Genomic DNA, 44,516 nt, shown 5'->3' with positions numbered 1-44,516 from the left:
CACCCAACCCACCCGAAGGCGATGGCATGGGCACAAGCGTGGCACCTGCCGCGGGCTGATCGAACCGAAGGTCCAAGGCCAAGCGCGTCAGGTGCTGGCCGTCGAATTCCACAGCCGACTCCCAGCCGGGCATGAGGTGCAGGCGCCCGTTCGTTAGACCCTGCACCACCAAGCCCAGCAGCTCGACCAATCGCTGCCTCTGTTCTTTCTCTCTATTCATTTCTCTTTTCCTTTCAAAGGGTTGATCTGTTCGGAGCGCGCGCGCGTGTTACGTGCCCCGTTACGCGCGCAGGCCCCGTGGTTACGTGAGTTACGCCGTTACGCGCCATCACGACGTGTGCATGCGCACGCCTGCACGCACATGCCCGCATGCACATACAGGAGCGATGTGGCGTAACAGGCGAAACACGAGTAACGACGGGGCTTTGCAGGCGAAACACGTCACGCATCTGGCGTAACAGGGGCGTCGTCCCTGGCCTCGCGGTTGGCGTAGAAAAAGCGGTTCAGGGACTTCTCGAAAGACTCGACACAGCCCGCTGCCCACTCGCCCTCGGTCACGCCGTCGCGCGGCCCTGTGCCCCTCGGCAACCAGCAGCGCGCAGCCGTCCGCCCGTTGGTCTTCAAGGTGTCCTTGAGCTGCACCACCTTGTAGGTAAGGCGGGGCGCCAGGCGCTCGCCCTGCGCGTTGCGCTCGACCCGCTCAAGAATCCACCGCTCCGCGTTTTTGGTGAACGTCGCACGCGCTGGCGGGTAGCGCTCGCCGGCCTGGTCGCACCATCGCCGGAACGCCCGGTACAGCTGTTCCGCCGAGCACACCTGCATAGGGAGAGGGAGCATCCCCTGCAACCACTCCGACATAAACCGCTCGGCGGGCCGCATGCCCAACTCGATGAGGTCAGCCTTGGCGGCCGTCATCAGCGGCTTCGTGTGCTCGCCGAAGTCGCCCACGTCGTAGTGCTGGAGGAAGTACAAGAACTTCGCCGCGCCGTCGTCGGCAAGGAAGGCCGCCACGCGCTTGTAGAGGTCGCCGTCCTCGGCCGAGGGGGTGTAGACCACCAGGTAGCGGCGGTCGTTGTCTTCGAGCACCAGCGGCTGGCTCTCATTCGATAGGAACACGACGTTCGCGTGGTTGCTTTCCCACCGGGTCACCTGTTGCATGGGCCGGATCGGGATGAGCTCTTCGGTGATGACCCACTTCAAGATGTTCTTGTTGTGGTACAGCTCCTGCCGCGTGACCACTTCGTTGCCGATCACCATCAGCTTCGCCGACAGCCAGTCGTTGAACTTGTCCTCGAGCTGGGTCTGGCCGACCATCACCCCGTACTTGCCGTAGATGGCCCGGATGGCATCAAAGAAAAGGTTCTTGCCGGTGCCCTGCGGCCCGTGAAAGACCAACGCGGATCGCGGCTTCGCGCCAGGCTGCTGCAAGGGCAACGCGATCCAGCACAGCACCCAATGCATCACCGCGTCGATCGTCTGATCGCCCGTGGCGCAGTTGCCGCACAGATGGCGCAGCAGCTCCAGCATCACGTCGACCTCGGCCGGCGACGCCTTGACCGGCTCCATCGCGAACCCGTCGTAGAGGTTGATGCAGCGCTCGGGGTCGCATGTGTTGGTCGGATCAAAGACGACGTCCGAAGGCATGACCGTTCGGCGCTTCTCCGACGCCTTCCACATGCGCACCATGTCCGAGCCATGGGCGTGCGCCATGTTGGAAATTTTCATGATCAAGCGCTTGCTGCCATCCCACACCGTGTCGGTGCCATAGATGAGCGCGAACTTCTCGATCAGCGTGTTGTACTGGCCCCAGTCGATCGGACGCGGGGGCGGCTTGTCATCGCCCTTTGACCGCTTGCCCCCCTGCCCCGCAGAAGGCGCGCTCGCGTCGCCTGCTGGGGGTCGGGGTGGCTTCTTCGCTGCGCCCTTCGCCTTGGCCTCGCCGAACTTCGCCTGCACCACGTTGTCAGGGGGCGGCGCTTCGTCCGGTGGTGGCGCGTCTACGTGGTCAGCCATGCACGCGCTCCATCATGCGAACAGCGCCCTGCAGCTGCCGCGCCGCCGCTTCGATCCCCTGCCGCAGGCGGAGGTCGTCGAAGTCGGTGTCGCCGCGCTGGCGCGTGCTGTCGAAGACCGGGTAGACGATATCGACGCACGGCACCCGCTTGGCGATCGCTTTCGCGGCCGTGCGCCCCGGGTTGTTTAGCTTCTTCGTGATCGGGTCGCGCGTGAGCCAGTCGTCGTCGGCGCAGATGAGCAGCCGAACATCGGGGTGCAGCTCGCGCAGCATCGGCACGACGTGGTGCAGGTTGCCGGCGTCGAAGGCCACGTAGACCGGGATCTGGTGATCGAGGGCGGTGCGAACCGTGAGGCCCGTGGCGTAGCCCTCCACCACGGCGATCAGCTGGGTCGAGTCGTCGACCGTGCCCAACCGAAGCGAGCAGCCAGGCTTCGAGAAGCCGGCCGAGTACATCTTTTCGCCGTTGGGCATGATGCGCTGCGCAGCCTGCACCGCCTGCTCGCGCGGGAGGTCGTAGCGCAACATCAGGATCACCAGGGTGCCGTCCGGCAGATAGCGGCACGCCTCGCCCTGCAGGCCCTTGCGCTCTAGGTAAGGCGATCGGCCTTCCCGCGACGCGAAGTGCCACAGCTCGCCGGCGCGCATGGCTGCGATGCGCCTCGCCTCTTCGCGCTCCGCCGCGGCACGGGCCGACGCCTCCGCGCGGTCGCGCGCCTGGCGCTCACGCTCAGCCGCCGACAAGGGCGCCCAGTCCTGCTCGACCTTTTCCCACGAGCCACCGCCGCGGTATGTCCCGAACGAGCCGGTGATGTACACGCCGCCCTTGTCAGGCCGGAACAGATAGAACTTGAACCAGGACTTGCCGCCCTTGCCAATCGTGGTGCGCTTGCCCTCCTTCATGTCCTGGATGCGTTGCACGTCATCCGGGCCAGGCGCGCGTCGCAACTCGATCCCAAAATCTTGCATTTGGTGGAGAACCGCGTTCAGGTTGTCCATCAGGCGTGCGGTGCCCCGCTGTTCAATCTGTCGATCTTGTCCGCCATGCGTGCCATCGAGCGCGCTGCCTCGATGTACTGACGCTGCAAGTCGGCAATCTCATCCCGCGGCTCGACCGGCACCGGCGTGCCGTAGCCCAGCTCGCCGGCGATGTAGTTCATGCCGCCGTGGTGGCCGCGTTGGCGCGCCAAGCGCAGCACGAGCAGCAGCTGTTCGGGCGACAGCTTCTCGGCGCGGTCGTCGTTCAAGCAACTGAGCAGGAGCCGCTGGGCGGCGTCCGGCGTTTTCTCGGGCCAGAGCTTCGCGCCGACCTGTTTACTACCGCCGCACACCCTGACGCACTCGGTCAAAGCTTCGCTGAGTGATTCCAAAATTCCTCCCTCGACGAACGTTGACGAACCGTTCGTCCAAGTTCGTACAGACATGAAAAGGCAAAAAAAAGAGACTGGCTGCCATGACGAACCACAGCAACCAGTCGCACACAAGGAAGGCACCCAACGCCGCCGGCACGTGCTGCTGCAACACGGCCAACGAAAGGGACACCCATGAATTTCAGGAACGACGCCGAGGCGATGAATGCGGTCATCAACGGGCTCGGCGCGTTGGTTTTTGCACTCGTGCACGAGCTGCCCACAGAACGCAGGGCAGGCTTCGCAGCGACGCTGGCGCACTTGGCGAACGCTGCGCGGCGCGAGGGCGCAAGCACGACCGAAGCGGTGCTGACCGATCTGCACCGAGCGGCGGTAGCGGCGGCCTAGTGGCATCGACCAGCACGTCAGAGCGCCCCGGCCTGCGTGACCGGCTCGGGCTCACCCAGCTCCGGCCAGATCGTTTGCCACTCATCCGGCCACATGTCCTTGCGGGTGTATTTGCCACCGCAGGCCGACTCCAGCTCGGCGCCGTGTTTTTCCGGGAAAAGCCGCTCGCCATCCCGCCAGAAGCACGCCGCTTGGACCGACACCTTGAGCCGACGGGCAACTACGGACGGACCACCAGCGGCCTCGATGGCGCTTGTGACGATAGGTTTGGATGCACTCATGCGCCAAATTCTACAACTGTAGAAGCGCGAAGGTCTACAAGTGTATTTGCCTGTTTTTCAACACTTGTTTAGCTTCGACTGCTATGGCACTGGGCAAACAGGTAAAAAAATATCGGGAGAAGCTGAATCTGACGCTAGAGGCGTTGTCAGATCGTTCGGGCGTCGATATAGGCACGATCAGCGCCCTCGAAAACCGAGATAGCAAGCGGTCGGAGAAAGGCTCTGCGCTGGCGCGCGGCCTTGGCCTGACGCTCGACCAGTTGCTTGACGAAACGCGAGACTGGATCGAAAACCCAACAGACGGCGACGGTCCGTCGGCGCCAGGCGCTGCACATATAGAGGCCCCTCCTCCCGCCGCGTGGCCGTTCGACCGGGTGAGCTCAATGGATTGGGCTTCCCTGGGCGAGAAAGAGCGTGGCTTGGTCGAGGGCTTTGTAATGGGTCTGCTCGAAGCCAAGGGTGCCAACCGAAAAAGCCGGAAGACGGGCACGCACGGTTAGAAGAATTGCGGGCAACGTCTACCTCTTCCCCGCTCGCCCTTAGCGCGCTTTGCGCTGGCCTCGCGCTGTTCGCACCAGCAGCGCAGGCCCAGAATCGCTGCGTCGTTGATGGCCGGGTTCAATTCCAGGAAGTGCCGTGCCAAGACGGATCGTCGGCCATCCCTCGGCCGCGCCCGGCGCCCGGGGACGTGTACAAGCCGGCTTTGAAACCGCGCCCACCAATGGGCGACCCAGCCTATGAGCGCGAGCGCGAAGCCCAACGCGCTCGGGAGATCGACGCCTACGCCAAGCGCGAAGGCGCCCGCCTTGCCGAGCAACACGGCGCTGAGCGCAGGGAGTGCGGCGAACGAAGTGACAAGGAACCATACATCGGCGCCGCCGCCGACTGGGTTCGCTCTTGCAGCACGTGGGGCGCGCCCGACCGGGTCTTCACAACGGAGAACGCGGGCGGCGTGAGGCGCCAGTGGCTCTACAAAAACCGGGGGACGCTCTTCTTCGACAGCTCGGGGCGCCTCGACTTCATTTCCCGCTGATCTTTTTTCTACAACTGTTGACACTTAGTTTTCTACGTTTGTAGAATCTCGTCCATCCCAACACGGAGATGGACAATGCCAGCAACCCTTCTGCGCTCCCGCATCGGGCGGCAACAGCCAGCCGAGGACAAGCCGAGCCTTCGCCTTTGCACGGCAAGCGGCTCTCGGCCAATCAGCCGACAAGCAGCCGCCGGCATGGTGCGCGCGGCGCGCGTCCTGCGCGAACGCCGCATCGGCTACGACGTGGCCTATAGCCGACACACGGGCATCGTGCGCGGTGAGGGCCCGCACGGCGACTGGCAACTGGAACATTCGCGGGGCTTCGCATGAATGCCCTGCTGCTGTCGCTCGACACGCAGCTGTTTCTCGAAGACTGCGAGGTGAAGATCCTCGAAGGCGATGAGGCGCAGCAAGCCGTGGCCGACGCGCTCGCCGGCGAAGGGCTTGCGCTGGAGGAAGCGTCGTGAGCACGCCGGAGTACTCGCCCAGCGGAGGCATCAGCCATCGCAGCTGCGCGATTTACGTTGCGCGTTGGGGCGGCGGCGCCCATCCCGGCAAGTACCACATCTGGTGCTCCACCATCGACCTGCGCGCGGGCGTGTTCGTATCGGCGCAATGCGTGGTCGACGACTTCGGCAACTTGGTCGAGGTTCCGCGGTGAACGCGCAGCACACACCCGCCACGTCGCGGATCCAGCGCCGGCTCGAGCGGTGGGAGCTGGAACACCTGCGCCAGCACGCGGCGGAACTCGCTGAAAGACTCGAAGAGGCAGAGCGCCGCCGCGATGCCGCCGAAGAAGCGGCCGAGTTTTGGCGCGAGTCCCATCACCGGCTCGAAGAGCACCTCGACGACGGCACTGCGGATGCGCGCTGCATTGGGCTGACGCAGAAGGGCGAGCTGTTGGTCGTCTCCACCGGGGCTTCGCAGTGAGTGCCGAACGTGCCGCACTTGTCGAGCTGCTGTACCTGCGCGAGCTGCAGGCGAGCTACTTGCGCCGCAAACAACGCCGCAGCTGCGCGATTCGGCGCGAGCCTGAAGCGGTTGCCGAGGTGGCCGCGATGAAGGCCGAGATGGACAGGCGCACTCCAGCCGCATGGGCTGCTGCCCGCGCCGCCATCGTCAAGACCACAGGGAGCCGCACATGAACCTCGCCGCCCTCCCCCGCTGGGCCATTGGCCTGCTGATCCTCTTTCTTTTCGTTGTAGTCCCCGCCGTCTCGCACCTGCTCGACGCGCGCCCTGAAACAGAGGCCGCGCAAGCGGTCGCCGACGACAAGGCCGACGCGATCGCGCAGGCCCAACGCGTCGCTCGCCTTGGAGACGCACCATGAACGCATCCGGCCTGTTCTTTCTCACGACCCGGCCCAGCCTTGTCCACCTGCAATCGCCCGAGGGCGGGGCCGAGCGCCTCGCCTGGCAATTCAGCACGCTTGAGCGCACCAAGCGCGGCGTGCAGGAGGTGCACGTGTTTTGGGAAGGCCCCGAGGGCGCGGCATTCGTGCAGGCCAACGCGAAGAGGCTCATCAAGGGCTGCGCGCTGAACCTCTGCCTTGAGCGCGTGCGCCCCCTCGAAAAGCGCGATGGCCTTCGCGGCTTCATCACCAGCTGCTCGCTCGCGCCGGAGCGCTGGCCCAGCTACCACGCCGAGCCGCGGCTCGATTCCCCCCAGCAACCGCGGCCGATGGCTGCTTGAACCATTCCATGAAGCAATACACCCTCGGCCTTACAGGCCTCGCCAGCGTCGGCAAAGACACCGTCGCGGATCTGCTTGTCACCCATTGGGAATTCAGGAAGCTCGCCTTCGCTGATGCCCTGCGTGGCGAGGTGGCCACCGCGTTCGGCATCGACGTCCGGCTGCTGTCCGACCCCGCGACCAAGAACGACCCAAGCGAGGCCCTGGCGCTTCGCAAGGGCTCCGACAACGCCTTCACCGATGCGGTCATCGTGGCCCACATCACGCGCGACGATACCCCCCGGGGAGCGACGCAGTGGGCGGCGTTCCTCGATCAACCACGCTCGCCGCGGCAGATCATGCAGTGGTGGGGCACCGAGTACCGCCGGCGCCAGTCGCCGCGCTACTGGACCATGCAGCTCGCCGCGCGCATCACCGCGTACCGCCGCGACGGCGGCACGCGGTTCGTGATCACCGACTGCCGCTTCGACAACGAGGTCGACACGCTGCGCGCGCTGGGCGGCACGATCTGGCAAGTAACCCGGCCAGGCGTTGACAGCACCACCACGCCCGAGGGGCAGCACGTCAGCGTGACGGACGGCACCGCATTCAAGCCCGACGCCGTGATCGCGAACACGCACGATATCCGGCACCTGCAGCAGCTCGTGCACAGCGAGTTCGTCACGCTGGTGACGGGCATCCCCTCGGCGAAGGTCACGGTGGCGGAATGGACCGCCGCCCAATGACCACCCCGCTGCAGCAAGCCTTCGAGGCGGCGCAGGCCGAGCCCGAAGCATCGGCGCCGATCGTGTGCACCGTGGCAGGCCCACGCACGCCCTACTCGGCGCAGCTCTACACCGGCGAAGAGCTGCGCCCCACGTCGGCGCGGCCAGGTGCCTACGACGCACTGACGTTGCCGAGCGTTTTCATGGGCCGGAGAGTCGCCGCGCCTGCCGCTTCGACGCTCAACTTCGTCCACACGTCGGGACGCCGAGACTTCCTCGGCACGAAAGCCGAAGGCCAGCGCTTCACCGCGATCGCGCCGGCGGCGCAAGGCGATCAAGGGAACTACCTGCCCAAGCCGGGCAGCGTGCCCTCGCTGGTGCTGGCCCACCTGCAAGAGCACGGCGGCCACCTGACGTATTCGGAAATCACGCAGCGTTTCGGCATCCCGCAAAGCAGCACGACGGCGGTGTTCAAGAAGGCGCTGGACAGCGGCGCGCTGGTGCGCCTGCTGCACAACGAACGCGTCGTCATCGCGCTGCCCGGCTACACGCCGCCGCCCGACACGCCCAAGCCGTCCAAAGACCTCATCGCGCTCCAGGCCCGCATCGAGAAGCGCCGCCAGGAAGTAGCCGCGATGGAGCGCGAGCTGGCGCAACTTCAATCCCGCGCGCTGCGCGAGCTGATCACGAAATAAGGCCCATCGAATGACCACCATCACCGAGAAGACATGCCCGGGCTGCAAGACGTGCAAGCCCGCCGACCAGTTCAACGCGAACAAGTCGCGCACGGATGGCCTGCAGCGCTTTTGCCGCGCCTGCCAGAAAGACCTCAAGGCCGACTGGCAGGCGCGCAACCTGGACAAGACGCGCCAGTACGACCGCGATCGCAAGGCGCCGGGAAAGAAAGCCACGGCACTGTATACAGCCGCCCCGAACCCCGCGCGGGCTTCGCCACTCTCAGGGGAGGGGGGAGAGGGAGAAGAGACGACGAACGTCGTAGAGACGGAGACAGCGCCGCCCGCGGCGCAACAGCCCGCTGCTGCCGCAGCGAAAGACAATCCACCCGCCTTCGGCGGCGAGCAAGAAGACAACGAGCGCCTGACGGCGCAGCCCGCTACCCCGACAGTCGCCAAGACCACGAACACGACCGGGTTCGCCGATTTGCCGCACGCGGCAATCGTGCGAAGCAAGACGAACCCCCGCACGCACTTCGACGCGGAGTTCATCGCAAGCCTCGCCTCCAGCATCAGAACGAAGGGGGTGCTGCAAGCCATCCTTGTTCGACCGCTGCCAGGATCGAGGCTTCAAGAGACGCTCGAAGATTTGCTGCCAGGCCAACCGCGGCCGACGCATGAGGTGGTCGCGGGCGAGCAACGCTGGCGCGCCGCCGGCATCGCGGGCCTGCGCACGATCCCCGCCATGATCCGCGAGCTGACGGACGACCAGGTGCTGGAGATTCAGCTGGTCGAAAACCTCAAGCGGCGCGATCTGCACCCGATGGAAGAAGCCGAGGGCTTCGAGCGCCTGCGCGAGACGGCTGGCTTGTCGGCCGAGGACATTGCCGATCGCATCGACAAGGGCCGGTCGTATGTCTACAAGACGATGAACCTGCTCAAGCTGGTGCCGGACGCTCGCAAAGCGTTCTACGAACGCAAGCTGACGCGATCGACCGCCGAGCTGGTCGCCATGCGCCCCGCTGGCCTGCAGCTGCAAGTGCTCAAGGACATCGCCGCCACCGACTTCCACGGCGAGCCGATGAGCTACCGCAAGGCGAAGGATCACATCGACAGCAACTACATGCTGAAGCTGGGCAGCGCGGTCTTCAAGATCACGGACGAATCGCTGGTGCCGGCCGCGGGCAGCTGCCGCACCTGCCCGAAGCGAGCGGGCGCGAACCCCCAGCTGTTCGATGACGTGGCGCACGCCGACACCTGCACCGACCCGACATGCTTCAACGTGAAGAAGCAGGCGCATTACGACCGCATCAAGGCCGAGGCGGAGGAACGCGGCCAGACCGTCATCACCGGCAAGGAAGCCAAAGAGATCATGCCGAGCAGCAACACGCTGCGGGGCTACACCAAGGTCGACGACCACCAGGCGCTTGGCGGAAAGATGCGGACGTTGCGCAAGGTGCTTGGCGACAACATGCCGATGCCAACGCTCATCGAAGACCCGACGACGCATGAGATGGTCGCCGTGCTGCCGACCGCCGCGGTGTCGAAGCTGCTCAAGGACAACCAGATCACCGACGCCGGCGTGCACAAGGAAGCCGACGTCGACGCGATCGTGGCAAAGCGCAAGCTGACCGAGGCCTACGAGCTGGCGTGGCGCACGAAGGCGATCAGGGCCGTCAGCGAGGCGGGCGACGCCGACGTGGCGCTCGGCACGAACCCTATGCGCGAGATCGCCCTGCTGCTTTTCGCGGGCTTGCGCGGCACGTCGCAAGCCCTGATCGGCGAGCTGGCGAACGTCGGCAAGGTCGGGGTGCGTGAGGGTGTCGAGCAGCACCTGAAAACGGTGCCCGCCGACGCCCTGGTGCAGTGGCTCTACGTGCTAATGATGGCCCACGACCTGCACCAGTTCGATGAGCACGCGGTGCGCATCAGCGTCGGCGCCGCCAACTTCGGCATCGACACGAAGGCGCTGGCGGCATCGGTGAAGAGCGAGATGAAGGCCGAGGCCAGCGCAAAGCGCGTCGACGAAGCCGCCAAGACCATCACCGCCGAGCGCAAGCCGGCCCCCGCTCGCAAACCCAAGGTCGGCAAGGAAGAAGCCGCGGCGCTCATCGCCAAGCAGCTGCAGGCGATTGACAACCCGAACCGCTTCGAGGCCGACCAGCGCGTGCGGCTCAAGTCCGACGTCCACAAGGACGGCAACACGTTCAACACCCGCGGCGTCTCCGCCACGGTGGTGCAAGCCGCCGGCGATCGCGCGTGGGAGGTATCGCCGGACAACCTGAATTTCCCGATCACTGTTGACTACACCGAAATGGAGGCGCTCTAGCCATGGCCGCAAACAACACACCAGGCGCGATCACTGACGCGCAACTCGACGCGGGCATTGCCGCATGGTTCGGCGTCACCAAGGTCAGCCCCGAGCGGCTAATCCTGCGCGAGCGCATGCATGCGGCGATGGTGGCCGTGCAGGCGAAAGCAGCACCCGGGGACAACCAAGGGCAGGACCGGCCGGTGGAGAGAGCTTTCGATGCGTTCCTGTGTCGCGCGTGGGGAGAAACCGACCTCGCCAGCGCCGAACTGGTCACGGACTGGGAGGGCGTTCGCCGCTTCATGGTCCGGGAATGGCTTGGCGAGGAAGATGCGACGGACTACGACGGCGAGGTAACGCTGGACCGCCTCAAGAAAGACTTCGATACGCACGAGGAAGAGCACAACGGACGCGGCGGCGCCTACGAGGTTGAATTCGAGATCGGCGGCGTGAGCGTCGAACGGGTCTGCGGTTTCGCACCTGGTGCCGCTATCGGGAGCGATGCAGCACACGACGTGCTGGCCGAACGCCAGCGGCAGATCAGCGCGGAGGGCTGGACGCCCGAGCACGACGACGGGCACGTGAACGATGAGATCGCCGCCATGGCGTGCTTCTACGCGATGCCGCCTGGCGCGCGCGAGTGGAGCGCCGAGGACACCGGCTACGGCGACACATTCGGCGAGGCCATCATTCCCGAGGGCTGGGCCGCCAAGGAAGGCGATCGCCGACGCGAACTGGTTAAGGCCGGCGCACTGATCCTCGCGGAAATTGAACGTATCGACCGCAGCGATGCCCGCGCTACCAGCGACACGCCCGCCGAGGGCACCGCATGCTGACGCCTCAGTTCGTTCTCGCGCTGTCGGCGAAACTGGTCATCGACCTTTTCGCCGGCGGCGGTGGAGCCAGCACCGGCATCGAGGCGGCGATCGGCCGGCATGTTGACATTGCCGTCAACCACGACGCCGACGCGATCGGCATGCACGAGATCAACCACCCGCAGACGCGCCACTTTCAGGCCGACGTGTGGGAAGTGGACCCGCTTCAAGTGACCGAGGGCCGCGCCGTTGGCTTGCTCCACGCGTCGCCGGACTGCACCGATCACAGCCAGGCCAAGGGCGGCCAGCCGCGCTCGAAGGCGATCCGCTCGCTGGCATGGGTGGTCCACCGTTGGGGCGGCAAGGTTCGCCCGGACGTGATCACCCTGGAAAACGTCGAGCAGATGCTCCAGTGGTCGCCTCTCATCGCCAAGCGCGATCCCGCGACCGGCCGCGTGGTGACGCTGGATGAGCTGATCGACCCGGTGACCAAGCGGAAGACCTTCCGCGTCGCCGATCCGGGCGAGTACATCCCGCGGCATCGCCAGTTCCTAGTGCCCGACAAGAAGCACCTTGGGCGCAATTGGAAGCACTTCGTCGAAGGGCTCCGCGCCATGGGTTACGTGGTGCAGTGGAAGGTGATCGTGAACGCCGACCTCGGCGCGCACAGCACCCGCCAGCGGCTCTACATGATCGCGCGCTGCGATGGCCTGCCGATCGTTTGGCCGGAATACACGAACGCGAAGAAGCCGCACGGCAAGCGGAAAGCCTGGCGGCCGGCGGCCGACTGCATCGACTGGAGCATCGAGGGCCGGAGCATCTTCGGACGCAAGAAGCCGCTCGCGGAGGCCACAGAGCGGCGCATCGCCCACGGCATGCGGAAGTTCGTGCTGGAGAGTCCCGATCCCTTCATCGTGCCCGCGACGCACACGGACTCCAGCAACCGCACCCGCCCGCTCAGCAGCCCGCTGCCGACCGTCACAGCCGCCAACCGCGGCGAGCTGATGCTGTTGGCGCCGAGCCTGGTGCCGGTGACGCACACCCGCGACACCTCCTACGACGTGCAGCAGCCGATGCGCACCATCACGACCGCCAAGGGCGGCGAGACGGCCCTTGCCGCGGCGGTGCTGGTGCAGATGGGCTACGGGGAGCGGGATGGGCAGGCGCCGCGCGTGCTCGACCTGGCGAAGCCGTTGGGCACCGTCACTGCTGGCGGGAAGAAGCATGGCCTCGCGACCGCCTGTCTGGTGCAAGCCGGCCACGGCGAGGGCAAGGAAGGCGGCAAGCGTTGGAGCCACGGCGCGAACGACATTCGCGGGCCGCTGGGCACCGTGACTGCAAGCGGTGGCGGGCAGAGCCTCAGCACCGCTTTCATGGTGCAAGCCAACGGCGGCTTCAACACCACGCCGGCGCGAGACGTGCGCCAGCCCATGTCGGCCATCACCACGTCCGGTAGCCAGCAGCAACTCATCACCGCGCACCTCACCACGTTGAGGCGCAACAGCGAGGGGCGCGACGCGCGCGAACCGCTGACGACCGTTTCCGCCGGCGGCGAACACCACGGCCTCGTGCAGTACCGCTTGAGCCAGGAACACGAGGAAGGCGCGCTGCGCTGCGCCGCGTTCCTGATGCGCTACCACGGCAGCGGTGGCCAATGGTCCGATCTTCGCGATCCGATGACGACGGTCACGACCCATGATCGGCTGGCGTTGGTGACGGTCTGGCTCAAGGGCGAACCTTGGGTGATCGTGGATATCTGCCTGCGCATGCTGACGCCGCGCGAGCTGTACAACGCCCAAGACTTTCCGAGCACCTACGTGATCGACCGGACGGCCGCGGGCAAGGTGCTGACCAAGACGGCGCAGGTGCGCATGTGCGGCAACTCTGTCAGCCCGCTGCCGATGGAACGCATCGTTGCTGCCAACTACAACGACTTCCAAACCCAGCAACTGCGGAGGGCCGCATGAGCGCCAACAGCAAAATCGAATGGACCGATCACACCTTCAACCCGTGGGTCGGTTGCCTCGCTATCAGCCCTGGCTGCAAGCACTGCTATGCGGCGGACTGGGCAAAGCGATACGGCCGCGACTTCGCAGCTCGCACGCGCACAAGCGCAGCGAACTGGAAGATGCCGCTGCGATGGAATGCCCAAGCTGACGCCTTCATGGCGCAGCACGGGCGCCGGCAGCGGGTGTTCTGCGCATCGCTGGCCGACGTGTTCGACAACGCGGTGGAGCGCGAATGGCGAGACGACCTCGCAACGCTGATCCTGAACACGCCAAACCTCGATTGGTTGCTGCTCACCAAACGCATCGGCAACGCCGGCGACATGCTGGGCGAAATGTTCCTGGATGGTCCGCCCGATCACGTTTGGCTGGGCGCCACCATCGTCGACCAGGCCGAGGCCGATCGCGACATTCCGAAGCTGCTGGGCGTGCCGGCCGCGAAGCGCTTTCTCAGCATGGAGCCGCTGCTAGGGCCAGTGCGGCTCGACGTGCTCGCCCTTGATCCTGACCGCGTGATCCTGAATGCTTTGAACGGTCAATGCGGGGTGGGTTTCGCGCATACGCAGGGCGACTTTCCAAGCGGCGTCGATTGGGTAATCGTCGGCGGCGAGAGCGGGGCCGGCGCACGGCCGATGCATCCCGATTGGGTGCGCAGTCTGCGCGACCAGTGCGGACCGGCCGGCGTGCCCTTCCTGTTCAAGCAATGGGGCGAGTGGTTCCCAGTCAGCCAACAGGACGAAGAGTTCACACACCGGCTGTATCGATCGAACCGAAAGGCCCGCCAGCATGAAGACCAAGGCGCGCTCGATGACTGCTACGGCCGTACATGCCTGGTCGAGCAGGCCGTGATCCACGAGGACAGCTCAGTGCACGCGCCGCTGGCACCGATGGCCTTCCTGCAGGGCACCGGTGCCATGCTCACGTTCAAGGCCGGCAAGAAGGCCGCAGGGCGCGCACTCGACGGCCGCGAATGGGATGAGGCACCTGCGTCATGACTTTCGACCTTTTCGGAGACGTTGCGCCGGTGGCACCGCCGCCGCCAGCCGCCGCGCCCTCCTACGTCATGGAGCCCACGGGCAGGGCCAACGAATGGCGGTACCGCGGCGTGCTGGTCGGCTGCGACATGGCGCGCGCCGGATTCATTGACCACTGGTTCACGCTCGAGCGAATTGACGGCGAGCTGCTGCGCAGCGATCGGCGCGTGGCTCTGTGCCGGCTCATCGACGCGGCGGCCAACAAAGCGGGCATTCCATGACCGGCCACTACACGCCCACGTGCCCGGCGTGCCGCACAAGCGACGCCCGGACCTTCTATATCAGCTGCGCGGGATGTCAAGCGCGGAAGACGCACATCGAGGCAGAGCGGCGCCAGGCGCAGCTGCCCACAACGCAACAGGCGAGGAAGACATGAAAGAGCACGGCACCCTCTTCAAGGCCGACATGGTGCGCGCCTTGTACCGCGAAGTGGATCCGAAGACGCAGACGCGCCGGCTTTTCACCAGGCACAACAGTCTGGTCGACGGCCGGCGTGCCACGCCGGCGCTGTGGGCGGATCTGGACTTCGACGCCGCATGGGTCGACGCAGGCCCATCTCCAGCGGGCAACGCCGGCCCGTACCTCAAAGTGCCTCGGCGTAGCGAAGGCACCGTGCACCGCGTGTACGCGACCATTTCGATAGGCGACCGCCTCTGGGTGCGCGAGACATGGGCGCCGGAACAGTACGACGCGCACGCCGCAACCGTTGCCGCGGTCGAGGCAAGCGTGCGTAAGCCAGCCTATCGCGCAGACTTCGAGGGCGAGCCCGCCTACAAATGGCGCCCGGGCATCCACATGCCGCGCGACGCATGCCGGATCGTGCTGGAGGTCACCGCGCTTCGCATCGAACGCCTGCAGCAGATTGGCGAGACTGACGCAATCGCGGAGGGCATCACGTTCACCGACTACGGCCGCAAGTGCGGCCACAAGGGGGGCTGGACAGAGATTGGCGATTGCCCCGCAGCGGAAAACACCCATCCGCAACTTCCTGGCTGGGGCGTGGAGCCCACCAGCCACATGCAGTGCATGCATTCCGCGCCTGCGGCATACGCATCGCTCTGGAGCCAGATCAACGGCGCCGACAGCTGGGCCGCCAACCCCTTTATCCGGGCCTATGAATTCAGGAGGACCGCATCGTGAGCACCGGCACCGCCCCGAAGAGCTATCGTTGGGTCAAGCTGTCGAAGCACTGCGAAGAGACGGGAGACACCCCCGACGCAGTGCACGCCAGGCGTAGGAAGCGCGTGTGGACCGATGGCGTACAGTGCCGCCTCGGGCCAGATGGCAACCTGTACATCAACCCGGAGGAGTACAACACATGGGTGGAAAGTCAGCCCCAGCAATCGCATGCCCACGCGGCGTAAGCATCCGCACCTTCGCGCATGAAGAGCGGATCCAGATTGCTTTCAGCTACCGCGGCACCGAGTGCCGCGAGCTGCTATCCCCCGGCCCGATCAACAAGAGCGCCCTGAACTACGCGTCGGGCCTTCGCTCTGAGATTCAGCGGAAGATCAAGGACGACACGTTCCGCTACGCCGACTACTTCCCCGACAGCCCGCGCGCGAAGCAGTTCGTCGGCAACGCCGGCCGCATCCTGATCGGCAAGCTGCTGCAGGCCCAGCTCGAAATTTACGAGCGCCAGGTGGAGAACAAGCAGCTGTCGCCCAGCACACTCGACGGCTACAGGAAGGCGATCAACAGCGAGCGCATGAAGCATTGGGAGGACAAGCCGCTCAGCGCCGCCACGCCAAGCGCCCTTCGCACGTGGATCGGCGAAATGGAGGTAACGGCCAAGTTTGCCCGCAACCTGCTGACGCCTCTGCGAAGCGTGTTCGAAGACGCGCTCAACGATGACCTGATCACGTTCAACCCGTTCGACCGGATCGCCCTTTCCAAGCTGCTCAAGCAGACCTCGAAGTCGAGCGAGTACGAGATCGACCCCTTCACCGCCGAAGAGCGCGCCACGCTGATCAAGCACGCGCGCGCGGACGAATGGCCTACGGTGCAGTTCTGGTTCAACACAGGGCTTCGGCCTGGCGAGTTGCAGGCGCAGCGCTGGGCGAAGATCGACTTCAAGGCGGCCCAGGCCCGCATCGACGTGAACCAGGTGGCGCGCACCGAGAAAGCCCCGAAGACCGAGGCCGGGATCCGAGACGTCGACCTGAATGCTGACGCGATCGCCGCCCTCGAAGCGCAAAAGGCGGCCAGCCTGCTCGCTGGCGAGCACGTGTGGCTCAACCCGCGCACCGGCAAGGCATGGACGACCGACGCGCAGCTGCGGAAGACGCTTTGGCAACCGCTGTGCACCCGCGCCGGCGTGCGCTACCGCAACCCGTACCAGGTCCGGCACACCTACGCGAGCGCGCTCTTGACGGCGGGCACCAATCCTTGGTATGTCGCCCAGCAGCTCGGGCACACCGACGTGACCATGGTGTTCCAGATTTACGGGAAGTTCATTTCCGAGGACTACCAGAAGCCCAAGGCGCCCAAGCTGCGCGTCGTCGGGCAAGATTGATCATCAGAAAGTTAGGAACCACTATGTTTGTTCTTTTTGTCGGCGGCCTGGCACACGGCGAAACGCACCACGTCGACGACAAGCTGACGGCCGTCGACATGGACGACCCTATCCGGCTCAAGGCCGGCCGACAGCGGTATGAGATCCGCCGCTGGCAGTGGGTAGATGCGGCCCACGGGTATGACGCCGTGGCCGTCAACAGCTTCGTCCTACCGTCGGAGCTGGAGGCGAAGGTCCGCGACGCGCTCGACGAGGCCCGGAAGCGGGCCTGACCCCGCCCAGACAAGCAAGGCCCCTCGCGGGCCTTTTTTTGCGCATGGCGGAACCTGGAGCCGGGGGCGCACGTGCGAATTTACGTGCGAAACACGTGCGAACCCAACGCCAATAAGGGACGGTTCAGGACGGTTTGGGAGGTCCGCCCCCAATGGTCTTTCATTGGCGGCGGTTGTTTGTGATGGTGGAGCTGGGGGGATTTGAACCCCCGTCCGCAAGCCTTTATCGCGCAGTTCTACATGTGTAGTGATCTGATTTGAGTCTCGCTTCCGGAGTCGCGCAGTCACACGCTAAACCGGACGCCAGCACCCTATTTTCTCGCCCCGACCCAAGGTACCCGGATCGGAGCCAGCCCATGTAATTATCCTTGCAGCCGGGAGGTCAGGATTGCTCCAGACCCCCTTGCCCAGCCCATCGGCCAACTGTTGCAAGGCTCACTGGCAATTAAGCAGCGAGTGCGAAACGTTCGTCGTTTGCAGTTAGTTTGTTTGAATCTGTTTTACGAGCGCATTCAGCTCGACATGCCCCGCTGCGACTCCGAACCCACGTCGAAACCAGTGCAGCCCCAAGCGATCCATTTTAGGCGCTATTGAGTAACTTCAAGAGCTCAAGGGGTGAAGAGATTGAAGCGTCGGCCTGCCACAGCGCCGCGTCGGCCTGCGAGCCCATGTAGCCGTACGTCGCCGCCACGGTTCCCATGCCCGCAGCCCGCCCCGCGATGATGTCGCGCTCGTCGTCCCCCACGTAGATGCAGGCGTCGGACGCCACGCCGAGGCGGCGTGCCGCTTCGTACAGCGGTTCGGGGTGCGGCTTGGCGAACGGCGTGGTGTCGCCACTCACGATCGCGCCCGCGCTTGCGAAGAGCGGCATTGCCCCGGTCAGCGGCTCGGTGAAGCGGGCCGACTTGTTGGTGACCACGCCCCAGCGCAAGCCACGCTCACGGATCGCCTCGATCAGCGGTGCCACGCCCTCGAACACGAGGGTGTTGAGCAGCATGCGGCGCTCGTAGGCCACGTAGAACTCCTCGCGCAGTGCATCGAACTCGGGCGCATCGGGCGTGATGCCGAAAGCGATGCCGAGCATGCCGCGCGCACCGGCACCCGCCATCGGGCGGTAGCGCTCCAGCGGATAGGGCTCCAGGCCGCGGTCGGTGCGCATCTTGTCGGCGGCTGCGCCGAGGTCAGGTGCGCTGTCGATCAGCGTGCCGTCGAGGTCGAACAGGATGGCCTTCGTCGTGGTGCTCCCGATCGTCATCCTTGCGCCTCTGGCAGCGCCGGTTTCTGGGTCGCGAAGAGGTAGTTGACGCTGGTGTCGGCGCTGAGCCAGTAGCGCCGGGTCAGCGGGTTGTGCTCCATGCCTCGCGTGTGGCGCAGGTCCAGGTTGGCGGCGCGGCAATAGCTGGCCAGTTCGCTGGGACGAATCAGCTTGGGGTACTCGTGCGTGCCGCGCGGCAGCATGCCCAGGACGTATTCGGCGCCCACGATCGCCAGCATGAAGGCCTTCAGGTTGCGGTTGATGGTCGAGAAGAACACCCAGCCCCCCGGTTTCACCAACGTGGCGCAGGCCTGGATCACCGACGCCGGGTCCGGCACGTGCTCGAGCATCTCCATGCAGGTGACGACATCGAAGCTGGCGGGTTGCTCGGCCGCCAGTGCCTCGGCGCTGACTTCACGGTACTTGACGCCGCGCGTTCCCGCTTCGAGGGCGTGCAGCTGGGCCACCTTGAGCGCCTTGCTCGCCAGGTCGATGCCTAGCACGTCCGCGCCCTTGCGCGCCATCGAGTCGGCCAGGATGCCGCCGCCACAGCCGATATCGACCACGCGCTGGCCCGAAATAGGCGCAATACCGTCAATCCATTCCAGTCGCAATGGATTGATTTCGTGCAGCGGGCGGAATTCGCTCTCCAAATCCCACCACCGATGTGCGAGCTCTGAAAACTTGGCCAGTTCGGCCGGGTCTGCATTCACGTTTTCTGTCATGGGGCAATTATGAAGCGCGCAAAGCCCGACTCGAAAGCAATGGGGCTGTATCAGCACCGCCGTCAATTCGGCAGGCATAAAAAAACCCCGCCGAGGCGGGGTTTTCATTCGTCGATGGAATCGATCGATCAGTTGGCGCGGGTGCCAACCACTTCGATTTCCACGCGACGGTTCTTGGCGCGGCCTTCCTTGGTGCGGTTGTCAGCCACAGGCTGCTTCTCGCCCTTGCCTTCGGTGTAGACGCGGTTGCGTTCGATGCCCTTCGAGACCAGGAAGGCCTTGACGGCTTCGGCGCGACGCACCGACAGACGCTGGTTGTAAGCGTCGGTACCGATGGAGTCGGTGTGACCCACAGCGATGATGACTTCCAGGTTCACGCCACGGATCTTCTCGACCAGGTCGGTCAGCTTGGCGCGACCTTCGGGCTTCAGCACCGACTTGTCGAAGTCGAAGAAGGCGTCAGCAGCGAAGGTGACCTTCGAAGCAGCGACTTGAGCGGGCGGCGGAGCAACCGGAGCGCCAGGCGTGGGAGCCACAGCAGCGGGGGCAGCCGGAATCAGAGCACCGTCGCAACCAGCAGCAGCCGTTGCGGGCGTCCAGTTGGCATCGCGCCAGCACAGTTCGTTCGTGCCGTTCTTCCAGACGAGTTCGCCGGTGCCGTTTTGCCAGTTGTCGATCGTAGGACCGCCGTTCGCAGCGGTGACACGGGTCTGCGCGCCGGCGGCAGTGGCGAGCGCAGCGACTGCAAACATCATCGCCACTTTATTCAGTTTCTTCATGGTTCTCCTCTTGGGGAAAAAGCCGCAGCCGCGCTGCGAATCAAGGACGCTTTAAGTGACCACCACCCAAAACGTTGAGACGATTGTGCCATAGGGTCTTTGGCAAACAGGCCGCTGGACGCCCCCGAAGCGTAGGACGGAGGCGGAATAGAGCCCTTGTGTTGCGGCGGTGCGACACCCCTCACAGCGTAAAATTTCGCCTTCCTGCCGCCAGCCTCCTGCTCATGACCTCTTTCGCCAAAGAAACCCTGCCCATCAGTCTCGAAGAGGAAATGCGCAGCAGCTACCTCGATTACGCCATGAGCGTGATCGTCGGCCGGGCGCTTCCCGACGCCCGCGACGGCCTCAAGCCGGTGCACCGGCGCGTGCTCTACGCGATGCACGAGCTGAACAACGACTGGAACCGACCCTACAAGAAATCGGCCCGTATCGTCGGTGACGTGATCGGTAAGTACCACCCGCACGGCGACCAGTCGGTCTACGACACCATCGTCCGGCTGGCCCAGGACTTCTCGATGCGCCACATGCTGGTCGACGGTCAGGGCAACTTCGGGTCGGTCGACGGCGACAACGCGGCCGCAATGCGTTATACGGAAATCCGGCTGGCCAAAATTGCGCATGAAATGCTGGCCGATATCGACAAGGAAACTGTCGACTTTCAGGACAATTACGACGGTTCCGAAAAAGAACCAAAGGTTTTACCCAGCCAGTTGCCGAATTTGCTGGTCAATGGCTCCGGCGGTATTGCGGTCGGCATGGCCACGAATATCCCGCCGCACAACCTGAATGAAGTGGTGGATGGCTGCCTGCACCTGCTGCGCAACCCGCAGGCGACCATCGACGAACTGATGGAAATCGTGCCGGCGCCCGACTTCCCCACCGCCGGCATCATCTACGGCATCAACGGCGTGAAGGATGGCTACCGCACCGGCCGCGGCAAGGTCGTGATGCGCGCCAAGTGCCACTTCGAGGACATCGACCGCGGCCAGCGCCAGGCGATCATCGTCGACGAGCTCCCCTACCAGGTCAACAAGAAGACGCTGCAGGAGCGCATGGCCGAGCTCGTGCACGAGAAGAAGATCGAAGGCATCAGCCACATCCAGGACGAGTCCGACAAGTCGGGCATGCGCCTTGTGATCGAGCTCAAGCGCGGCGAAGTGCCCGAGGTGGTGCTCAACAACCTCTACAAGCAGACGCAGCTGCAGGACACCTTCGGCATCAACATGGTGGCGCTGGTCGACGGCCAGCCCAAGCTGTGCAACCTGAAGGACCTGATCGAGGTCTTCCTGCAGCATCGCCGCGAAGTGGTCACGCGCCGCACGGTCTTCAACCTGCGCAAGGCCCGCGACCGCGGCCACGTGCTGGAAGGCCTGGCGGTGGCACTCGCGAACATCGACGAGTTCATCCGCATCATCCGCGAATCGCCCACCCCGCCGGTCGCCAAGGCCGAGCTGATGACCCGCAGCTGGGACAGCAAGCTGGTGCGCGAAATGCTCACCCGCACGCGCGCCGACGGCGGCGTGGTCAACGCCGACGACTACCGCCCCGAAGGGCTGGAGCGCGAGTTCGGCATGGGCGGCGACGGCCTCTATCGCCTGTCGGAAACGCAAGCCCAGGAAATCCTGCAGATGCGTCTGCAGCGCCTGACCGGCCTCGAGCAAGACAAGATCGTTGCCGAGTACAAGGAAGTCATGGCCGAGATCGACGACCTGCTCGACATCCTGGCCAAGCCCGAACGCGTCTCGACCATCATTGGCGACGAACTCGGCGAGATCAAGCAGGAGTTCGGCCAGTCGAAGGTCGGCGCCCGCCGCAGCCTGGTCGAGCACAGCGCCTACGACCTCTCGACCGAAGACCTGATCACACCGACCGACATGGTCGTGACACTCTCGCACAGCGGCTACATCAAGAGCCAGCCGCTGGGCGAGTACCGCGCACAAAAACGCGGCGGCCGCGGCAAGCAGGCCACGGCGACGAAGGAAGACGACTGGATCGACCAGCTGTTCATCGCCAACACGCACGACTACATCCTGTGCTTCTCCAACCGCGGCCGGCTGTACTGGCTCAAGGTGTGGGAAGTGCCAGCAGGTTCGCGCGGCTCGCGCGGACGCCCCATCGTCAACATGTTCCCGCTGCAGGAAGGCGAGAAGATCAACGTCGCCCTCGCCCTCACCGGCGAGAAGCGCAACTTCCCGGCCGACCAGTACGTGTTCATGGCGACCTCGATGGGCACGGTCAAGAAGACGGCGCTCGACGAGTTCAGCAACCCGCGCAAGGGCGGCATCATTGCCGTGAACCTCGATGAAGGCGATTACCTCATCGGCGCGGCGCTCACCGACGGCAAGCACGACGTGATGCTCTTCAGCGACAACGGCAAGGCCGTGCGCTTCGACGAAGAAGACGTCCGCCCGCTGGGTCGCAATGCGCGCGGCGTGCGCGGCATGTCGCTCGAACCGGGCCAGGGCGTGATCGCCATGCTGGTGGCCGAGGACGAGCAACAAAGCGTGCTCACCGCCACCGAAAATGGTTACGGAAAACGCACAAGCATTACCGAATACACGCGTCATGGCCGCGGAACCAAAGGCATGATCGCGATTCAACAGAGTGAGCGCAACGGCAAGGTCGTTGCCGCCACGCTCGTTCATGCGGACGATGAGATCATGCTCATCACCGACAAGGGTGTGCTCGTACGCACCCGTGTGGCCGAGATTCGCGAACTGGGTCGCGCGACGCAAGGCGTCACGCTGATCGGGCTCGACGAAGGCGCCAAACTCAGCGGACTTCAACGCATCGTCGAAAACGACGCGAACGGCGAAGGCGAGCCGGACGCAGACGATACTTCCACATCTTCAACGGAGAATCCTCAGTGAAAAAACAACTCAAGCTCGCACTCCTGACCGCTGCCCTGGCCGGTTCGTCCATGGCCGCGATGGCCCAGGACAAGGCCACGCTGATCAAGCAGTTCATCGAGATCCAGCGCCCCGGCATCGAGTCGCTGGCACGCGGCCTGATCGAGCAGTCGAGCGCCCCCATCGCGCAAGCCGGTTCGCAGTACCTGCAGACCCAGGTGCCCGAAGCCAAGCGCGAATCCGCAGCCAAGGCCGCTGACGCCGAACTGAAGAAGTACTTCGACGAGGCCTACCCGCTCGTGCGCGACAAAGCCGTGCAGATCGCGCCGGGCGCACTCACGCCCATCCTCGAGCAGAACTTCAGCGAAGACGAACTCAAGCAGCTGCTGGCCTGGATCAACTCGCCCCTGAGCAAGAAGTACCAGGAACTGAACCCGAAGATGCAGACCGCTCTGACGGAAAAGCTGGTGACCGAAACCCGCGCCACCATCGAACCGAAGATGCGCGCACTCGACACCAACGTCGCCAAGGCACTCGGTGCTCCGACCGATGCCGCTCCCGCCAAGGCACCCGCTGCCAAGGCTCCCGCCAAGAAGTAAAGCAACGTGATCCAGCAGCAGACGCCGGCCGGCAAGCGCCCCTACAACTTTTCGGCCGGTCCGGCTGCCATGCCGGAGGCGGTGCTGCAACGCGCCGCCTCCGAGATGCTCGACTGGCAGGGCAGTGGCATGAGCGTGATGGAAATGAGCCATCGCGGCAAGGAATTCGGCGCGATCTGCGCGCAGGCCGAAGCCGACATCCGCACGCTGCTGGCCATCCCCTCGCACTTTCACATCCTATTCATGCAGGGTGGCGGCCTCGGCGAGAACGCCATCGTGCCGCTGAACCTGTCGCGCGGCGGCGCTACCGACTTTGTCGTCACCGGCAGCTGGAGCGCCAAATCGCACAAGGAAGCACAGCGCTACTGCACCGCCCGCGTGGCGGCGAGCAACGCCGACAACCAGCACACGAAGCTGCCTGATCCCGCAAGCTGGCAGCTCTCCGACGATGCCTCGTACGTGCATGTGTGCAGCAACGAGACCATCAACGGCATCGAGTTCCAGCAACTGCCCGATCTGGCCGCACTCGGCAGCAAGGCGCCGCTGGTCATCGATTTTTCATCGCATGTGGCCTCGCGCAGCGTCGACTGGAGCCGCGTCGGCCTGGCCTTCGGTGGCGCCCAGAAGAACCTCGGCCCCGCCGGCCTGACCATCGTGGTCGTGCGCGACGACCTGCTGGGCCACGCGCTCGAGATCTGCCCGAGCGCGTTCAACTACAAGACCGTGGCCGACAACCAGTCCATGTACAACACCCCGCCGACCTGGGGCATCTACATGGCGGGGCTCACGTTCCAGTGGCTGCTGCAGCAGACCGAAGGTGCGCTTACCGGCATCGCCGCCATGGAGCAGCGCAACGTCGAAAAGGCCAGGCTGCTGTACGGCTTCATCGACGGCTCCGATTTCTACGCCAACCGGATCGACCCGGCCTGCCGCTCGCGCATGAACGTGCCGTTCTTCCTGGCCGACGAAGGTCGCAACGAAGCCTTCCTGGCCGGTGCGCGCGAAGCCGGGCTGCTGCAGCTCAAGGGCCACAAGTCGGTCGGCGGCATGCGTGCAAGCATCTACAACGCCATGCCGCTGGCAGGGGTGCAGGCCTTGGTGGCCTACATGAGAGAATTCGAGCGATCGCATGCGTAGGCGCATGCCCTGTTGCTCGCACCGATGACCGCCTCTGCCCCCACACCACCCACCACTCCCGACAATTCCGAAAGCCTGGCCGGTCTGCGCGTGCAGATCGACTCCCTCGACCAGCGGCTCCTGAGCCTGCTCAATGAGCGCGCCCATGTGGCCGAGCTGGTCGGTGAGGTCAAGAAGCGCGAAGGCACGCCCTTCTTCCGTCCCGACCGCGTCGCGCAGGTCATCGACAAGATGCAAAAGAGCAATGGCGGTCCGCTGAAGGATCTCCATGTCGCGGCCATCTGGCGCGAGATCATGTCGGCCTGCCTGGCACTCGAATCGCCCCAACGCGTGGCCGTGCTCGGCCCCGAAGGCACCTTCTGCGAACAGGCCGCCATCGAGTATTTCGGCGGCGCCGCCGACCTGATCTATTGCGCCAGCTTCGACGAGGTGTTCCACGCCACGGCGGCAGGCAGCGCTCAGTACGGCGTGGTCGGTGTCGAGAACTCGACCGAAGGCGTGGTCACGCGCTCGCTCGACCTGTTCCTGCACTCGCCCACCCACGTCGTCGGCGAAGTCAGCCTGCTGGTACGCCATCACCTGATGCGCAGCAGCAATTCGCTCGAAGGTGTCGAGGCTGTGCTGGCCCACCCGCAGGCGTTGGCGCAGTGCCAGACCTGGCTGTCCAAGCACCTGCCCAACGCCGAGCGGCGCGCCGTGTCGAGCAACGCCGAGGGCGCGCGTCTGGCCGCCACCAACCCGGCCTGGGCCGCGCTGGCCGGCGAACGCGCCGCCACCCGCTTCGGCCTGCACATCGTGGCGCACGCCATCCAGGACGACTCCTACAACCGCACCCGCTTTTCGGTGATCTGCCTGCCGCAGACGCTGGCCATGCCGCCGGCTTCGGGCAAGGACTGCACGAGCCTGATCGTCTCGGTGCCGAACCGCCCCGGCGCAGTGCACGACCTGCTGGTGCCGCTGAAGGCCAACAACGTGTCGATGACGCGTTTCGAATCGCGCCCCGCGCGCACCGGCCAGTGGGAGTACTACTTCTACATCGACCTCGACGGCCATCCCTCGCAGCCCAACGTGGCTGCGGCGCTGGCCGAACTGCGCGGCCTCTGCGCCTTCTACAAGGTGCTCGGCGCCTACCCGATCAAAGCCTGAGCCGAACGGACCGACCGATGTTCGAGCAACTGGGATTGATCGGCTGCGGCCTGATGGGCGGCTCCTTTGCGCTCGCGCTCAAGCGCGCGAAGCTGGTGAAACGCGTGGTGGGCTACAGCAAGTCGCCCTCCACCACCGAGCGGGCACGCCAGCTGGGCGTGATCGACGTGGCGGCGCCGTCGGCGTTGCTGGCGGTGTCGGGCGCCGACATCGTGCTGCTGGCGGTACCGGTGGCCGCGTCGGAGGCCACCTTCAAGGCCATCCGCCACGGCATCTCGACCGACACGCTGGTGATGGACGTGGGCTCGACCAAGGGCGACGTGATCGAGGCTGCGCGCAACGGTCTGCAAAAGCAGTTCGCGAACTTCGTGCCGGCCCATCCGATCGCCGGCAAGGAAGTCTCCGGCATCGAGCACGCCGAAGCGTCGCTCTTCACCGGCCGTCAGGTCGTACTGACGCCCGTCAAGACCACGCTGCGATCGAACGTGCAACGTGCGTCGCAGGCCTGGAGCGGCATCGGCGCCAACGTCGTCACCATGACGCATGAAGCGCACGACGCAGCCTTCGCCGCCGTGAGCCACCTGCCGCACCTGCTGGCGTTCGCCTACCTCAACGCCCTCACCGACCAGCCGCAAGGCGACCGCTTCCTGAGCCTCGCAGGGCCGGGCTTTCGCGACTTTTCGCGCATCGCCGCCAGCGATCCGGTCATGTGGCGCGACGTGCTGCTCGCCAACCGCGAGCAGGTGCTGCAGCAGTCGCAGGCTTTCCGCAAGGCGCTGGAAGACCTCGAAACACTGATGACCGCCGGCGACCTGCAGGGGCTGGAGCAATCCATCGCCGCCGCCAGCAAGGCACGCGCCGCCTGGAAGCCGAATTCGAGCGCCGACGCTCTGGCCCAGCAGGACAGCTGACATGTTCTCGACCGCCTTCCTCGACCTTCCGCCCCTCGCGGGCGCCGCCGGCACGGTCCGGCTGCCGGGCTCCAAGAGCATCTCCAACCGCGTGCTGCTGCTGGCCGCGCTGGCCAGCGGCACTACCACGATCCACGACCTGCTCGATTCCGACGACACGCGCGTGATGCTCGGCGCCCTGCGCGCGTTGGGCTGCGGCATCGAGCCGGCCGGCAGTTCGCTGCGCATCACGGGCCTCGGCGGCCAGTTGCCGCCATCGCTGGGCACCACGCTGCTGCCGCTGTTCCTGGGCAATGCCGGCACAGCCATGCGTCCACTGACCGCGGCGCTGTCGCTGCTCGGCGGCGAGTTCGAACTCAGCGGCGTGCCCCGCATGCACGAACGCCCGATCGGCGACCTGGTCGACGCGCTCACCCAGCTCGGCTGCCGCATCGACTACCTCGGCAACCCCGGCTACCCGCCGCTGCGCATCCACCCGGTGTCGCACGACGAGCTGGCGCTGGGCGCACCCATCCGCGTGCGCGGCGACGTGTCGAGCCAGTTCCTGACCGCTCTGCTGCTGGCGCTGCCGCTCGCGGCGGCCAACGACATCGTGATCGAGGTGGTCGGCGAGCTGATTTCCAAGCCCTACATCGAGATCACACTGAACCTGCTGGCGCGTTTCGGCATCACGGTGCGGCGCGACGGCTGGGAGCGCTTCACCATCCCCGCCGGCAGCCGCTACAGCTCGCCGGGTGAGATCCACGTCGAGGCGGACGCCTCGTCTGCTAGCTATTTCATAGCACTCGGCGCCATTGCGACAGGCGTTTCGGGCCAGGATGGCATCCGGATCGAAGGCGTCGGCGCGGCCTCGATCCAGGGCGATATCCGCTTCATCGACGCGGCCAAGCAGATGGGCGCGCTGGTCGACAGCGGCCCGAACTGGCTCGAAATCCGTCGCGGCGCCTGGCCCCTCAAGGCCATCGACCTCGACGCCAACCACATCCCCGATGCCGCCATGACGCTGGCCGTCATGGCGCTGTACGCCGACGGTCCGAGCCTGCTGCGCAACATCGCGAGCTGGCGCGTGAAGGAAACCGACCGCATCGACGCCATGGCCAACGAGTTGCAGAAGCTCGGCGCCACGGTCGAGGCCGGCCCGGATTTCATCCGAATCCACCCGCTGCCCGTGGCCGACTGGCTGCCCGCCAGCATCCGTACCTATGACGACCACCGGGTCGCCATGTGCTTCTCGCTCGCGGCCTTCAACCCGGCCGGCGTGCCTGTGCGCATCCTCGAGCCGCACTGCGTCGCCAAGACCTTCCCCGACTACTTCGAAACCCTGTTCTCGGTGGCCGAGGCTTCCGAAGTGCCGGTGATCTGCATCGACGGTCCGACCGCCTCGGGCAAGGGCACGCTGGCGGCCGAGGTGGCACGCCTGCTGGGCTACCACTACCTCGATTCAGGCTCGCTCTACCGCGTGACCGGGCTTGCCGCCCGCCGTGCCGGCCTGGAGGCCAATGCCGCGAACGAAGCGCAGATCGCCGCCCTCGCCGCCGCCCTGCCCCTGCAGTTCACCGAGGGCAAGGTGCTGCTGGCCGGCGAAGACGTGAGCGACGACATCCGCACCGAGGCCGCCGGCATGGACGCCTCCCGCGTCTCTGCCCTGCCCGCCGTGCGCGAGGCGCTGCAAGACCTGCAGCACCGCTTCCGCCGTCTGCCCGGGCTGGTGGCGGACGGGCGCGACATGGGCACCGTGATCTTCCCCGACGCGGCGCTCAAGGTGTTCCTCACGGCCGGCGCCGCACAGCGCGCCGAACGGCGCCATAAGCAGTTGATTTCAAAGGGTATTTCGACTACACTCGACAGTCTTCGCTCCGACTTGGAAGCACGTGACGCCCGGGACTCCTCCCGCAGCGTCGCTCCTTTGAAGCCGGCGCAGGACGCTCGTCACCTCGACAACTCCCAACTGTCCATCGAACACTCGATCGACACGGTGTTGAACTGGTGGCAACAAGTACAGCCTTTCAAGTCCGCTTGAAAGGCTCGCGCCCACCGGGTTTCCGGGTGGCGCCTACCGCTCCAGCAGGCTCCTTCCGCGCGACAGCGCACTGGCCTGCTGGTTGTTCAACCAACCGGGCTCATGCCCACAACCTAACCGCCGTCTACAGACCCACAGCAGCCGCACGCAATTTCGCAAGAGCGCCTGCCAACCCTGCCTGACGGAAGGAACCATAAATGTCTGAATCTTTTGCCGACCTATTCGAAGAGTCCCTGAAGCGTTCCGAAATGCGCAGCGGCGAGGTCATCACCGCCGAAGTCGTGCGTGTCGAACACAACCACGTCGTCGTCAACGCCGGTCTGAAGTCCGAAGCGTATGTGCCGATCGAAGAGTTCAAGAACGACAAGGGCGAACTCGAAGTCCAGGCCGGCGATTTCGTTTCCGTTGCCATCGGCAGCGTTGAAAACGGCTACGGCGACACCATCCTCTCGCGCGACACCGCCAAGCGTCTGGCTTCGTGGCTCGCCCTGGAGAAGGCCCTGGAATCGGGCGACTTCGTCACCGGTACCACCAGCGGCAAGGTCAAGGGCGGCCTGACCGTTCTGGTCAACGGCATCCGTGCATTCCTGCCGGGCTCGCTGATCGACACGCGTCCGATCAAGGACCTGACCCCGTACGAGAACAAGACCCTCGAATTCAAGGTCATCAAGCTCGATCGCAAGCGCAACAACGTCGTGCTGTCGCGCCGTGCCGTGGTCGAAGCCAGCATGGGCGAAGAGCGCGCCAAGCTGATGGAAACGCTGAAGGAAGGCGCAGTCGTGCGCGGTGTGGTCAAGAACATCACCGAATACGGCGCGTTCGTGGACCTCGGCGGCATCGACGGCCTGCTGCACATCACCGACATGGCATGGCGCCGTGTCCGCCACCCGAGCGAAGTCGTTCAGGCCGGCCAGGAAATCACCGCCAAGATCCTCAAGTTCGACACCGAGAAGAACCGTGTCTCGCTGGGTCTGAAGCAAATGGGTGACGACCCGTGGATGGGCGTTTCGCGCCGCTACCCGCAATCGACCCGCCTGTTCGGCAAGGTCACGAACATCGCCGACTACGGCGCGTTCGTCGAGCTCGAACCCGGCATCGAAGGCCTGGTGCACGTCTCCGAAATGGACTGGACCAACAAGAACATCGCTCCGAACAAGATCGTCTCGCTGGGCGACGAAGTCGAAGTCATGGTCCTGGAGATCGACGAAGACAAGCGCCGCATCAGCCTGGGCATGAAGCAGTGCAAGGCCAACCCGTGGCAAGAGTTCGCTCAGAACACGAAGCGTGGCGACCGCGTCAAGGGCCCGATCAAGTCGATCACCGACTTCGGCGTGTTCGTGGGTCTGGCTGCCGGCATCGACGGCCTGGTGCACCTGTCGGACCTCTCGTGGAACGAAGCCGGCGAAACCGCCGTTCGCAACTACAAGAAGGGCCAGGAAGTCGAAGCGCTCGTGCTGGCTGTGGACGTCGACCGCGAACGCATCTCGCTGGGCATCAAGCAGCTCGACAGCGATCCGTTCACCACGTTCACCACCGTGAACGACAAGGGCCAGATCGTGACCGGCAAGGTCAAGACCGTGGACGCCCGCGGCGCTGAAATCGACCTCGGCGAAGACATCATCGGCTACCTGCGTGCTTCGGAAATCTCGCGCGACCGCGTCGAAGATGCCCGCAACGTGCTGAAGGAAGGCGACGAAGTCACCGCCATCGTCGTGAATGTGGATCGCAAGACCCGCAACATCCAGCTGTCGATCAAGCAGAAGGACATGGTCGACGAACAAGGCGCCATGGCCAGCCTGAGCCAGCAGTCGGCACGCGAAAACGCGGGCACGACCAGCCTGGGCGCCCTGCTGCGCGCCAAGCTCGACAACAGCGACAACAAGTAAGCTGAGTCCGAAGACAGAGGCAGGCCCCCGGGGCCACTCTGTCTTTTTTTTCGTCCACGTTTTTCGTTTATGTTTGGCCTATGACCCGCTCAGACCTCGTCGAAGAACTCGCAGCCCGTTTCGCGCAGCTCACGCACCGCGATGCCGAATACGCCGTCAAGACCATCCTGGACGCGATGAGCGACGCGCTGGTGCGCGGACACCGCATCGAGATCCGTGGCTTCGGCAGCTTCTCGGTCAACCGCCGTCCGCCGCGCATCGGCCGCAACCCGCGTTCGGGCGAGAGCGTGCAGATTCCCGAGAAACGGGTGCCGCACTTCAAGCCGGGCAAGGCGTTGCGCGAGGCTGTCGACGCCAAGACCGCCGAGCTCGATGCAGGCAAGGAAGCCGCCGGTCGCAAGGCCTGATGGCAGGGCCGTCCCGACGGCTGCAAACGTAGAATCGTCCCGCCAACGGGAACGCGCATGAAATACCTCCTGTGGCTGCTCAAGGCAGCCATTTTTTTTACGCTCTTCGCCTTCGCGCTGAACAACCAGCACGACGCGACCGTCTACTTCTTCTTCGGAACCCACTGGCGCGCGCCGCTGGTGCTCGTCGTGCTCGCGGCCTTTGCCGGCGGGCTCGTGGTGGGCGCGCTGGGCATGCTGCCCGGCTGGTGGAAGCACCGCGCCGCCGCGGCGCAGGTGCCCGCCACCTCCGAAGCCCCCTCGACCGTGCCGCTGGCCGCCGCGACCGCACCCGCGGCAGCACCGTCCATCTCCGCCACCGACCTTCCCGCCGTACGTCAACATGGACTTTGATCCCAGCTGGCTGCTGATCGGCCTGCCCGTCGCATTCGTGCTGGGCTGGCTCGCATCGCGCTTCGACATCCGCCAGCTCAAGCTCGAGAACCGGCAAGCCCCGAAAGCGTACTTCCGAGGCCTGAACTTCCTGCTCAACGAGCAGCAGGACCAGGCCATCGACGCCTTCATCGAGGCCGTGCAGAACGACCCCGACACGCAGGAGCTGCACTTCGCGCTCGGCAACCTGTTCCGCCGCCGCGGCGAGTACCAGCGCGCCGTGCGCGTGCACGAGCACCTGCTGGGCCGCGGCGACCTGAGCCGCGTCGACCGCGAGCGCGCACAGCATGCGCTGGCGCAAGACTTCCTGCGCGCCGGCCTGCTCGACCGCGCTGAAGCGGCGCTGCAGAAGCTCGAAGGCACGCGCTACGAGAACGAGGCCCGGCTTGCGCTGCTGGCCATCTACGAACGCTCGCGCGAATGGGCACAGGCCGCCGACGTGGCGCAGAAGCTCGACGAGTCCGACCAGGCCAGCTACAGCACGCGCCGCGCCCACCACCTGTGCGAGCAGGCCAACGAACGCGTCGCAGCGGGCGACCTTCCCGGCGCCAACGCCCTGCTCACGCAGGCCCGAGCCCTGGCACCGCAGGCGCCGCGTCCGGCCATCGATACCGCCACCTTGCAGTTGCGCAACGGCGAAGCCGCCGCAGCGTTCGACACGCTCGAGGGCCTCAGCGACACGGCGCCGCTGGCACTGCCGCTGTACGCCGCATCGCTGCAGAAGGCCGCGATCGCCGCGCATCGCGAAGGTGAAGCGCTGGCACTGCTGCAGCGGCGCTATGCCGAATCGCCGTCGATCGACGTGCTCGAAGCGCTGATCGCCCTCGGCGGCACACCCGCAGCACCAGAGGCCACCGACGCCCCCGTCGAAGCACCCACACCGCGCGACAGCTACATCGCCCACCTCGCGCACCAGCCCTCGCTGGTCGCCGCCTCGCGTTGGCTGGCCGGCGAGCGTTTCGAGCACGAGCAGTTCCACCCGCAGGTGCAACGCGCACTCGACCAGGCCACCCGGCCGCTCATGCGCTATCGCTGCGCGGCCTGCGGCTTCGAGGCGCACCAGTACTTCTGGCACTGCCCCGGCTGCCAGGCTTGGGACAGCTATCCGCCGCGTCGCGTGGAAGAACTCTGACCACGGTTCAGAACAATCGTCACACGGGGCCCTGGGCCCCGTTTTGACGTCAACTGGCGCACGCGCCCTCTCGTTGAGCCGAAGCCGATATTCCTGTCGGCATAGTCATAGCAACGATTCAAGAGGGAGTTTTCAACATGTTCAAGAAAGTCATCGCCACGCTCGCCATGTGCTTCGCGGCCGCCTCGTTCGCCGCCGTCGATGCCAACAAGGCCACGGCCGCCGACCTCGACGGTCTCAAGGGCGTCGGCCCGTCGCTGTCCCAGCGCATCCTCGATGCCCGCAAGGCAGGCGAGTTCAAGGACTGGCCCGACCTCATGCAGCGCGTGAAGGGTGTGAAGGAAAAGAGCGCGGCCAAGCTGTCGGCCGAGGGCCTGACGGTCAACGGCCAGAGCTTCAACGGCGCTGCGGCGCCTGCCAAGGCAAGCAAGACCGCCAAGGTGGCCGACGCCAAACCGGCCAAGCAGTGACGCCGTCCTGAAACACAAGCCGCCACCCACGAGGTGGCAGTGCGCTCGAAGAAACCGCCTTCACGGCGGTTTTTTTACGCCCGCACCTGGTGCCGCATCGACACCACATGGCAGGGAAATGCCTCAGCGAATGGCCCGGAATTTGCACGTATGCTTTTCTTTCATTTAGCTTTGACTACATTCCGGAGCGCGTTCATGAATCACAAGTTCGGTATGGCCCTCGTGGGACTCACCCTCGGTGCCGCAGCCTTCGCCCAGACCAAGTGGGACCTTCCCACCGCCTACCCGGCGACCAACTACCACACCGAGAACATCACCCAGTTCGCCAAGGACGTGGACGCAGCCACCGGCGGCAAGCTGAAGATCACGGTGCATGCCAATGCCTCGCTGTTCAAGGCCCCCGAGATCAAGCGCGCCGTGCAAAGCGGCCAGGCCCAGGCCGGCGAGATCCTGCTGGCCAACTACGCCAACGAGAACCCGATCTATGCGCTGGACGGCGTACCCTTCCTGGCCACCACCTACCCCGAGGCCCGCAAGCTGTACGACGCCTCCAAGCCGGCCATGGACAAGCTGCTCGCCGCGCAAGGCATCAAGGTGCTGTTCGTGGTGCCGTGGGCGCCGCAGGGCATATACACCAAGAAGGAGATCGGCTCGGTGGCCGACCTGCGTGGCATCAAGTGGCGCGCCTACAGTCCGGCCACGGCCAAGATCGCGGAACTCATCGGCGCGCAGCCGGTGCAGATCCAGCAGGCCGAACTGAGCGCAGCCATGGCCACCGGCGTGATCGAGAGCTACATGAGCTCGGGCTCCACCGGCTACGACACCAAGACCTTCGAGCACATCAAGAACTTCTACGACACGCAGGCCTGGATTCCGAAGAACGCGATCCTGGTGAATGCCAAGGCCTTCGACGCGCTCGATGCCGCCGGCAAGGCTGCTGTCACGAAAGCCGCGGCCGATGCCGAGGCGCGCGGCTGGAAGGTCGCGCAGGAGAAGAACGACGAGTACAAGCGCCTGCTGGCCGAGCGCGGCATGAAGATCCACAAGCCCTCGCCCAAGCTGGACACCGACATGCGCCAGGTCGGCGGCATCATGCAGTCCGACTGGCTCAAGGCTGCGGGTGCGGACGGCGCAGCCATCGTCGACGCCTACAAGAAAAAGTAAGCGATGCGCCGGTTTCTCGATCGCCTGTACGACGGTGCAGGAGCGCTCGGTGCGTTCTGCGTGTTCCTGATCTTCGTGCTGATGATCGTGGCCGGCGTGGGCCGGCAGATGAACTGGCATGTGAGCGGGCTCAATGACGCGGTGGCCTGGCTGTGCGCGGCCGCTGCCTTCTTCGCGATGGCGCATGCCTTCCGCCACGGCGACTTCGTGCGCGTCACGCTGCTGCTGGACGTCGTGCCGCTCAAGGTGCGCCGCGCGCTCGACGTGACCTGCCTGTTGATCGCCGCCGTCTCCGTCGCCTACCTGACCTACTGGGCCACCAGCTTCACCTGGGAGAGCTACGAGTTCAAGGAGATGGCCACGGGCCTGCTCGTGATCCCGATCTGGATTCCGCAATCGAGCTTCGTCATCGGCTGCTGGTTGCTGCTGATCGCCATGGTCGACGAACTGGTCGGCGTGGTGCGCGGCGAGAAGCCCAGCTACCAGCGCGCTGTCGAAGAACGCCACGCGGCGGGCGACTTCTCTTCCGACGTCTGAACCCAGACCCTACGAACGACAACAACAACCAAGACACCCGATGCTCGAAACCCTTTTGATGGGCGCGCTGCTGCTCGGCATCATGCTGTTGCTGCTGGCCGGCGGCGTGTGGATCGCCATGACCCTGGCCATCGTCGGCTGGGTCGGCCAGGCCTTCTTCACCAACACGCTGCCAGGCAAGAACCTGTTCTCGGCCTTCTGGGAAAGCAACGCCAGCTGGGAGCTGGCGGCGCTGCCCCTGTTCATCTGGATGGGTGAAATCCTGTTCCGAACCAAGCTCAGCGAAGAAATGTTCGAGGGCTTGAGGCCGTGGCTCAACCGCGTGCCTGGTCGGCTCATGCACACCACCATCCTGGGCTGCGGCGTGTTCGGCTCGGTGTCGGGCTCCTCGGCCGCCACCTGCGCCACCATCGCCAAGGTGGCGCTGCCCGAACTCAAGCGCCGCGGCTACAACGAGAAGCTGGCCATCGGCTCGCTGGCCACGGCCGGCACGCTGGGCATCCTGATTCCGCCGTCGATCACGATGGTGGTGTACGCGGTGGCCGCCGACGCTTCCATCATCCGCATCTTCCTGGCCGGCTTCCTGCCGGGCTTCCTGCTGATGCTGCTGTTCTCGGGCTACATCGGCTGGTGGAGCCTGCGCCACCCCGACCAGGTGCCGCCGGCCGACCCGCCCACCACCTTCATGCAGAAGATCCGCCTGTCGGGCAACCTGATTCCCTGCGCGCTGCTGATCGTGTTCATCGTCTGGGTGCTGGTGGCCGGCTGGGCCACGGCCACCGAGTGCGCGGCCTTCGGCGTGCTGGGCTCGCTGGCCATCGCGGCCTGGGGCCGCAGCCTTACGTGGAAGAACTTCAAGGACGGGATCATGGGTGCCACGCGCACCAGCTGCATGATCATGTTCATCCTGGCGGGCGCGGCCTTCCTGACGAAGACCATGGCCTTCACCGGCATTCCGCGCGAGCTGGCCGAATGGGTCGACAGCATGCACCTGTCGCCCTACGCGCTGATCGGCGCGCTGGTGCTGGTCTACCTGGTGCTGGGCACGGCGCTGGATGGCATCTCGATGATCGTGCTGACCAGCGCGGTGGTGCTGCCGATGATCCAGAAGGCGGGCTTCGACCTGGTCTGGTTCGGCATCTTCATCGTGCTGCTGGTGGAGATCGCCGAGGTCACGCCGCCGGTGGGCTTCAACCTGTTCGTGCTGCAGAACATGACCGGCAAGGACAGCAACGTGATCGCCAAGGCGGCCATTCCGTTCTTCTTCTGCCTCGTGCTGTGCATCGTGCTCATCACGCTGTTCCCGGGTATCGTCACGAGCCTGCCCGACCTGGTGATGGGCTCCGAAAAATGACAGTGCGACGACAAGGGAACGGATGCCGCCTCTATTGCCGGTTCTAGCGATCTGCGTGGGCGCCTCGTGCGGCGCCCTCGCCCGATGGGGCCTGGGCCTCTGGCTCAACACCGGCGGCCCCGTGCCCTACGGCACGCTGGCCGCCAACCTGGTCGGCGGTTACCTCGTGGGCGTGGCGGTGGCCGTCTTCCAGGCGATGCCGCAGCTCGATCCGGTGTGGCGGCTGCTGCTCATCACCGGCTTCCTCGGCGGGCTCACGACCTTCTCGAGCTTCTCGGCCGAAGTGGTCGCGCTGCTGCTCGACGGGCGGCCATTGCTGGCGCTGGGCACCGGCCTGCTGCATCTGTGCGGCTCGCTGGTGCTGACCTGGCTGGGCATTCGCACCGTCCAGTTCGCGCTCGCCTCCTGACACTGCAAAAACTGCCCGCGCTCCTGCGGTTATAGACAGAAGCTTCCCAGAGGGTCGGTCGATAGAATCGACCCCAATGCCCCTCGCCCTTCTCGTCGCACTCCCCTTTCTTGCCAGCGTGCTGGCCGCGTTGATGCCGTCCAACGCGCGCAACCGGGAGTCGACCCTCGCGGGCCTCGTCGCATTGGGCTGCGCCATCCAGGTCGCATGGCTCTTTCCGCAGATCGCGCATGGCAACGTGCTGCGCCAGGAAATCGAATGGCTGCCGGCCCTCGGCCTGAACCTCGTGTTCCGCCTCGACGGCTTCGCGTGGCTGTTCTGCATGCTGGTGCTGGGCATCGGAGCGCTGGTGGTGCTCTATGCGCGCTACTACATGTCGGCCTCCGACCCGGTGCCGCGTTTCTTCTCGTTCTTCCTCGCGTTCATGGGCGCGATGATGGGCGTGGTGCTCTCGGGCAACCTGATCCAGATGGTGCTGTTCTGGGAACTCACCAGCCTCTTCTCCTTCCTGCTGATCGGCTACTGGCACCACCGGCGCGACGCGCGACGCGGCGCGCGCATGGCGCTCACCGTCACCGGCGCGGGTGGGCTGTGCCTGCTGGCCGGCGTGCTCGTGCTGGGCCGCATCGCGGGCAGCTACGAACTCGACGTGGTGCTGGCCTCGGGCGACATCATCCGCGCGCACGCGCTGTACCCGGTGGCGCTGGTGCTGGTGCTGCTGGGTGCGTTCACCAAGAGCGCCCAGTTCCCGTTCCACTTCTGGCTGCCACGCGCCATGGCGGCGCCGACGCCGGTGTCGGCCTACCTGCACTCGGCCACGATGGTGAAGCTGGGCGTGTTCCTGATGGCGCGGCTGTGGCCCGTGCTCTCGGGCACCGAGCAATGGTTCTGGATGGTGGGCGGCGCGGGCGCGATCACGCTGCTGCTGGGCGGCTTCGCGGCCATGTTCCAGCGCGATCTGAAGGCGCTGCTGGCCTACTCGACCATCTCGCACCTGGGCCTCATCACGCTGCTGCTGGGCCTGAACAGCCCGCTCGCGGCGGTGGCGGCTGTGTTCCACGTGATGAACCACGCGACCTTCAAGGCGTCGCTGTTCATGGCGGCCGGCATCATCGACCACGAGACCGGCACGCGCGACATCCGCAAGCTCAGCGGCCTGATGCGCCTGATGCCGATCACCGGCACGCTGGCCATCATCGCCAGCGCCTCGATGGCCGGCGTGCCGCTGCTCAACGGCTTTCTCTCGAAGGAAATGTTCTTCGCCGAGACCGTCTTCATCCAGGCCACGCCCTGGATCGACCTGAGCCTGCCTGTCATCGCCACCATCGCGGGCATCTTCAGCGTGGCGTACTCCGCGCGCTTCGTGTTCGACGTGTTCTTCGGCCCGCCCTGCGGCCCCGACGTGCCCAAGCCTCCGCACGAACCTCCGCACTGGATGCGCGTGCCGGTCGAGCTGCTGGTGCTGGTGTGCCTGGTGGTGGGCGTGGCGCCCGCATGGTCGATCGGCCCGATGCTGGCCGCTGCGGCCACGCCGGTGGTCGGCGGCACGTTGCCCACCTACAGCCTGGCCGTGTGGCACGGCTTCAACCTGCCGCTGCTGATGAGCTTCGTCGCGCTGGCAGGCGGCGCCGTGGTCTACCTGCTGCTGCGCCGCCCCCTGGGCACCGGCCGCCTCGAGCGCACCCCGTTGCTGCACCGCTTCGACGGTCAGGTCATCTTCGAACACCTGATCGCACTGCTGAGCGAAACCGGCCGGCGCAGCCGGCGCCTGTTCGGCACGCGCCGCCTGCAGTGGCAACTGCTGTGGCTGGTGGTCGTGGCCGTGGCGGGCGCCGCGGCCTCGCTGTGGGCCACGCCGGCCGAGCGCGGCACGCGCGAGCTGCTGCCGTTCTCGCCGATGTTCGCGATGACCTGGCTCATCGGCTGCGTCTGCGCCGTGGCCGCCGCCTGGCAGGCCAAGTTCCACCGGCTCGCGGCGCTGATGCTGGCCGCGGGTGCCGGGTTGGTCTCGTGCGTCACGTACATCTGGTTCTCGGCCCCCGACCTTGCGCTCACGCAGCTGGTGGTCGAGGCCGTGACCACGGTGCTGATCCTGCTGGGTCTGCGCTGGCTGCCGATGCGCAGCAAGGACGTGGTGCAGCCCGCGCGCATGCGCCTGATCCCGTGGGGCCGCCGCGGGCGCGACCTGCTGGTGGCCACCATCGCCGGTTGCGGCATGGCGGCGCTGGCCTGGGCGCTGATGACGCGCACCTTCCCGCAGAGCATCTCGCCCTTCTTCCTCGAACGCGCGCTCACCGAAGGCGGCGGCACCAACGTGGTCAACGTGATGCTGGTCGACTTCCGCGGCTTCGACACCTTCGGCGAGATCACCGTGCTGGGCATCGTGGCGCTCACCGTGTACGCGCTGCTGCGGCGCTTCCGCCCGGCCATCGAATCGATGGCGCTGCCCATCCAGCAGCGCCAGCAGGTCGACGACGGCAGCAGCGACCTGCTGAATCCGCGCCGAGCCAAGGACTCCGCCATCGGCTACCTGATGGTGCCGGCCGTGCTGGTGCGGCTGGTGCTGCCGGTGGCCGTGCTGGTCTCGGTGTATTTCTTCATGCGGGGCCACAACGCGCCCGGCGGCGGCTTTGTCGCGGGGCTGGTGATGTCGGTCGCGCTGCTGCTGCAGTTCATCGTCTCGGGCACCGAGTGGGTGGAGGAGCACCTGCGCATCTACCCACGCCGCTGGATCGCCATCGGCCTGCTGTTCGCGCTCGCCACCGGCGGCGGTGCGATCGCGTTCGGCTACCCCTTCCTGACCACGCACACCGCACACGTGCACGTGCCGCTCCTGGGCGACATGCACGTGCCCAGCGCCCTCTTCTTCGACATCGGCGTGTTCGCGCTGGTGCTCGGTGCCACCATGCTGATCCTGACCGCGCTGGCCCACCAGTCCATCCGAAGCCATCGCTGGGCCGACGAACAAGAAGAGAAAGAAGCGGAGGCACGCGCCGCCGCCGAAGCCGAAGCTGCAGAAGCAGCCGCCACCGGAGGGACCCGCTGATGGAAATCGTGCTGGCCATCGCCATCGGCGTGCTCACCGGTTCGGGCGTGTACCTGCTGCTGCGTCCGCGCACCTTCCAGGTCATCATGGGCCTGACGCTGATCTCGTACGCGGTCAACCTCTTCATCTTCAGCATGGGCCGGCTCAAGGTCGACAGCGAGCCGGTGCTGGTCGAAGGCTTCAAGGCCACGCTGGCCAACACGGCCGATCCGATGCCGCAGGCGCTGGTGCTCACCGCCATCGTGATCGGCTTCGCGATGACGGCGCTGTTCCTCGTCGTGATGCTCGCCTCGCGCGGCCTGTCGGGCACCGACCACGTGGACGGTGAAGAGCGGGAGGCGGTGGAATGAGCGCCGCACGGCCGCCCGAAGGCGCGGGCCCCCTTGAGGGGGCGGGCGCAGCACACGCAGTGGCAAGCCTGGGGGTGAGTCAATGAACGACCTCTTGCATCTGCTTGACCGCTTCCTCGAGTTCAGCATGCCGCACCTGGTGGCAGTGCCGATCCTCGTGCCCATGCTCACGGCGGCGCTGATGCTGCTGATGAACGAGAACCACCGGCGCACCAAGTCGTTCCTCAGCGTGGTCTCTGGCCTGATCGGCATGCTCGCGGCGCTCGCACTGCTGCGCTGGGTGAACGCGCCCGACACCGGCGGCGGCCCAGGCTCCATCGGCGTGTACCTGCCGGGCAACTGGCGCGCGCCCTTCGGCATCGTGCTGGTGGCAGACCGCCTCTCCACGATGATGGTCGCGCTCACAGGCGTGATCGCCTTCGCAGCTTCCATCTATTCGACCTCGCGCTGGGACCGCGCGGGCGTGCACTTCCATCCGCTGCTGCAGCTGCAGCTCATGGGCCTGAACGGCGCCTTCCTCACGGGCGACCTGTTCAACCTGTTCGTCTTCTTCGAGGTGATGCTCGCGGCCTCGTACGGCCTGCTGCTGCATGGCTCGGGCCGGCTGCGCGTGCGTGCCGGGCTGCACTACATCGCGATCAACCTCGCGGCCTCGTCGCTGTTCCTGATCGGCGCGGCCATCCTGTACGGCGTGACCGGCACGCTCAACATGGCCGACCTGGGCGCGCGCATCGCCGAACTCGCGCCCGGCGACCGCGGCCTGGTGCACGCGGCCGCGGCCATCCTGGCCACCGCCTTCTTCGCCAAGGCAGGCGCATGGCCGCTCAACTTCTGGCTGGTGCCGGCCTACAGCGCGGCCGTGTCGCCGGTGGGCGCGGTGTTTGCGCTGCTGACCAAGCTCGGCGTGTACACCGTGCTGCGCCTGTGGACCGTGCTGTTCGCACCCGACACCGGCGCCTCGGCCGCCTTCGGGCAGGCCGCGCTGGTGAGCGTGGGGCTGGCCACGCTGTTCGTGGGCGCCATCGGCATCGTGGGCACACAGCGGCTGTCGAACCTCGCAGGCTCCAGCGTGCTGGTGTCGGCAGGCACGCTGCTGGCCGCCGTCGGGCTGGGCGAGCCGGCCGTGTGGGCTGGCGCGCTCTACTACATGCTGAGTTCCACGCTCGCGGTGGCGGCCTTCTTCCTGCTGATCGACATGGTCGAGCGCTGGCGCAACGCAGGCATGAGCGTCGCGCCGTACGAGGCGGCGGGCAACGCGCCGTTCCTGGCCGAAGACCTGCGCGCGCTCGACAACGTGAACCTCGACGACGACGCCCAGGCGCTCTACGGCCGCGCCATTCCGGCCGGGGTGGCCTTCCTGGGCCTGAGCTTCATGCTCTGCACGCTGCTGCTGGCAGGCCTGCCGCCGCTGTCCGGCTTTGTCGGCAAGTTCGCGATGCTCTCGGGCCTGCTCGACGGCAAGGTCGTCAGCATCGCCGGGTGGACTTTCCTCGCACTGTTGATCGTCTCGGGCTTTCTCTCGCTGATCGCGCTGAGCCGCACCGGCATCCGTCACTTCTGGACGCAGCATCACCCCACCATGCCCTCGCTGCCCGCGCTCGAGGTGCTGCCGGTGGCCGCCCTGCTCGCAGCCTGCGTGGCACTGACGGTCTGGGCCGAGCCCGTGATGCAGCACGCGCAAGCCACCGCCGGCGGCCTGCGCACGCCCACGGCGTACCGCGAAGCCGTGCTCGGCGCGAAGCAGAAGCCCAACCCGGTGCCCGCGAAAGAGGAGGCCAAGCCATGAAGCGCCTGATGCCCTCCCCGCCGCTGTCGTTCGCGCTGTTCGTCATCTGGCTGCTGCTCAACCAGTCGCTCGAAGCGGCCACGCTGCTGTCGGCCGCGCTGCTCGCCATTGCCGTGCCGCTGATCACCAAGGGCCTGCGCCCCGCCACCGTGCGCATGCGCCGGCCCGGCGTCGCGCTGCGGCTGTCGTTCCTCGTCACCTTCGACATGCTGAAGTCGGCGTACGACGTGGCCCGGCTGCTGCTCACGCGCCGCACCGAGGACATCTCGGCGAACTTCGTGCAGATTCCACTCGACATGCGCGACCCCAACGGGCTCGCCGTGCTCGCGATGATCATGTGCCTCACACCCGGCACCGCCTGGGGCGAGGTGTCGTTCGACCGCACCACGCTGCTCATCCACGTGTTCGACCTCGAGGACGAGGCGGCCTTCATCGCCCTGATCAAGACCCGCTACGAACGTCCGCTGATGGAGATCTTCGAATCATGACGCCTGTTCTCTACTGGGCCCTGAAGGCCGCGCTCTTCCTGCTGGCCGTGGCCATGCTGTGCGCCGTGACGCGCCTCTTGATCGGCCCGTCGGCGCAAGACCGCGTGATGGCGCTCGATTGCCTTTACATCAACGGCATGCTGATGATGCTAGTGCTGGGCATCAACTACGCGAGCAGCGTGTACTTCGAGGCGGCGATGCTGGTCGCGCTCTTCGGCTTCGTCGGGTCGACCTCGCTGGCCAAGTTCCTGCTGCGCGGGGAGGTCATTGAATGACCACAACGCCACTGCCCCTCTGGGCCGAGATCATCACCGCCGTGTTCGCGGTGCTGGGTGCGGCCTTCGCGGCCATCGGCTCCTTCGGCCTGGTGCGCCTGCCCACCTTTTTCCGCCGCATCCATGCGCCCACGCTGGGCGCCACGGTGGGCGCCTGGTGCCTGACGGTGGCCACCATCGCCTACTTCTCGGTGCAGGGCTTCAGCCTGTTCCTGCATGCGATGCTGATCGTGCTGTTCATCGTGCTGACGGCGCCGATCACCACGATCTTCCTGATGCGCGCCGCCCTCTTCCGCGAACGGCAGAAGGGCAACACCAAGGTGCCGCCCGCCGCCAAGTCGGGCTGAGGCTGCCTCCCTCCTCAGGTCAGTTGGGCGCCATGCGCACACCCTTGTCGAGGAATTCGTTGGTGAACAGCGTCGGGGGGTCGTAGGCCTTCTCGATGCCGATCAGCGACGACACCAGTTCGTAGTCGGCCTTCACGCGCGCGCCGTCGAAGGCACCGAGCGCCACCTTGGTGGTGGTGTCGTCGCGCATCAGCTGCTTGATGCGGTTCCACTGGTCGCGCTGGTTGTCGGGCGTGAGGCCGCTCACGCTGGCCTGCAGCGCCTGCAGGCAGGGCTCGAAGTTCTTCACGCAGGCGTCGTAGGCGCGCTGCGTCACGGCAACGAACTTCTTCACCTGACCCGGGTTCTTCGCGAGGTACGGGCCGTTCACGATCAGCGAATTGCCGTACACGTTCACGCCCGCATCGCGCCACGGCTGGAAGCCCAGGTCGGCGCCGAACTCGCGCGCCTTCAGGTCGTGCTCGTTGTAGAAGTCGCTGATGATGTCGACCGACTTGCTCTTCAGCGCCGCCACCTTGGCCTGCGGGCTCACGTTGACGAAAGTGACGCTGGCCGGGTCGAGCCCCACCTTCTTCGCGAAGGCAGGCCACATGAGGCGTGCAGCATCGCCGGGCGGATTGCCGATCTTGCGCCCCGCGAAGTCCTTCGGGCCATTGATGCCCGAGGACTTGAGCCAGTAGAAGCCTTGCGGGCTGTTGGCGTAGATGACCATCACGGCCTTCACGTCGGCGCCCTTGCCCTTGGCCTGGATCGTGGTGGGCAGGTCGGAAATACCGAGGTCGCTGCCGCCCGTGCCCACGCGCTGGGCCGACACGGCCGAGCCCTTGCCGGCCTCGATGTTCAGGTCGATGCCCGCCTCGGTGTACCAGCCCTTGGCTTTCGCAAAGTAGATCGGCGCATGATCGGCCGTGGGCGTCCAGTTGAGCATCAGGCTCATGGCATCGGCCGCGAATGCGGCGGGGGCCGAGGCCATCAGCAAGGCGGTGGCGCCGGCGACCGACAACAGCTTTTTCATGCGGATCTCTCCAAAAGAAGGTAAAAATCAGGTCCTGAAATTCATATTACCAACTGTTTGGTTGACAAGCAATCCAGATCATCCAGACCGCATCGCCACCGACGGGAGAATCAAAACACCATGACCGCCACCAGTTCCACGAGCCCCAAGAGCCCCGCCCGCACCGTTGCCACCAAGCGCGAACGCGACCCTGTCGCCGCCAAGCAGGCACTCATCGCCGCGGCGGTGGCCGAGTTCGCCAGCAAGGGTTTCGCGGGTGCGCGCGTCGACGAGATCGCCGCGGCGGCCGGGGTCAACAAGCAGCTCGTCTACCACTACTTCGACAGCAAGCAGGGCCTGTACCTGGTGGCACTCGAATCGGTCTATGCCGAGATCCGGGAGAAGGAACAGAAGCTCACGCTGAACGAGCTCGAGCCGCTCGAGGCCATGAAGCAGCTCGTGGCTTTCTCCTTCGACTACCTGGCCGAGCACCCCGAGTTCATCGCACTGCTGGCCGACGAGAATCGCAGCCACGGCGCGAACCTGCACGAGTCGGAGCGACTGCAGAAGATGCACTCGCCCTTCATCGAGATGCTGGAAGCCACACTCGAGCGCGGCGTGGCGGCGGGCGTGTTTCGGCCCGACTTCGATGCGATCAACCTCTACATCTCGATCGCCGGCATCTCGTACTTCTTCTTCTCCAACAACCACACGCTCTCGGCCATCTTCGGCAAGGCGCTGGATGCGCGCGGCGCGCTGCTGCAGCGCCGCCGGCACGTGATCGAGTTCGCGATCAACGCGCTGCGACCCGACAAGGACGTCGCATGAAAATTATCAACTAGTTGGTTGACTCGGGTCGTGGCGAATCCTATGATTCGCCGCATTGCTTCCCCGTCTCTTATACCCATCT

The 44,516-nt window shown here is 65.8% G+C and carries 52 protein-coding genes and 1 other RNA gene; 43 read left to right on the top strand and 10 right to left on the bottom strand.

Features of this window, described 5'->3' with window-relative positions:
- The 4 genes from D3H34_RS34555 to D3H34_RS34050 form a co-directional block, all read right to left on the bottom strand.
- A partial coding sequence (locus D3H34_RS34555) for a hypothetical protein (RefSeq protein ID WP_205736822.1) occupies positions 1–190 on the bottom strand: 190 nt, incomplete at its 3' end.
- 251 nt (positions 191–441) lie between these two features.
- Entirely contained in the window at positions 442–2,013 is a 1,572-nt protein-coding gene (locus tag D3H34_RS27400) for a DUF5906 domain-containing protein (protein ID WP_119557658.1), read from the bottom strand.
- Positions 2,006–3,013 carry a toprim domain-containing protein gene (locus D3H34_RS27395; RefSeq protein ID WP_119557656.1) on the bottom strand — a complete coding sequence of 336 codons (1,008 nt, stop codon included), beginning with the start codon at positions 3,011–3,013 and terminating at the stop codon, positions 2,006–2,008. Before D3H34_RS27395 ends, D3H34_RS27400 begins: the two co-directional genes overlap by 8 nt.
- Positions 3,013–3,438, bottom strand: coding sequence for a hypothetical protein (locus tag D3H34_RS34050; protein WP_147400496.1), 426 nt, complete (start codon positions 3,436–3,438; stop codon positions 3,013–3,015). Before D3H34_RS34050 ends, D3H34_RS27395 begins: the two co-directional genes overlap by 1 nt.
- Positions 3,439–3,558: 120 nt before the next feature.
- Here D3H34_RS34050 and D3H34_RS27385 point away from each other — a divergent pair, with 120 nt between their 5' ends.
- On the top strand, positions 3,559–3,771 hold the full coding sequence (locus D3H34_RS27385; RefSeq protein ID WP_119557652.1) for a hypothetical protein: 213 nt from the start codon (positions 3,559–3,561) through the stop codon (positions 3,769–3,771).
- 17 nt (positions 3,772–3,788) lie between these two features.
- Here the strand turns inward: D3H34_RS27385 and D3H34_RS27380 are convergent, their stop codons facing one another.
- On the bottom strand, positions 3,789–4,052 hold the full coding sequence (locus D3H34_RS27380; protein WP_119557650.1) for a transcriptional regulator: 264 nt from the start codon (positions 4,050–4,052) through the stop codon (positions 3,789–3,791).
- An 83-nt stretch (positions 4,053–4,135) separates the two neighbouring features.
- Here D3H34_RS27380 and D3H34_RS27375 point away from each other — a divergent pair, with 83 nt between their 5' ends.
- The 20 genes from D3H34_RS27375 (at position 4,136) to D3H34_RS27295 (ending at position 17,108) form a co-directional block, all read left to right on the top strand.
- Positions 4,136–4,552, top strand: a complete 417-nt coding sequence (locus D3H34_RS27375; RefSeq protein ID WP_119557648.1) for a helix-turn-helix domain-containing protein — start codon at positions 4,136–4,138, stop codon at positions 4,550–4,552.
- Between the two features lie 221 nt (positions 4,553–4,773).
- The gene (locus D3H34_RS27370) at positions 4,774–5,085 is read left to right on the top strand and encodes a hypothetical protein (protein WP_119557646.1); all 312 of its coding nucleotides are present in this window, start codon (positions 4,774–4,776) and stop codon (positions 5,083–5,085) included.
- A gap of 75 nt (positions 5,086–5,160) precedes the next feature.
- Complete coding sequence (locus tag D3H34_RS34045) at positions 5,161–5,415, top strand: hypothetical protein (RefSeq protein ID WP_147400495.1); 255 nt, start codon at positions 5,161–5,163, stop codon at positions 5,413–5,415.
- Positions 5,412–5,552, top strand: coding sequence for a hypothetical protein (locus D3H34_RS34340; protein WP_167481285.1), 141 nt, complete (start codon positions 5,412–5,414; stop codon positions 5,550–5,552). Before D3H34_RS34045 ends, D3H34_RS34340 begins: the two co-directional genes overlap by 4 nt.
- A complete protein-coding gene (locus D3H34_RS27365; RefSeq protein ID WP_119557644.1) occupies positions 5,549–5,746 on the top strand; it encodes a hypothetical protein in 198 nt (65 codons plus the stop codon). The genes D3H34_RS34340 and D3H34_RS27365 overlap by 4 nt, the downstream gene beginning before the upstream one ends.
- Complete coding sequence (locus D3H34_RS27360; RefSeq protein ID WP_119557642.1) at positions 5,743–6,015, top strand: hypothetical protein; 273 nt, start codon at positions 5,743–5,745, stop codon at positions 6,013–6,015. Before D3H34_RS27365 ends, D3H34_RS27360 begins: the two co-directional genes overlap by 4 nt.
- Entirely contained in the window at positions 6,012–6,230 is a 219-nt protein-coding gene (locus tag D3H34_RS34040; RefSeq protein WP_147400494.1) for a hypothetical protein, read from the top strand. Before D3H34_RS27360 ends, D3H34_RS34040 begins: the two co-directional genes overlap by 4 nt.
- Positions 6,227–6,415, top strand: coding sequence for a hypothetical protein (locus tag D3H34_RS34035; protein WP_147400493.1), 189 nt, complete (start codon positions 6,227–6,229; stop codon positions 6,413–6,415). The genes D3H34_RS34040 and D3H34_RS34035 overlap by 4 nt, the downstream gene beginning before the upstream one ends.
- Entirely contained in the window at positions 6,412–6,777 is a 366-nt protein-coding gene (locus tag D3H34_RS27350; RefSeq protein WP_119557639.1) for a hypothetical protein, read from the top strand. Before D3H34_RS34035 ends, D3H34_RS27350 begins: the two co-directional genes overlap by 4 nt.
- Before the next feature lie 8 nt (positions 6,778–6,785).
- Positions 6,786–7,502 carry a deoxynucleotide monophosphate kinase family protein gene (locus D3H34_RS27345; RefSeq protein WP_119557637.1) on the top strand — a complete coding sequence of 239 codons (717 nt, stop codon included), beginning with the start codon at positions 6,786–6,788 and terminating at the stop codon, positions 7,500–7,502.
- Positions 7,499–8,176 (top strand): MarR family transcriptional regulator, encoded by a 678-nt coding sequence (locus tag D3H34_RS27340; RefSeq protein WP_119557635.1) that lies wholly within the window; start codon positions 7,499–7,501, stop codon positions 8,174–8,176. Before D3H34_RS27345 ends, D3H34_RS27340 begins: the two co-directional genes overlap by 4 nt.
- A 10-nt stretch (positions 8,177–8,186) precedes the next feature.
- Complete coding sequence (locus D3H34_RS27335) at positions 8,187–10,484, top strand: ParB/RepB/Spo0J family partition protein (protein WP_119557633.1); 2,298 nt, start codon at positions 8,187–8,189, stop codon at positions 10,482–10,484.
- A gap of 2 nt (positions 10,485–10,486) precedes the next feature.
- Positions 10,487–11,302, top strand: a complete 816-nt coding sequence (locus D3H34_RS27330; RefSeq protein WP_119557632.1) for a hypothetical protein — start codon at positions 10,487–10,489, stop codon at positions 11,300–11,302.
- Positions 11,296–13,248, top strand: a complete 1,953-nt coding sequence (locus D3H34_RS27325) for a DNA cytosine methyltransferase (RefSeq protein ID WP_119557630.1) — start codon at positions 11,296–11,298, stop codon at positions 13,246–13,248. The genes D3H34_RS27330 and D3H34_RS27325 overlap by 7 nt, the downstream gene beginning before the upstream one ends.
- Positions 13,245–14,282 (top strand): phage Gp37/Gp68 family protein, encoded by a 1,038-nt coding sequence (locus tag D3H34_RS27320; RefSeq protein WP_119557628.1) that lies wholly within the window; start codon positions 13,245–13,247, stop codon positions 14,280–14,282. Before D3H34_RS27325 ends, D3H34_RS27320 begins: the two co-directional genes overlap by 4 nt.
- Complete coding sequence (locus D3H34_RS27315; RefSeq protein WP_119557626.1) at positions 14,279–14,542, top strand: hypothetical protein; 264 nt, start codon at positions 14,279–14,281, stop codon at positions 14,540–14,542. Before D3H34_RS27320 ends, D3H34_RS27315 begins: the two co-directional genes overlap by 4 nt.
- Before the next feature lie 151 nt (positions 14,543–14,693).
- Complete coding sequence (locus D3H34_RS27310) at positions 14,694–15,461, top strand: hypothetical protein (protein ID WP_119557624.1); 768 nt, start codon at positions 14,694–14,696, stop codon at positions 15,459–15,461.
- Positions 15,458–15,685 carry an excisionase family protein gene (gene xisR / locus D3H34_RS27305; RefSeq protein ID WP_119557621.1) on the top strand — a complete coding sequence of 76 codons (228 nt, stop codon included), beginning with the start codon at positions 15,458–15,460 and terminating at the stop codon, positions 15,683–15,685. Before D3H34_RS27310 ends, xisR begins: the two co-directional genes overlap by 4 nt.
- Positions 15,640–16,836, top strand: a complete 1,197-nt coding sequence (locus D3H34_RS27300; protein ID WP_119557620.1) for a site-specific integrase — start codon at positions 15,640–15,642, stop codon at positions 16,834–16,836. Before xisR ends, D3H34_RS27300 begins: the two co-directional genes overlap by 46 nt.
- Before the next feature lie 23 nt (positions 16,837–16,859).
- On the top strand, positions 16,860–17,108 hold the full coding sequence (locus D3H34_RS27295) for a hypothetical protein (RefSeq protein ID WP_119557618.1): 249 nt from the start codon (positions 16,860–16,862) through the stop codon (positions 17,106–17,108).
- Positions 17,109–17,291: 183 nt separating this feature from the next.
- Here D3H34_RS27295 and ssrA read toward each other — a convergent pair.
- From ssrA to ompA, 4 genes are all read right to left on the bottom strand, one after another.
- Positions 17,292–17,676, bottom strand: a transfer-messenger RNA (tmRNA) gene (gene ssrA, locus D3H34_RS27290).
- A 12-nt stretch (positions 17,677–17,688) separates the two neighbouring features.
- Positions 17,689–18,363 carry an HAD family hydrolase gene (locus tag D3H34_RS27285; RefSeq protein ID WP_205736821.1) on the bottom strand — a complete coding sequence of 225 codons (675 nt, stop codon included), beginning with the start codon at positions 18,361–18,363 and terminating at the stop codon, positions 17,689–17,691.
- Positions 18,360–19,088, bottom strand: coding sequence for a bifunctional 2-polyprenyl-6-hydroxyphenol methylase/3-demethylubiquinol 3-O-methyltransferase UbiG (gene ubiG, locus D3H34_RS27280; RefSeq protein ID WP_119557615.1), 729 nt, complete (start codon positions 19,086–19,088; stop codon positions 18,360–18,362). The genes D3H34_RS27285 and ubiG overlap by 4 nt, the downstream gene beginning before the upstream one ends.
- A gap of 128 nt (positions 19,089–19,216) precedes the next feature.
- A complete protein-coding gene (ompA, locus tag D3H34_RS27275) occupies positions 19,217–19,867 on the bottom strand; it encodes an outer membrane protein OmpA (protein ID WP_119557613.1) in 651 nt (216 codons plus the stop codon).
- Positions 19,868–20,091: 224 nt separating this feature from the next.
- Between ompA and gyrA the strand changes: the two genes are divergently transcribed.
- From gyrA to mnhG, 21 genes are all read left to right on the top strand, one after another.
- On the top strand, positions 20,092–22,737 hold the full coding sequence (gene gyrA / locus D3H34_RS27270) for a DNA gyrase subunit A (RefSeq protein WP_119557611.1): 2,646 nt from the start codon (positions 20,092–20,094) through the stop codon (positions 22,735–22,737).
- The gene (locus D3H34_RS27265; RefSeq protein WP_286186296.1) at positions 22,734–23,315 is read left to right on the top strand and encodes a DUF2059 domain-containing protein; all 582 of its coding nucleotides are present in this window, start codon (positions 22,734–22,736) and stop codon (positions 23,313–23,315) included. Before gyrA ends, D3H34_RS27265 begins: the two co-directional genes overlap by 4 nt.
- Positions 23,316–23,321: 6 nt before the next feature.
- Complete coding sequence (gene serC / locus D3H34_RS27260; RefSeq protein ID WP_119557610.1) at positions 23,322–24,452, top strand: 3-phosphoserine/phosphohydroxythreonine transaminase; 1,131 nt, start codon at positions 23,322–23,324, stop codon at positions 24,450–24,452.
- A 24-nt stretch (positions 24,453–24,476) separates the two neighbouring features.
- Complete coding sequence (gene pheA / locus D3H34_RS27255) at positions 24,477–25,598, top strand: prephenate dehydratase (RefSeq protein WP_119557608.1); 1,122 nt, start codon at positions 24,477–24,479, stop codon at positions 25,596–25,598.
- Positions 25,599–25,615: 17 nt separating this feature from the next.
- Positions 25,616–26,509 (top strand): prephenate dehydrogenase, encoded by an 894-nt coding sequence (locus tag D3H34_RS27250; RefSeq protein WP_119557606.1) that lies wholly within the window; start codon positions 25,616–25,618, stop codon positions 26,507–26,509.
- A gap of 1 nt (position 26,510) precedes the next feature.
- On the top strand, positions 26,511–28,529 hold the full coding sequence (locus D3H34_RS27245; protein WP_119557604.1) for a bifunctional 3-phosphoshikimate 1-carboxyvinyltransferase/cytidylate kinase: 2,019 nt from the start codon (positions 26,511–26,513) through the stop codon (positions 28,527–28,529).
- Between the two features lie 197 nt (positions 28,530–28,726).
- The gene (rpsA, locus tag D3H34_RS27240) at positions 28,727–30,415 is read left to right on the top strand and encodes a 30S ribosomal protein S1 (RefSeq protein ID WP_119557602.1); all 1,689 of its coding nucleotides are present in this window, start codon (positions 28,727–28,729) and stop codon (positions 30,413–30,415) included.
- Between the two features lie 80 nt (positions 30,416–30,495).
- Positions 30,496–30,822 (top strand): integration host factor subunit beta, encoded by a 327-nt coding sequence (locus D3H34_RS27235; protein WP_056582668.1) that lies wholly within the window; start codon positions 30,496–30,498, stop codon positions 30,820–30,822.
- Between the two features lie 57 nt (positions 30,823–30,879).
- Positions 30,880–31,215, top strand: a complete 336-nt coding sequence (locus D3H34_RS27230) for a LapA family protein (RefSeq protein ID WP_119557600.1) — start codon at positions 30,880–30,882, stop codon at positions 31,213–31,215.
- Entirely contained in the window at positions 31,205–32,386 is a 1,182-nt protein-coding gene (gene lapB / locus D3H34_RS27225) for a lipopolysaccharide assembly protein LapB (protein WP_119557598.1), read from the top strand. The genes D3H34_RS27230 and lapB overlap by 11 nt, the downstream gene beginning before the upstream one ends.
- A 137-nt stretch (positions 32,387–32,523) precedes the next feature.
- Positions 32,524–32,856, top strand: a complete 333-nt coding sequence (locus D3H34_RS27220) for a ComEA family DNA-binding protein (protein ID WP_119557596.1) — start codon at positions 32,524–32,526, stop codon at positions 32,854–32,856.
- Positions 32,857–33,051: 195 nt separating this feature from the next.
- Positions 33,052–34,020, top strand: a complete 969-nt coding sequence (locus D3H34_RS27215) for a TRAP transporter substrate-binding protein (RefSeq protein WP_119557594.1) — start codon at positions 33,052–33,054, stop codon at positions 34,018–34,020.
- Positions 34,021–34,023: 3 nt separating this feature from the next.
- On the top strand, positions 34,024–34,557 hold the full coding sequence (locus D3H34_RS27210) for a TRAP transporter small permease (protein WP_119557592.1): 534 nt from the start codon (positions 34,024–34,026) through the stop codon (positions 34,555–34,557).
- Between the two features lie 40 nt (positions 34,558–34,597).
- The gene (locus D3H34_RS27205) at positions 34,598–35,911 is read left to right on the top strand and encodes a TRAP transporter large permease (protein ID WP_205736820.1); all 1,314 of its coding nucleotides are present in this window, start codon (positions 34,598–34,600) and stop codon (positions 35,909–35,911) included.
- 22 nt (positions 35,912–35,933) lie between these two features.
- Positions 35,934–36,320, top strand: a complete 387-nt coding sequence (crcB, locus tag D3H34_RS27200) for a fluoride efflux transporter CrcB (RefSeq protein WP_119557590.1) — start codon at positions 35,934–35,936, stop codon at positions 36,318–36,320.
- A gap of 76 nt (positions 36,321–36,396) precedes the next feature.
- Positions 36,397–39,366, top strand: coding sequence for a monovalent cation/H+ antiporter subunit A (locus D3H34_RS27195; RefSeq protein ID WP_119557589.1), 2,970 nt, complete (start codon positions 36,397–36,399; stop codon positions 39,364–39,366).
- Positions 39,366–39,716 carry a Na+/H+ antiporter subunit C gene (locus D3H34_RS27190; protein ID WP_056582686.1) on the top strand — a complete coding sequence of 117 codons (351 nt, stop codon included), beginning with the start codon at positions 39,366–39,368 and terminating at the stop codon, positions 39,714–39,716. Before D3H34_RS27195 ends, D3H34_RS27190 begins: the two co-directional genes overlap by 1 nt.
- An 82-nt stretch (positions 39,717–39,798) precedes the next feature.
- Entirely contained in the window at positions 39,799–41,502 is a 1,704-nt protein-coding gene (locus D3H34_RS27185; protein WP_119557587.1) for a monovalent cation/H+ antiporter subunit D, read from the top strand.
- On the top strand, positions 41,499–41,990 hold the full coding sequence (locus tag D3H34_RS27180) for a Na+/H+ antiporter subunit E (protein WP_119557584.1): 492 nt from the start codon (positions 41,499–41,501) through the stop codon (positions 41,988–41,990). The genes D3H34_RS27185 and D3H34_RS27180 overlap by 4 nt, the downstream gene beginning before the upstream one ends.
- Complete coding sequence (locus D3H34_RS27175) at positions 41,987–42,265, top strand: K+/H+ antiporter subunit F (protein ID WP_119557582.1); 279 nt, start codon at positions 41,987–41,989, stop codon at positions 42,263–42,265. The genes D3H34_RS27180 and D3H34_RS27175 overlap by 4 nt, the downstream gene beginning before the upstream one ends.
- Positions 42,262–42,612, top strand: a complete 351-nt coding sequence (gene mnhG, locus D3H34_RS27170) for a monovalent cation/H(+) antiporter subunit G (protein WP_119557580.1) — start codon at positions 42,262–42,264, stop codon at positions 42,610–42,612. The genes D3H34_RS27175 and mnhG overlap by 4 nt, the downstream gene beginning before the upstream one ends.
- Before the next feature lie 19 nt (positions 42,613–42,631).
- On the opposite strand, the gene D3H34_RS27165 is transcribed toward mnhG, so the two are convergent.
- Positions 42,632–43,627 carry an ABC transporter substrate-binding protein gene (locus D3H34_RS27165; RefSeq protein WP_167481284.1) on the bottom strand — a complete coding sequence of 332 codons (996 nt, stop codon included), beginning with the start codon at positions 43,625–43,627 and terminating at the stop codon, positions 42,632–42,634.
- 120 nt (positions 43,628–43,747) lie between these two features.
- On the opposite strand from D3H34_RS27165, the gene D3H34_RS27160 reads away from it, so the two are divergent.
- Positions 43,748–44,434, top strand: a complete 687-nt coding sequence (locus tag D3H34_RS27160; RefSeq protein WP_119557578.1) for a TetR family transcriptional regulator — start codon at positions 43,748–43,750, stop codon at positions 44,432–44,434.
- Positions 44,435–44,516 lie beyond the last annotated feature (82 nt).

The sequence above is a fragment of the Acidovorax cavernicola genome (assembly GCF_003581445.1).
The sequence above is the reverse complement of the archived record's forward strand: the minus strand, read 5'-3'. Positions and strand labels throughout refer to the sequence as shown.

Coding starts and splice junctions, on each gene's coding strand:
- D3H34_RS27400 (WP_119557658.1), bottom strand. CDS start 2,013: ATGGCTGACCACGTAGACGCGCCACCACCGGACGAAGCGCCGCCCCCT.
- D3H34_RS27395 (WP_119557656.1), bottom strand. CDS start 3,013: ATGGACAACCTGAACGCGGTTCTCCACCAAATGCAAGATTTTGGGATC.
- D3H34_RS34050 (WP_147400496.1), bottom strand. CDS start 3,438: ATGTCTGTACGAACTTGGACGAACGGTTCGTCAACGTTCGTCGAGGGA.
- D3H34_RS27385 (WP_119557652.1), top strand. CDS start 3,559: ATGAATTTCAGGAACGACGCCGAGGCGATGAATGCGGTCATCAACGGG.
- D3H34_RS27380 (WP_119557650.1), bottom strand. CDS start 4,052: ATGAGTGCATCCAAACCTATCGTCACAAGCGCCATCGAGGCCGCTGGT.
- D3H34_RS27375 (WP_119557648.1), top strand. CDS start 4,136: ATGGCACTGGGCAAACAGGTAAAAAAATATCGGGAGAAGCTGAATCTG.
- D3H34_RS27370 (WP_119557646.1), top strand. CDS start 4,774: ATGGGCGACCCAGCCTATGAGCGCGAGCGCGAAGCCCAACGCGCTCGG.
- D3H34_RS34045 (WP_147400495.1), top strand. CDS start 5,161: ATGCCAGCAACCCTTCTGCGCTCCCGCATCGGGCGGCAACAGCCAGCC.
- D3H34_RS34340 (WP_167481285.1), top strand. CDS start 5,412: ATGAATGCCCTGCTGCTGTCGCTCGACACGCAGCTGTTTCTCGAAGAC.
- D3H34_RS34035 (WP_147400493.1), top strand. CDS start 6,227: ATGAACCTCGCCGCCCTCCCCCGCTGGGCCATTGGCCTGCTGATCCTC.
- D3H34_RS27350 (WP_119557639.1), top strand. CDS start 6,412: ATGAACGCATCCGGCCTGTTCTTTCTCACGACCCGGCCCAGCCTTGTC.
- D3H34_RS27345 (WP_119557637.1), top strand. CDS start 6,786: ATGAAGCAATACACCCTCGGCCTTACAGGCCTCGCCAGCGTCGGCAAA.
- D3H34_RS27340 (WP_119557635.1), top strand. CDS start 7,499: ATGACCACCCCGCTGCAGCAAGCCTTCGAGGCGGCGCAGGCCGAGCCC.
- D3H34_RS27335 (WP_119557633.1), top strand. CDS start 8,187: ATGACCACCATCACCGAGAAGACATGCCCGGGCTGCAAGACGTGCAAG.
- D3H34_RS27330 (WP_119557632.1), top strand. CDS start 10,487: ATGGCCGCAAACAACACACCAGGCGCGATCACTGACGCGCAACTCGAC.
- D3H34_RS27325 (WP_119557630.1), top strand. CDS start 11,296: ATGCTGACGCCTCAGTTCGTTCTCGCGCTGTCGGCGAAACTGGTCATC.
- D3H34_RS27320 (WP_119557628.1), top strand. CDS start 13,245: ATGAGCGCCAACAGCAAAATCGAATGGACCGATCACACCTTCAACCCG.
- D3H34_RS27315 (WP_119557626.1), top strand. CDS start 14,279: ATGACTTTCGACCTTTTCGGAGACGTTGCGCCGGTGGCACCGCCGCCG.
- D3H34_RS27310 (WP_119557624.1), top strand. CDS start 14,694: ATGAAAGAGCACGGCACCCTCTTCAAGGCCGACATGGTGCGCGCCTTG.
- D3H34_RS27300 (WP_119557620.1), top strand. CDS start 15,640: ATGGGTGGAAAGTCAGCCCCAGCAATCGCATGCCCACGCGGCGTAAGC.
- D3H34_RS27295 (WP_119557618.1), top strand. CDS start 16,860: ATGTTTGTTCTTTTTGTCGGCGGCCTGGCACACGGCGAAACGCACCAC.
- D3H34_RS27285 (WP_205736821.1), bottom strand. CDS start 18,363: ATGACGATCGGGAGCACCACGACGAAGGCCATCCTGTTCGACCTCGAC.
- ubiG (WP_119557615.1), bottom strand. CDS start 19,088: ATGACAGAAAACGTGAATGCAGACCCGGCCGAACTGGCCAAGTTTTCA.
- ompA (WP_119557613.1), bottom strand. CDS start 19,867: ATGAAGAAACTGAATAAAGTGGCGATGATGTTTGCAGTCGCTGCGCTC.
- gyrA (WP_119557611.1), top strand. CDS start 20,092: ATGACCTCTTTCGCCAAAGAAACCCTGCCCATCAGTCTCGAAGAGGAA.
- pheA (WP_119557608.1), top strand. CDS start 24,477: ATGACCGCCTCTGCCCCCACACCACCCACCACTCCCGACAATTCCGAA.
- D3H34_RS27250 (WP_119557606.1), top strand. CDS start 25,616: ATGTTCGAGCAACTGGGATTGATCGGCTGCGGCCTGATGGGCGGCTCC.
- D3H34_RS27245 (WP_119557604.1), top strand. CDS start 26,511: ATGTTCTCGACCGCCTTCCTCGACCTTCCGCCCCTCGCGGGCGCCGCC.
- rpsA (WP_119557602.1), top strand. CDS start 28,727: ATGTCTGAATCTTTTGCCGACCTATTCGAAGAGTCCCTGAAGCGTTCC.
- D3H34_RS27235 (WP_056582668.1), top strand. CDS start 30,496: ATGACCCGCTCAGACCTCGTCGAAGAACTCGCAGCCCGTTTCGCGCAG.
- D3H34_RS27230 (WP_119557600.1), top strand. CDS start 30,880: ATGAAATACCTCCTGTGGCTGCTCAAGGCAGCCATTTTTTTTACGCTC.
- lapB (WP_119557598.1), top strand. CDS start 31,205: ATGGACTTTGATCCCAGCTGGCTGCTGATCGGCCTGCCCGTCGCATTC.
- D3H34_RS27220 (WP_119557596.1), top strand. CDS start 32,524: ATGTTCAAGAAAGTCATCGCCACGCTCGCCATGTGCTTCGCGGCCGCC.
- D3H34_RS27215 (WP_119557594.1), top strand. CDS start 33,052: ATGAATCACAAGTTCGGTATGGCCCTCGTGGGACTCACCCTCGGTGCC.
- D3H34_RS27210 (WP_119557592.1), top strand. CDS start 34,024: ATGCGCCGGTTTCTCGATCGCCTGTACGACGGTGCAGGAGCGCTCGGT.
- D3H34_RS27205 (WP_205736820.1), top strand. CDS start 34,598: ATGCTCGAAACCCTTTTGATGGGCGCGCTGCTGCTCGGCATCATGCTG.
- crcB (WP_119557590.1), top strand. CDS start 35,934: ATGCCGCCTCTATTGCCGGTTCTAGCGATCTGCGTGGGCGCCTCGTGC.
- D3H34_RS27195 (WP_119557589.1), top strand. CDS start 36,397: ATGCCCCTCGCCCTTCTCGTCGCACTCCCCTTTCTTGCCAGCGTGCTG.
- D3H34_RS27190 (WP_056582686.1), top strand. CDS start 39,366: ATGGAAATCGTGCTGGCCATCGCCATCGGCGTGCTCACCGGTTCGGGC.
- D3H34_RS27185 (WP_119557587.1), top strand. CDS start 39,799: ATGAACGACCTCTTGCATCTGCTTGACCGCTTCCTCGAGTTCAGCATG.
- D3H34_RS27180 (WP_119557584.1), top strand. CDS start 41,499: ATGAAGCGCCTGATGCCCTCCCCGCCGCTGTCGTTCGCGCTGTTCGTC.
- D3H34_RS27175 (WP_119557582.1), top strand. CDS start 41,987: ATGACGCCTGTTCTCTACTGGGCCCTGAAGGCCGCGCTCTTCCTGCTG.
- mnhG (WP_119557580.1), top strand. CDS start 42,262: ATGACCACAACGCCACTGCCCCTCTGGGCCGAGATCATCACCGCCGTG.
- D3H34_RS27165 (WP_167481284.1), bottom strand. CDS start 43,627: ATGAAAAAGCTGTTGTCGGTCGCCGGCGCCACCGCCTTGCTGATGGCC.
- D3H34_RS27160 (WP_119557578.1), top strand. CDS start 43,748: ATGACCGCCACCAGTTCCACGAGCCCCAAGAGCCCCGCCCGCACCGTT.